Origin of the sequence: Mesorhizobium sp. M0293, from assembly GCF_040321735.1 — a bacterium.
Taxonomy (GTDB): Bacteria; Pseudomonadota; Alphaproteobacteria; order Rhizobiales; family Rhizobiaceae; genus Mesorhizobium.
The window spans coordinates 1-45,980 of record NZ_JAMYSA010000050.1 but is presented as its reverse complement, the minus strand read 5'-3'; the positions used below and the strand labels follow the sequence as shown (position 1 = coordinate 45,980).

At 63.4% G+C, this 45,980-nt stretch carries 36 protein-coding genes; 19 read left to right on the top strand and 17 right to left on the bottom strand.

Annotated features, from left to right (window positions below):
- Nucleotides 1-304: 304 nt before the first annotated feature.
- Nucleotides 305-907, bottom strand: coding sequence for a hypothetical protein (locus NKJ06_RS19695; RefSeq protein WP_352810437.1), 603 nt, complete (start codon nt 905-907; stop codon nt 305-307).
- A 98-nt stretch (nt 908-1,005) separates the two neighbouring features.
- On the opposite strand from NKJ06_RS19695, the gene NKJ06_RS19690 reads away from it, so the two are divergent.
- From NKJ06_RS19690 to NKJ06_RS19660, 7 genes are all read left to right on the top strand, one after another.
- Nucleotides 1,006-2,046, top strand: coding sequence for an adenylosuccinate synthetase (locus NKJ06_RS19690; protein ID WP_352810435.1), 1,041 nt, complete (start codon nt 1,006-1,008; stop codon nt 2,044-2,046).
- Nucleotides 2,043-3,023, top strand: coding sequence for a dCTP deaminase/dUTPase family protein (locus NKJ06_RS19685; protein WP_352810434.1), 981 nt, complete (start codon nt 2,043-2,045; stop codon nt 3,021-3,023). The genes NKJ06_RS19690 and NKJ06_RS19685 overlap by 4 nt, the downstream gene beginning before the upstream one ends.
- 129 nt (nt 3,024-3,152) lie before the next feature.
- Complete coding sequence (gene minC, locus NKJ06_RS19680) at nt 3,153-3,968, top strand: septum site-determining protein MinC (protein WP_352810433.1); 816 nt, start codon at nt 3,153-3,155, stop codon at nt 3,966-3,968.
- 75 nt (nt 3,969-4,043) lie between these two features.
- Complete coding sequence (minD, locus tag NKJ06_RS19675; protein WP_352810439.1) at nt 4,044-4,859, top strand: septum site-determining protein MinD; 816 nt, start codon at nt 4,044-4,046, stop codon at nt 4,857-4,859.
- Nucleotides 4,856-5,128, top strand: a complete 273-nt coding sequence (gene minE / locus NKJ06_RS19670) for a cell division topological specificity factor MinE (protein ID WP_024501686.1) — start codon at nt 4,856-4,858, stop codon at nt 5,126-5,128. Before minD ends, minE begins: the two co-directional genes overlap by 4 nt.
- A 260-nt stretch (nt 5,129-5,388) precedes the next feature.
- Nucleotides 5,389-7,593, top strand: a complete 2,205-nt coding sequence (locus NKJ06_RS19665) for a sensor domain-containing diguanylate cyclase (protein ID WP_352810432.1) — start codon at nt 5,389-5,391, stop codon at nt 7,591-7,593.
- A gap of 341 nt (nt 7,594-7,934) precedes the next feature.
- A complete protein-coding gene (locus tag NKJ06_RS19660; RefSeq protein ID WP_352810431.1) occupies nt 7,935-9,428 on the top strand; it encodes a coiled-coil domain-containing protein in 1,494 nt (497 codons plus the stop codon).
- 354 nt (nt 9,429-9,782) lie between these two features.
- On the opposite strand, the gene NKJ06_RS19655 is transcribed toward NKJ06_RS19660, so the two are convergent.
- From NKJ06_RS19655 to NKJ06_RS19630, 6 genes are all read right to left on the bottom strand, one after another.
- Entirely contained in the window at nt 9,783-11,567 is a 1,785-nt protein-coding gene (locus NKJ06_RS19655; RefSeq protein WP_352810429.1) for an ABC transporter ATP-binding protein, read from the bottom strand.
- Between the two features lie 9 nt (nt 11,568-11,576).
- Nucleotides 11,577-12,608 (bottom strand): glycosyltransferase family 2 protein, encoded by a 1,032-nt coding sequence (locus NKJ06_RS19650; protein ID WP_352635257.1) that lies wholly within the window; start codon nt 12,606-12,608, stop codon nt 11,577-11,579.
- A 3-nt stretch (nt 12,609-12,611) separates the two neighbouring features.
- Complete coding sequence (locus NKJ06_RS19645) at nt 12,612-13,718, bottom strand: glycosyltransferase family 2 protein (RefSeq protein ID WP_352635255.1); 1,107 nt, start codon at nt 13,716-13,718, stop codon at nt 12,612-12,614.
- Nucleotides 13,715-14,884: an acyltransferase family protein gene (locus NKJ06_RS19640; protein ID WP_352635253.1), complete on the bottom strand. Its 1,170-nt coding sequence runs from the start codon at nt 14,882-14,884 to the stop codon at nt 13,715-13,717. Before NKJ06_RS19640 ends, NKJ06_RS19645 begins: the two co-directional genes overlap by 4 nt.
- A gap of 625 nt (nt 14,885-15,509) precedes the next feature.
- A complete protein-coding gene (locus tag NKJ06_RS19635) occupies nt 15,510-16,751 on the bottom strand; it encodes an ATP-binding protein (RefSeq protein ID WP_352635251.1) in 1,242 nt (413 codons plus the stop codon).
- Complete coding sequence (locus tag NKJ06_RS19630) at nt 16,748-17,476, bottom strand: response regulator (protein WP_352635284.1); 729 nt, start codon at nt 17,474-17,476, stop codon at nt 16,748-16,750. Before NKJ06_RS19630 ends, NKJ06_RS19635 begins: the two co-directional genes overlap by 4 nt.
- Before the next feature lie 225 nt (nt 17,477-17,701).
- On the opposite strand from NKJ06_RS19630, the gene NKJ06_RS19625 reads away from it, so the two are divergent.
- The 7 genes from NKJ06_RS19625 to NKJ06_RS19595 all read left to right on the top strand — a co-directional run bounded on the left by NKJ06_RS19625 (nt 17,702) and on the right by NKJ06_RS19595 (nt 25,975).
- Nucleotides 17,702-18,418, top strand: coding sequence for a hypothetical protein (locus NKJ06_RS19625; protein ID WP_352635249.1), 717 nt, complete (start codon nt 17,702-17,704; stop codon nt 18,416-18,418).
- 144 nt (nt 18,419-18,562) lie between these two features.
- Nucleotides 18,563-18,793 (top strand): hypothetical protein, encoded by a 231-nt coding sequence (locus NKJ06_RS19620; protein ID WP_352635247.1) that lies wholly within the window; start codon nt 18,563-18,565, stop codon nt 18,791-18,793.
- Between the two features lie 50 nt (nt 18,794-18,843).
- A complete protein-coding gene (locus NKJ06_RS19615; protein ID WP_352635245.1) occupies nt 18,844-19,056 on the top strand; it encodes a hypothetical protein in 213 nt (70 codons plus the stop codon).
- Entirely contained in the window at nt 19,040-20,320 is a 1,281-nt protein-coding gene (locus NKJ06_RS19610; protein WP_502905637.1) for an efflux RND transporter periplasmic adaptor subunit, read from the top strand. Before NKJ06_RS19615 ends, NKJ06_RS19610 begins: the two co-directional genes overlap by 17 nt.
- A 3-nt stretch (nt 20,321-20,323) precedes the next feature.
- A complete protein-coding gene (locus tag NKJ06_RS19605) occupies nt 20,324-23,467 on the top strand; it encodes an efflux RND transporter permease subunit (RefSeq protein WP_352635243.1) in 3,144 nt (1,047 codons plus the stop codon).
- Between the two features lie 11 nt (nt 23,468-23,478).
- Nucleotides 23,479-24,963: an efflux transporter outer membrane subunit gene (locus NKJ06_RS19600; RefSeq protein ID WP_352635241.1), complete on the top strand. Its 1,485-nt coding sequence runs from the start codon at nt 23,479-23,481 to the stop codon at nt 24,961-24,963.
- Between the two features lie 130 nt (nt 24,964-25,093).
- On the top strand, nt 25,094-25,975 hold the full coding sequence (locus NKJ06_RS19595) for an EamA family transporter (protein WP_352635239.1): 882 nt from the start codon (nt 25,094-25,096) through the stop codon (nt 25,973-25,975).
- A gap of 48 nt (nt 25,976-26,023) precedes the next feature.
- Here NKJ06_RS19595 and NKJ06_RS19590 read toward each other — a convergent pair whose 3' ends face one another.
- Together NKJ06_RS19590 and NKJ06_RS19585 are read right to left on the bottom strand one after the other, a co-directional pair.
- Nucleotides 26,024-30,022, bottom strand: a complete 3,999-nt coding sequence (locus NKJ06_RS19590; protein WP_352635237.1) for an autotransporter domain-containing protein — start codon at nt 30,020-30,022, stop codon at nt 26,024-26,026.
- 218 nt (nt 30,023-30,240) lie between these two features.
- Nucleotides 30,241-31,203 (bottom strand): AraC family transcriptional regulator, encoded by a 963-nt coding sequence (locus NKJ06_RS19585; RefSeq protein ID WP_352635235.1) that lies wholly within the window; start codon nt 31,201-31,203, stop codon nt 30,241-30,243.
- Nucleotides 31,204-31,443: 240 nt separating this feature from the next.
- Here NKJ06_RS19585 and NKJ06_RS19580 point away from each other — a divergent pair, with 240 nt between their 5' ends.
- Nucleotides 31,444-32,586 carry a helix-turn-helix transcriptional regulator gene (locus tag NKJ06_RS19580; protein WP_352635233.1) on the top strand — a complete coding sequence of 381 codons (1,143 nt, stop codon included), beginning with the start codon at nt 31,444-31,446 and terminating at the stop codon, nt 32,584-32,586.
- A gap of 126 nt (nt 32,587-32,712) precedes the next feature.
- Here NKJ06_RS19580 and NKJ06_RS19575 read toward each other — a convergent pair whose 3' ends face one another.
- Nucleotides 32,713-33,642: a LysR family transcriptional regulator gene (locus NKJ06_RS19575; RefSeq protein WP_352635231.1), complete on the bottom strand. Its 930-nt coding sequence runs from the start codon at nt 33,640-33,642 to the stop codon at nt 32,713-32,715.
- Nucleotides 33,643-33,739: 97 nt separating this feature from the next.
- On the opposite strand from NKJ06_RS19575, the gene NKJ06_RS19570 reads away from it, so the two are divergent.
- A complete protein-coding gene (locus NKJ06_RS19570; protein ID WP_352635229.1) occupies nt 33,740-34,747 on the top strand; it encodes a zinc-dependent alcohol dehydrogenase family protein in 1,008 nt (335 codons plus the stop codon).
- Nucleotides 34,748-34,816: 69 nt separating this feature from the next.
- Nucleotides 34,817-36,088, top strand: a complete 1,272-nt coding sequence (locus NKJ06_RS19565) for an ISAs1 family transposase (protein WP_352810427.1) — start codon at nt 34,817-34,819, stop codon at nt 36,086-36,088.
- A gap of 35 nt (nt 36,089-36,123) precedes the next feature.
- On the opposite strand, the gene NKJ06_RS19560 is transcribed toward NKJ06_RS19565, so the two are convergent.
- The 3 genes from NKJ06_RS19560 to NKJ06_RS19550 are packed head-to-tail and all read right to left on the bottom strand — an operon-like array spanning nt 36,124 to nt 39,877.
- On the bottom strand, nt 36,124-38,421 hold the full coding sequence (locus tag NKJ06_RS19560) for a xanthine dehydrogenase family protein molybdopterin-binding subunit (protein ID WP_352635895.1): 2,298 nt from the start codon (nt 38,419-38,421) through the stop codon (nt 36,124-36,126).
- The gene (locus NKJ06_RS19555; RefSeq protein WP_352635896.1) at nt 38,418-39,401 is read right to left on the bottom strand and encodes an FAD binding domain-containing protein; all 984 of its coding nucleotides are present in this window, start codon (nt 39,399-39,401) and stop codon (nt 38,418-38,420) included. Before NKJ06_RS19555 ends, NKJ06_RS19560 begins: the two co-directional genes overlap by 4 nt.
- Nucleotides 39,398-39,877: a (2Fe-2S)-binding protein gene (locus tag NKJ06_RS19550; RefSeq protein WP_352635898.1), complete on the bottom strand. Its 480-nt coding sequence runs from the start codon at nt 39,875-39,877 to the stop codon at nt 39,398-39,400. Before NKJ06_RS19550 ends, NKJ06_RS19555 begins: the two co-directional genes overlap by 4 nt.
- Before the next feature lie 383 nt (nt 39,878-40,260).
- On the opposite strand from NKJ06_RS19550, the gene NKJ06_RS19545 reads away from it, so the two are divergent.
- Together NKJ06_RS19545 and NKJ06_RS19540 are read left to right on the top strand one after the other, a co-directional pair.
- Nucleotides 40,261-40,881: a TetR/AcrR family transcriptional regulator gene (locus tag NKJ06_RS19545; RefSeq protein WP_352635900.1), complete on the top strand. Its 621-nt coding sequence runs from the start codon at nt 40,261-40,263 to the stop codon at nt 40,879-40,881.
- Nucleotides 40,882-40,938: 57 nt separating this feature from the next.
- On the top strand, nt 40,939-41,937 hold the full coding sequence (locus NKJ06_RS19540) for a bestrophin family protein (RefSeq protein WP_352635902.1): 999 nt from the start codon (nt 40,939-40,941) through the stop codon (nt 41,935-41,937).
- Between the two features lie 154 nt (nt 41,938-42,091).
- On the opposite strand, the gene NKJ06_RS19535 is transcribed toward NKJ06_RS19540, so the two are convergent.
- The 4 genes from NKJ06_RS19535 to NKJ06_RS19520 form a co-directional block, all read right to left on the bottom strand.
- The gene (locus NKJ06_RS19535; protein WP_352810426.1) at nt 42,092-44,152 is read right to left on the bottom strand and encodes a bifunctional AfsR/SARP family transcriptional regulator/alpha/beta hydrolase; all 2,061 of its coding nucleotides are present in this window, start codon (nt 44,150-44,152) and stop codon (nt 42,092-42,094) included.
- A gap of 561 nt (nt 44,153-44,713) precedes the next feature.
- Entirely contained in the window at nt 44,714-44,986 is a 273-nt protein-coding gene (locus NKJ06_RS19530; RefSeq protein ID WP_352635905.1) for a hypothetical protein, read from the bottom strand.
- 382 nt (nt 44,987-45,368) lie between these two features.
- Nucleotides 45,369-45,632 (bottom strand): hypothetical protein, encoded by a 264-nt coding sequence (locus NKJ06_RS19525; protein WP_352635907.1) that lies wholly within the window; start codon nt 45,630-45,632, stop codon nt 45,369-45,371.
- A 5-nt stretch (nt 45,633-45,637) separates the two neighbouring features.
- Nucleotides 45,638-45,980, bottom strand: a 343-nt coding sequence (locus NKJ06_RS19520) for a hypothetical protein (protein WP_352810425.1), incomplete at its 5' end; no start/stop codon positions are given.

The window sequence follows — 45,980 nt, the reverse complement described above, 5'->3', positions numbered from 1 at the left end:
GCCACAATTTCGTAATCGGCGGCAAAGCCAGACTCGTAGCTTTGAGGCGGAATACTGGCGCGCCGCCATCGCGCAAGCTAGGCGCTGGGCGGCGCCCCACTCGCCTATCGGGCACCTGCAGTCCCGTCCATGTGCTAGACCTGCCGGAAGGCGGTGGCAAGGTGCTGATCTGGCCGTGCTGTGTCGAGGGGAGGGAGGGCGAGACCTGGCGGCTGAGCGGGCTGGATGGGGAGGTGAGGGGATATGTCGAGGTGGTTGGGGAGAGGAAGACCGCTCACGCTGAAAGGTGCTGGCGAATCAGCGACTAAGGTCTAAACTTGGCCTGCATTTCGTGAGGAGCAATCTCGAGAAATCTGGCAACGAAAGCGTCGGCAGCTTCATACGGGCCTAAAGGAACAATCTCGAAATCAAATGGCTCCGCAACATCATCTTCGCTCCATCTCTTTCCGTCCCAATTCATAAGGTCTCTTCGCTCCGTTACCCAGAGCCGAACATCGTATGTTTTTATGACTGAACGATCGAAATCGCCAACCTGAAAGGCCGACATTATGGCCTTTTCGCATTGCTTTTCGATGCGTCGATAATCAGGCAACTTTGACTTCAGAGGAGTGGTGAGGTCGCCGCACACCGACTCGCCACATTCGTGCATGAGTGCCGCATATGCGAACTCGGGGGGGGCGACGCGGCTCATGATTTCACAATGCTGTGCAACCGAATAGTAAACTCGTCGACCGGTATTTTGACTTACGCATTGCCCCGAGAAACGGGCTGCGAAAGCAAGGCCATAGGCCAAATCTAAGAGCGAGATTTCGCTGTTCTCTGTGTCGTCATAGTCAAAAAAATTCCCCGACCCGAGGAGGATGGTCGGGCCAACAGCGATGCGAATGCTATTTCCTGCGACCCTCATCGAAAATTTCTCATGACTGCCGTTCCATATCAGGATGTAAAATCGGATACTCGGTTATCCTATATTCGTTGGCATGGCGGGCAAAGTGGAGATATCGGATGCCGGTGACGGTAGTAGTGGGCGGTCAATTTGGATCAGAGGGCAAAGGCAAGGTGTCCGCCTACCTTGCACGGACTATGCGAGCTACCGCAGTAGTGCGGGTCGGTGGGCCGAATTCGGGACATTCTGCGGTCGACGAGAGGGGCACACTCCACACTCTGCGCCAGTTGCCTGCCGGTGCGGTTGGGACCGATACCCAAATTGTCCTCCCAGCTGGGAGCCTGATTAACCCCGACATTTTGTTGGCTGAGATACGACAGCTAGGCGTAACGCCCGCTCGGCTTCGTATCGATTCGAAAGCTTCTCTGGTTACAAAGCAACATATTGAGGAAGAGGCCAGCGGCGATATCGTTGCACGTATAGCTTCGACGGGATCTGGGACTGGCGCTGCGCTTATGGACCGCCTGTCGCGTTCCCCAAATCACCTATTAGTGAAAGATTTCCCGGAATTGGCGCCCTTTATGGAAGAGGATATTTCTTGGTATCTGCGCGGTCTATTACAGAAAGGGCAGCGCATTGTTGTAGAAGGTACGCAAGGGTTTGGATTGTCTGTATGGCACTCCGCTGATTTCCCTTATGCGACAAGTCGAGATACTACCGCCGCTGGCTTCCTTGCGGAGGCTGGCCTTGCGCCTCATGACGTTGACGATGTGGCGATGGTGTTAAGGACATATCCGATTCGTGTTGGAGGAAATTCGGGCCCATTGCCGAAGGAGATTTCATGGGGTGAGTTGGCAGTCGAAGCCAAGCTGCCGCCTGAATTTGTAGAATACACAACCGCGACGCATCGCGTCCGTCGCGTTGCTCGATTTGATTCTCTTGTCGTAAACCGAGCCATTGCGAGCAATCAGCCCCACAGGATTTTCCTTAATCATATGGACTATGTCGATCCGCAGGGTAAGAATGAATTACCTTCAGTTAAGAGTCGAGATTTTCTACGCGGGGTCGAAGCCGAGTTGAATCGGAGCGTGGATTTCGTTGGTTATGGTCCCGAAATATTGATTCCGCGCTCGTCACTGTTTTTGAGAGAAGCAATATGAGGATAAGCCTTGAAGATTTTCATAAGCAAGTAGCGGCTTTTCAAGCCGCCGTTTCAAAGTCGCAGCTCTCAGATGAGCAACGATATGATCTGTTGAAAGAATTCGATCCTTATTATGGCGAGATTCCTCCAGCTCTTTTGAACGCCGGTCACCTGGCGACTTACGCGGTTGCTACCGGTATGATTGAGCCGTTCCACACGTCCAAGCTGACTAAGCCTGCGACCTATCTTGTGTCTGCCGAGGGACCGGTTCGATACCGCAACGAACAGGGGCATGTGGAACGATTCTACCTTACAAAGGATATGAAAATGCGAGAGACGGAGTCATGTGTTCGAGACCATGTCCGTCTTGCACCCAATTCTGTTTGTTTTCTTACGCTTGAGCCGACATTTAGGATGCCCTCGTATATCGCGGCTCGGTTCAATCTCATGATTAAAGATGTTTATCGAGGTTTGCTCGTTGGCACCGGTCCTTTAGTCGATCCTGGTTTTCAGGGGAAACTTTCCATTCCAATCCATAATTTCACTTCACAGGAATATTATATTTCAGCGGGAGATGGCCTTGTTTATTTTGAATTTACCAAGATGAGCTGGAAGAATCCAGAAACAAAAACGCCCCGATTGTCCTGGCTGCCACAATCGATAGACCACCAACCACCATTTCCGGCGTCGAAAAACAGCCGGCATTCACTGGATGACTATCTGGCTCAGGCTACCGGCGGCGGTCCGCCACAGCATGCAATTCAGATAGCGGTCTCTGAAATGCGCGCTCAAGCTGACCGGGCTCGCAATCTACTAACCGTTTACACTTTGGGCGGCATTGCCGCCGCAGTGGGATTAGTTTTGACTGGGTGGTCACTCTACAATGGAGCTCAACAATTTGCCACCTCAGCGCAAACCGAACTGAGAGAATCGCGGTATCAGTTGTCAAAAGAGATGCAAGATTTGAAGGCTTTGGTTGAGAGTTACAAGAAGTAAGGTTCAGAGGTAATCCCGGCTGACGTAGTCACACTCGCAGGCCGCTTCGCCTCCATCCCACCCCTCCCATTAACCATTCGTTAACCATTCCCTCGCTAGCGTTTACCTCTCAGTAAGGATTCGCCAGCCGTGACTTTTGCCGCTCCCCTCGAGGCCAAATCCATTCGTTTTCGTGCCCGCTCCTTCGTCGCTTTCACATTGACTCCGGAAGATCCCTTGGCGGCCTGGCTGGAGGGGCTGGACCACTGGATCGGCAACTCGCCGGGCTACTTTGCCGGGCGGCCGGTGGTGCTTGATCTCAACACCTTGAAGCCCGATGTCGCCGCGATCGAATCGCTGGTCGACGTGCTTGGCCATCGCGGCATCCGCATCTACGCCATCGAGCTCGACGGCCACACCGCACTCGAGCCTAACCTGCCGCCGGTGCTGGTCGGCGCCAAGGAGGCGACGACGGACGGGTTGCTGCCCGGCCGCAAGGCGCGGGAGGATGTTTCCGGCATGTCAGAGGGCAAGGCCGAGGGCAGGGCGCCTGAAGCCGGGCCGGACAAGGACAAGGGCGGCAAGGCTGGCGCAAGCAAGGTGGACGAAAGCGAGCCGCAGGTTGCGCAGGAGGCTTCGGGCACGCTGATGATCAAGGCGCCGATCCGCTCCGGCCAGGCGATCGTGCATCCGCATGGCGATGTCATCGTGCTGGGCTCGGTCGCGTCCGGCTCGGAGATCATCGCGGCGGGTTCGATCCATGTCTACGGCACGCTGCGCGGACGCGCTTCGGCGGGTGCGCTGGGCAACAAGGGCGCGCGCATCTTCTGCCGCAAGAACGAGGCGGAGCTTCTGGCGGTCGACGGCTGGTACGTCACCGCCGAGGAGATGGAAGGTGTTTCGCGCGGCAAGCCGGTGCAGGCGTTTCTCGATGGCGAGAGCCTGCGCGTTTCGACGCTGAACTGACAGTCGTTTCGATATTTGGGCGGCCGAAGGGCCGCCCGGCAAGAACAACAAATGAACAACAACGGAGGCTTTTCAATGGGCAAGGTAGTGGTGGTCACCTCGGGCAAGGGGGGCGTCGGCAAGACGACCTCGACGGCGGCCCTTGGTGCCGCGGTCGCCAAGACCGGCAAGAAGGTGGCGCTTGTCGACTTCGACGTCGGCCTGCGCAACCTCGACCTGATCATGGGCGCCGAGCGCCGCGTGGTGTTCGATCTCGTCAACGTCATCCAGGGCACGGCGAAGCTGTCGCAGGCGCTGATCCGCGACAAGCGGGTGGAGACGCTGTTCCTGCTGCCGGCCTCGCAGACGCGCGACAAGGATGCGCTGACCGAAGACGGCGTCGGCGAAGTCATCGACAAGCTGCGCTCGGTGTTCGACTATGTGTTCTGCGACAGCCCGGCCGGCATCGAGCGCGGCGCGCAGCTCGCCATGCGCTTTGCCGACGAGGCCGTCATCGTCACCAACCCGGAAGTGTCGTCGGTGCGCGATTCCGATCGCATCATCGGCCTGCTCGACGCCCGCACCATGAAGGCCGAGCAGGGCGAGCAGATCGCCAAGCATGTGCTGGTCACGCGCTATGACGCGGCGCGTGCCTCGCGCGGCGAAATGCTGTCGATCGACGACGTGCTGGAAATCCTGTCGGTGCCGCTGCTCGGCATCATTCCGGAGAGCCAGGATGTGCTGAGGGCCTCCAACCTCGGTTCGCCGGTGACGCTGTCAGAGCCGCTGAACGCTGCGGCACGCGCCTATCTCGACGCCGCCAGGCGGCTCGAGGGCGAGGAATTGCCTGTCATCGTGCCCTTCGAACGCAAGGGCTTCCTCGATCGTCTTTTGGGAAGGAGGGCGGCATGAACCTGCTCGACATCTTCAAGCGGCGCTCCAGCGCGCCGGTGGCGCGCGAGCGGCTGCAAGTGCTGCTCGCCTATGAGCGCCGCAACCGCAGCCAGCCCGATCTCGTCTCCATCCTGCGCGAGGAGATCATGGCCGTCATCGCCAAGCACGTGCAGATCGACCAGGACTACCTCCAGGTCTCGATGGACCGCGGCGAGACCATGTCGACGCTGGAAATCGACATCCAGATCCCCAACAAGAGTGCTGTGCCGCTGGCGATGGCGGGGTGATCTTTTTTACCCTCCCCCTTGTGGGGAGGGTCGATCCGCAACGCGGATCGGGGTGGGGGTCGGCGCCAGCACCCCCACCCGGACCTGCGGTCCGACCTCCCCACAAGGGGGAGGTGGGGAGCCCAGCCCGCTCCCTCCGCGCGAGGAGCAGCGCCTGGCGTCGTTAGGACGATGATAAGCATTTGGTAATAAACCATAGGAAATGAAATGCAGGCTCAATCTGGCGTATAAGATGCCGTCGTTCTCGGCAGGGCCATGACGTGCGCATCAAGAGCCAGATCATTCTTTCCATGGTGGCCGCCGCGGCCCTGATCGGGCTGGTCGGCGGCGTCGCGATTTTTACGCAGATAGCGGCGACCAAATCGCTGGGGTTGACCGAGGCGACCAACGTCGCGCGGGAATTGGCCGACACCATCGTCTTCAAATCAACCGACGGGACGCCTTCGCTGCTCGAGCGGCCCGAGGCGCTCAAGCAATTCATGGTGAACCAGCACCGCCGCCTGCACCGGGATTTCCTGGTCCTCGACAGCAACAAGATCATCCTTGCCCATGCCGCCGACGAAGAGCACCAGGTTGGCGAGAAATTCGATCACGACCCCGGCAACGCAATCGGCCAGACCTTGGCGGACGGCATTCCGCGCAGATTTGTCGACCCGGAGGAAGTGAACGCCATACTGGCCGTTCCGATCGAACATCCCGAGGATACGATCATCGGCGCCGTGTTGCTGGAATATGACCCCGTTCTGCATGCCGCCGAGCAGCGCACCAATAGCCTGCTCTGGCTGGTTGGCCTCAGCGCGGCGGCCGCCGTGCTGGTCGCGATCGGCTTCGCATGGTTGCTGCTCAGCCGTTTCGGCTCCGGCCTCAGGGACATGATGCGCGGCATGGAAGCGCTGGCGAAAGGCAATGCCATGGCGCGCATCAGTCACGCCCGCAACGATGAATTCGGGCAGCTGGCCGATGGCTTCAACACGATGGCGGACCAGCTTGCATCGGCGCGGGCGCATGTCGAGGACATCGTCGAGACGGCTGCCGAAGGCATCGCGGTTCTGGACGGCGACGGCCGCATCGCCAGCGCCAATCCGGCGGCGGCAACGATGATCGGGCGGCGCGCCGACAAGATCGTCGGGCAGCAATGGGATTCGGTGCTGACGGTTCGCGACCCCAGGGGCGGCGCGTTCGCCGCTGGCGCTTCTCCCATCCAAATGGCGCTAGCCACCGGCCGCCAGCATCAGGGCGAAGTGCGCCTGACCAGATCCGATGGCTCGCATCTGCCGGTTATCGCCAGTTGCAGTCCGCTCAGCCGATCGGAAGGCGGTCTGGTCCTCACGCTCAACGACATCAGCGAGCTGCGGCGCGCGGAAGGGGTGGTCAACGAACGTGCCGATCAGCTGGCGCTCCTCAACCGCGAACTGCACGAGAAGTCCGAAACCACGACCCGTCTGGTGAAGCTTGGAGAACTGCTGCAGGCCTGCGTCACCTTCCCGGAAGCGTTCTCGGTGGTCGGCACCGCCATGGCCGAGTTCCTCGGTGGCTTGAGCGGAACCGTCCACTTGACCAGCGCGTCGCGCAACCTGGTGGAAGAGATGGCCCATTGGGGCGACGTCCGCTCGAGCGCCACGCAATTCGCGCCGGAAGACTGCTGGGCGCTCAGACGCGGCCAGGAACATGTCGCCGGCCCCGGCATGCTCACGCCGCGCTGCGCGCATATCACCGAGAACGGCAAGAAGGGCTATGTCTGCATGCCTCTGGCGGCGCAAGGCGAAACGCTGGGCATCCTTCATCTGTGCGAGCCGAATGCGGCCGAGAAGCCGCAATGGCTGGCTGAAAGACAGCAGATCCTGCGCGGCGTCGTCGACACGCTGGCGCTGGCGCTGGCCAATCTGCGCCTGCGCGAGACGCTGCGGCAGCAGTCGATCCGCGATCCGAACACCGGTCTGTTCAACCGGCGATATCTCGAGGAGACGAGCAGCCGCGAACTGCGCCGGATGGAGCGCTCGGGCCAGCCGCTGGTGGTCATCATGCTCGATGTCGATCATTTCAAGCAGTTCAACGATACGTTCGGCCACGAAGCCGGCGACCTTGTCCTCAAGCAGGTCGCCGCCACCTTGATCGAGCATGCCAGGGATAGCGATGTCGTGTCGCGCTACGGCGGCGAGGAGTTTGCCCTGGTCATGCCGGGAAGCTCGGTCCAGGAAGGTGCCGAGCGGGCGGAAGCGCTGCGCCAGGCAATCAGGAAGCTTCATTTGACGCATCGCGGCCGAACGCTGGGCACCGTCACAGCCTCGTTCGGGGTCGCCGCCTACCCCGAGCATGGCGTGGGCTGGGCCGAGTTGACCAATGCCGCGGATCACGCGCTCTACGATGCCAAGGGTAACGGGCGCGACCGGGTCGCCATCGCGCTGGGCAACGCGCCCGGTGAGCGACCTCCGATCCAGTTGGTGCCAGCCCCGAAAGGCAGCTGAGACGCTTTCGGGGTAGGGCACTCAGTCTCATCCGCGATAATCACCCAGCGCCCGCCAAGCCGGATCAGGCGAGTTCTCGGCGGCACATCTCGCCCGAGGTCTCCCGGCGCGGGCTTTGCCTTGCGAGCCACGGGTCTTGCCGCCCTTCAGAACCCCCTCACCGTGAGACAAGGAACAAGCTTTTCCACGGCAGCGGCATCGGTTGCTCGCCTCATCCAGTCCCAAATGTCCCAAATTAACCTTTGTGCCAACGCGGGCTTCCCCTACGCAATTAGTGGATGTAGGCTATATTAGTAATTCGTTAAGTTCCCAGTTGAGGTGTGCGTAAGGGGAGTTCGGTCATGAACTTCAGAGGCCTGATCAAGCGTGCTGAAGAGGTAGATAAAGCAGTCCAGGACCTGCAGTTCGAATTGGCGGACCAGGATCTGCAGATCGAATTGGCGGACGCGCTGGATGCAAGTCTCGACGCCGAGGATCTGGCACCGCCAAAGAGCGACGATGTCCCCGATCCCGCCGCAGGACCTGACGATCCGCCACCCGAGGCCAATGCGGCAAATGCGGATGATGCGAACAACGCGGACAGTACGGACGATACGGACAGGTCCGAAACCGCGCCACGACTGACACCCCATACCCAGACCCGACTGGCTGCATTGAGTGCCTTTGAAGGGCTCTTCCATGACGCCAGGGATTATCTGGAAGAGATCAACGACAAACTGTCGGAGATCGGGACCTCACACCATTTGACGCGCGAATTCCTCAACATCCTTCACAGCGACATTCTTCGCGCCAACGAACTGGAGCTGGTAAATGCCGGCCTGGCCGCCGAACAAAGAACGCTGACGGAAAAGCTGCACGACACGGTGAGAAAGCTGCGCGAGCGTGAAGGCGCTTTCGAAGTGCTGCAACAGCGCGAGACAAGCCTGGTTCAGGACAGGGAGGGGCTTCGTGCGGCGCTTGCCGCGACAAGGCTGGAACTCGTGGAGACAGCCAATGCGAACGCCAAACGCGAGGCGGAGTTCGGCGACATCGCCAAGCGGCTGACCGGCAGAACGGTCGAGGCCAACAGGCGCCTGCGCGAGAGCAAGATGCTGCGGGAAAAGCATGTCAGCCTGTCGATCGAGCTCGACAAGGCGCTGAAGCGGGAATCCCAGGCGCGCCACAGGCTCGACGAACTCTCGACGATTCACGCCAGCGAAGCCGCGCGGCTCGCAGAACTGCTGGCCGCGCTCGGCAAGAGCGAGAAGGAGGAGATGCGGCTCCAGAAGTCGCTTGAGGCCGCACAGGCGAAGCTGTCGGAAACAACCGAAGCGGCCCGCATGATGGAAGGCGACAGGGAAGCCGAGCTGGCTCGCAGTCAGGCGGAAATACGCGGGTTGGGTTCGGAGATCCAGAATCTGCAATCGCGATTGGAGCAAACCTCGAACGAGAACAGCGACGCCGTCAGCGAGATCGCCAGGCTCAAGAGTGAATTGAACGACACCCTGGCCGAAAAGAAAATCGCCGATGAAAGATTGTCCGCGCTCACCGACGAGAACGAAAGCGACAAGACAAGCCTTTCGAAGTTGAACGCCAATCTTTCACAGCTTGCGCTGCAACAGGCATCGGAACAGATACAGTTCGATGTCCAGAGGCAGGAGTGCGAGGACCTCAGGGCCGAAATCGTGTCGCTCAATGCCCGGATCAAGGAGTTGCTGCCCTACGAGCGGCTCCACAAGGCCACCAACGGCAGACAGCGCGAGGGTGAGGTGGTCGAGATTGCCGGCGTGATGGCGGAGAAGGCACGGGCAACGGGCAGGCGGCGCACCCGCAGGACCCTCCGCGCGGCGACTTAGCTCAATTCGTCATTCCAGGATGCTCCGCGACATCGCTTCGCCGGCCGGCCGGAGGTTGGCCTGGACGACAGCGCCAGGAGGGGAGGCCGGCACCTCATCCGGAGAGTAAACCAATGGGCACCGGCCAGGCGGATCGACAGGTCCGCCGCACAGGCAAGCTAGCGTGCCTCACCTCTGCAAGGCATTGGTGCGATCACGGAAGGTGCGAGCGGCAATCTCCTGGACTTCTGATTCGAACCATGCGGCGATCCGCCAGCCGGCAGGCCACGAACGCGTATGGGAAGCGATCGCGTGGCCCTCGCTTTTATGCATGTCGTTGACCCAAAACCGCTGCGCACTTTTGGGCGACATGCATCAGTCGAGCGGCTCGTGCTGGTAAAGCTCGTCCATGCTGAGCGATGCCAGGGCGCCGAAAGGAGCCTGCTTTTTCACCCGGCCGCCGCTCAGGATAACCACGTCGTCGCAGAACGAGATGGTGCTGTGATGGTGGCTGATGACGATGGTCGTGCGGCGGCCGGCTCTCGACTTCAGGGTCTCGACGATTGCCGCTTCCGACAGTCCGTCCACCGCGTTGGTGGCTTCGTCCAGGATGAGGAGATCGGGATCGCGCACCAGGGCCCTGGCCAATGCGATCCGCTGCCTCTGTCCCGCCGACAAATTGACACCCCTGTAGCCGACCAGCGTCTCGTAACCCTGAGGCAGCCGTTCGATGAATTCATGCGCTTCGGCCAGTTTTGCGGCGCCCTCGGCGTCGCCGACTGTCGCCGCGTCCTGCCCGTAGGTTATGTTTTCAAAAATGGTGCCATCGACCAATTCCAGCTCCTGGCTGGCCAGGGCGATGTGCCGTCGCCACTGGCTGGCGTCGATCCGGTCGAGCGGCGATCCATCAATCAGAATCCTGCCGGTGTCCGGTTCCACAAAGCGGCACAGGAGATTGACGATCGTCGTCTTGCCGGCGCCCGAGCGGCCGATCAGCGCCGTCGAGCGGCCGCTGCCGATTTCGAACGTCGCCGCATGCAGCACCACTTCACGCCGATCCGTGCCGGAATAGGTGAAGGTCACATCATCGAACCTGATGCCCTGGCGCAGACCGTGGAACGGCCCGTCGCCTTGCGGTGGTTGCGGCTTGCCAGTGGGATCCAGCATCCATGTCACCTCTTCGAGCGATCCGCTCAGTCCTTGCAGCTGGCTCCACGACCCTTGCAGGGCCCGCATATGCGGCTGCAGCCTGTAGAGCAGTATGACGAACGCGATGATCAGCGGGAAACTCACTTGCGCCAGCCAGGCGCCGATCACCACCGCCAGGAACAGCATGGCGTGGAGAACCTCCGTCAGCGGCGGCAACGCTCCCTGGCGCACAAGCAGGGCGAAAGAGGCGCGGCGAACCGCATCGGACGCCGTATCGAATATCGCCTTCTCCCGGTTCTCCTGTCCGAAGATGCGGATCAGGCGTCCGGCATGCACAAGGTGGAGCATCTGCGAGGCGAGGTGGCCGTTGCGCGAAGCGACGCTGCGGCTTGGCTCCTTCAGATTGGCCGAGAGGATGGCGTGCGCGATCTGGACGAGCGCCAGTCCGAGCGTGACCAGCAGCGTCATGCGCCACGAAAGCAGCAGCAGGAAAGCCAAGAGGATGATGGCGGCCGATGCGCTGACGATGGCCGACAGCATGATCTGGATCGCATCGGACGCCCGCCAGGATTCGTTGGAGATGATGTTGAGCAGGCGTCCGGGACTCTGCCGCAGGAAGAAGGGGTAACCGACCCGCAAGAGCTGCTCCGACAAGGCGCTGCGGATCGAATGACTTGCCTTGCCGGAGATGAAGGTCGTCAGCAGCGTGTTGGCGAAGGCGAAGACGTTCTTCAGCACGATCGAGCCGAGGATGGCGACCGAAATGGCGACAAGCCGGTCGCGTTCGCTCAAGCCCGATCCGACGTGCTGGAGGACAGCGGAGAAACCGGCCATTCCCGCCGCATCCCCGTGTCCCATGATGATGCCCAGCAACGGGATGATCAGGCCGATGCCGAACCCTTCGAGGGCAGCGCTGACCAGACCGAGAACCACCACGGCCGGAAGCAGTCGCAGTTGCCGCTTTCCGAACGCTCGGAACAGCATCGGCAGGCTTGGCGGTAGCAATGGCATTATAGCATTTCACCTCGCCTGGGCATTGGCTTGTTGATCTTGCCGCAACGGAGCCTGCGGCCGTCTCGCCAGCAGGAGAACCGCGAACCTGGCCGCGCCGAGCAAATTCATGGAGACGATCGGCCAGTGCGACAGGTTGAGTTCACGATCGAACGCAGGCCCGCCCGCCAATTCGCGAAAAGCCCCTCTTGCGGCCCAGTAGAAATGGCGAAGCAGCCAGGGCGCATGGCGAACATGTTTCAGGCAGAGCCCGCCATTGCCCAGGCTATAGTCGCGGTGGAGCTTTTCGATGGCTTTGCGATCCCGCCGGCCGTGATGATGGAATATCGTCATGTCAGGCACATACTCGACCGGGATGCCGAGCAACATCGCTCGCACGAGGTAATCGGTGTCCTCGGCCGACCGCAGGGGGCCGCCGGCGCCGAAGCGTTCGTCGAAATAGCCGATGCGGGCCGCGACATCGCGGTGCATCGTCATGTTGCAGCCCAGCACAAAACCGCCGGGATGAACATCTGGTGTCAGCCGCGCGCGCACAAGCGACCGCTTGATGGTGAACGGCAAATCCCTGGGATCGCCAAGCTCGACACGACCTCCCCGGATGAGCCATCGTTCCCCGGACGCATAATGTCGCTCCAGATCGCGCAGGTAGTCGCGATGGACCGCGCAATCATCATCGACGAAGACCAGCACATGGCCCCGCGCGCGCCTCAGCCCGGCGTTGCGGGCAGCCGCCAATCCGGGACGCGGCTCGCAAATGGCCGTGAATGGAATGTCCGACATCTCGGCGATGCTGGCCAGGCGTTCGGCCGTGCGGTCGCTCGAACCGTTGTCGACGACCACGAGTTCGGCCGCGAAGCCGGCATGTGCGCGGCACGCGGCTTGCACCGACTTGATGCAGGCCTCCAGCACGGCGACACGGTTGCGCGTGCAGATGATGAAGCTGACTTCCGGCGCCGATCGTTCCGGGCGGGGACCGGTCGAAGCGGCGCCAAGCGCCGTCGAACGATCGCGCTGCAGGGGTTGGTGGGCTTTGACGATCATCCCTCAGCCCGCCTGATAAGGTGCCAAAACCGCCGCAGCGGGCGCGGATTTGAAGAAGTATGCCATGGCGTCCGCTTGCCTGCTGGCCGACAGCGAGGCGAGGCTGAGCCAGGGCGCCCAGGCGCCGGGCCGCAGCGCATATTGCTCGCGACGCCGGATGACGTTCCACTTCGCGGTCCGCGTCAGCAATTCATGCGTCAGCGGGGGCTGCTTTTCGTCGGCTACGAGCTGGTAGATGAAATAGAATAGGTTCAGCGCACCGGCCTCGAAGCTCGGCCGCGTCGCGGCCGGCAGCGAGCAAATCTCCTCCTCCAGCGCGACGATGAAGTTGGCCGCACGGGTAACGGTGTCGTGGCTGACCGTGTCGCCAATGTCGCGCAGGTCCCGCGTGGTTTCCGCCAGGCCCTCGCGCTCGAGGTTCTCGGCCACGATCCGCAAATGCGTCCTGCGCATCTCCTTGACGTGCCGGCTGGTCACGCTTGCCTGATGGACGCGGTACACGACCAGGTTTTCGGGCATCATGGCTGCCGGGTAACGGCCGGCCAGCCGCCTGAAAAGATCGAAATCCTCGGCGTGCCTGTAGGTCTGGTCGTAGTGGAGAACGCCGTCGTTGACGATCTTCCTGTTGAAGACCACCGTCGGGTGCATGAAGATCGTGAAGAACATCGCCAATATAGGGATGCGGCCGAACTGGAACACCGGATCGGGCTTGCCCCTGGCGATGCGGCCGCGGATCAACATGTCGACGCCGGCGCCGCAGAAGCCCAACTCGGGCCGCCGTTCAAACAGCGCCACCTGGCGCGACAAGCGCCAGGGATAGGCGACATCGTCGGCGTCCATCCGCGCGACCAGCTCGCCCCGGGCGACCGCCAGCCCTTCGTTGAGCGTCGCGACGAGGCCGTGGTTTTCGCGCGAGATGATCGAGATGCGGCTGTCGGCCTCCCGGCATCGCTCGAGGATCTCGAGCGAATTGTCGGTTGACCCGTCATCGATCGCGATGATTTCCAGGCGGCCGTAATCCTGCCGCAGGATGCTTCCCAGTGCGGCGGCGAGATAGGGCCCGGCATTGTAGACCGGCAGCAGGACGGAGACGAGCGGCGCGGCGGTCATCGTCTTGCATCCGTTCGCTGGAGGTCGAGCGATGGCGTCCTGCCATCGGGCGATCCGCCGGCCGCCCTCGCGAGCCAACCGCCATGGCCGGTCTGTGCGGCACTGGCGCGTGCGACATAGGGGAAGTGGCGCTTGAGGCTGTTGAGCGGCCTTTCGAAAACCACCCAGGAAATCGAGGCCACGACGATTGTGGCTGCGCTTGCAACCAGGAACCGCCCTGGCCCTTGCTCCGAGACATTGAGCGGAATCCAGGGCTGCGACTTGACGGCGAGCGATAGCAATATCGGATGATAGAGATAAACGCCGTAGCTGATGCGGCCGAGACCAAGCAGCGGCGGCAATTCGGCAAGCTTGCCGAGGCGGCCGCCAAGGCCGCGCGAACAGGCGGCGACGATGACCATCAGCGGCACCAGGGGCAGGACTTGCCGCACCAGCCAATGGGCCCATTCCAGGGTCGGATCGGCAGGGGCCGGGACAAACCACTCGATCATCAGGAATGCGGCCGCGAAGGCAGGCCAGCCGAGCCGCATCCATTGCGGCAGGCCGGCGCCCCTGGACCGCCAGCAGGCAAGCAGCGCACCCGACGCCAGCGCATCCATGGATGCCGGCGGCAGCAGGTCGCGCGCCAACGCCGGGTTGGCGGTGACCGGCCAATAGAAGCGATAGGCCAGCGACAGCGCGATGACGCCGATGCAGATCGTCTCGAATCGGCGGCGTGGGGCCAGCAGGACGACCAGCGGCCAGGCGAGATAGAACTGCTCCTCGATGCTCAAGCTCCAGAAATGGCACAGCACCCAAGGGTTCCAGTCATTGCGTAGCGCATACCAGAAATTCGACAGATAAAGCGCATGCCAGACCAACGACCCCCTGGACTGGTCCAGGTCGACCAACCAGACGAAACCCAGGACGGCAAAATAGGGCGGGAATATCCGCAGCGCGCGCCTGATGTAGAAGGATCGCAGCGCGGGGCCGGTTTCAAATTCGGCCGCCGAACGCGCTTCCAGGAGCAGGCGCGTGATCAGGAAGCCGCTTAGCACGAAGAACAGCCGCACGCCGATATGGCCCCAAAAGGAAGATCCTCCCGCCGCGAAGAAATGGGAATACAACACCATCGTCACGGCGATGGCCCTCAGTGCATCCAGTTGGATGTCGCGAGCGTTTCCCATTAGCGGCTTCCGCCGGCGTGATGTCCGCGACGAAGTTGCCAGCTGGCCGTTTCGAGCGGCAGGCCAAGGGGGACGAGCTTCCCCAGAGCGCCGGCACCGTCAAACCCGCGCCTTTCGAGTCCGATCGGGGCGAGTCCGATCGGGCCGGGCTCGAAATCGACGGACGCACAGTTGGTCAACCTGGTGGGATCCTCCACGGCGTATGTCCAGTCGCAAACGAGTCCCCCAGGAGATCGTTCGGCTACGGCATTGTGCGGCGCAACACAAAAAATCTACCCGGCTGAAATACTTATGTGAGCAAGCGCTAAAAATTGACATAACCGGTCATCTCTCGCCGGTTTTGGCGATTTTTCTCAGATTTTAAATCCTATGGTTTAAGTCGTGTCGACATTCCCGCTTCGATTGATTGGGAATAGGTCTTGGCCTATAGGAACAAGAAAGCCATGGCTCTTTGGTAGATCGTCGAAATTTTGCAATCTATATTTATACTATATGGATTAGATCATGTTTCCGCGGAGAAATTAGTCGAAGTCATTGGCTTTGCGCGGTGCAGCATGGTCGCCGGATTTTCGTCGGTTGCCGCCCGGCTCCGGCTGAGCGGGCCTCTGCTGCGGGCCGCCAGCCATCACACCGCCTTGAACACCACCGTCTGAGCCAACCCGCCGCCCTTGCGGTTTTCCAGCGTCACGGTGCCGCCGTAGCGCTCGATGATTTCCTTGGCGATGGCGAGGCCGAGGCCGGCGCCCGGAATGGATTGCAGGCGGCCGGGGTCGACGCGGAAGAAGGGCTCGAACGCCTTGTTCAGCAGCTCCGGCGGAATCCCCGGCCCATGGTCGGAGATGGTCAGCACGGCGCGGTTGTTCGCCACGGCAAGGTCGATGCGGCACGCCTTGCCATGGGTGGCGGCGTTGACGATCAGATTGCGCAAGGCGCGGCGCAGGCCGAGCGCGCCGGCCCGCACGCAAACCTTGTCCAGGTGCCCGATGGAGACGGGATGGCCGAGCGACACCATCTCGGCTTCGATATCGCGCACCGTCTTTTCCAGATCGACCGGTTCGACGGCGTCCTGGTTCACCTCTTCGCGCACCAGGCGGATGGCGCTGTCGGCGATGCGGTCGAGCTCGTCGAGGTCGTGAAGCCATTTGTCGCGCTCGTCGTCGAGGAACTCGGCGCGCAGCCGCATGCGCGTCATCGGCGTGCGCAGATCGTGGCCAGCGGCGGCGACCAGCCGCATGCGGCTTTCCATGGCGGTTCGCAGCCGCGACGAGAGCTGGTTCAGCGCATGCGCGGTGGCCTTGACCTCGGCCGAACCCACTTCCGGCACCGCCGCCAGCACGCCATCCGATCCGATCTTGGAGACGGCGGCCTCCAGCATCTCGAGCGGCCGGATCAGTACGGAGGTGAAATAGACCGACACCGCCGTGGCGCCGGCTACAATCAGCGAGATCCAGCCGGCCAGAACCAGCCATTCGCGCCGTGGCGGATTGATGTGGGGAACCTCCATGATCGCCCAGCGATTGTCGGGCAGGCGCACCGATGCAAGCTGGCCGGGTTCATCCGCCTTGTCGTTGACGACGGCCAGGACATCGAGGCCCCGGCGGCGCAATATGTCGTTGAGCATCGCCGTTTCCGCGCGATCCACCTTGCCGCCAGCCGGATGGTCGCTGAATTGCACCCGCAGGACGTCCGGGATCGGGCCGGGCAGAAGCCCTACCACCAGTTCCATCTGTTGGGCGACCCAGGGCACGGTCAATTCCGGAGGCGGCCCGCCGCCCCGAACGCTGATGACGGCGGCCGTTGCCAGGGCTACCACGCCGACGATCGAGGCGACCAGCAGCAGGATGAGTCGCCGGCGCAGCGAGTTCACGCCTGGCTCTCCACCGTGTCGACGCGCGCGGTGAGCTGGTAGCCGCCGTTGCGCACTGTTTTGAACAGCGGCCCGTCGCCGGTATCGCTGAATTTGCGGCGCAGCCGGCTCACCAGCACATCGACCGAACGTTCGAGTGGGTCGCGCTCGCGGCCTTGCGTCAGGTCGAGAAGCTGGTCGCGTGACAGCAACCGGCCGGGACGGTCGAGAAACACCTGCAGCAGGTCGAACTCGGCGCCGGTGAGATCGACGGCCAGCCCTTGCGCATCCGTCACCTTGCGGGTGTCCGGCTCCAGCCTGTAGCGGGCAAAGCGGTAGACACGGGCGCGCGGCGGCGCAGGCACCTCATCGGGCGTCGAACGCCTGAGCACGGCGCGGATGCGGGCGGTGAGTTCGCGCGGATTGAAGGGCTTGCCGAGATAGTCGTCGGCGCCGAGTTCCAGGCCGATGATGCGGTCGACATCCTCCTTCAGCGCCGTCAGCAGGATGACCGGGATGTGCGGCTTGCGGTCGCGCAGGCTACGGCAGATATCGAGCCCCGAGCCGTCCGGCAACATGACGTCGAGCACGATCAGGTCGAATTGGCCCTGGCCAAGCTTCTGTTCGCATTCGCGCCGGTCCGCCGCCGCCGAGACGCGAAAGCCCTGGCCGTCGAGATAGCGCTGGAGAAGCGTCCTGATCTCACGGTCGTCGTCGACGACGAGGATATGGGGTTGTGACTGCATCATCGTGCCCTTGCCCGTGATTGTAGGGGCTTGGCCGCGATTATAGGGAGAGCCGCGCCCAAGCGGCATGGAAAATTGCAACTGAATGTTTCCGGCCGGCGCGTGGAAACATTCGGAAACAAATTGCCCTTTTGCGGAAACCTTCGGCAACACGCCGACGCGAAGCGGACAAACACGCTTCCTATCCTCTCATTTGTCCGAAGCATGAGAGAAAGGAACACCGTCATGCGAAGCAGATTTCTTGCGCTCGGCCTGTTTTCCGTCGCCGCAATTCACCCCGTGCTGGCGGCACAGCCCGATCCGGGCCCCGGCGAGGCGCCACCGGTCATGGCAATGCAGGATGGACCCGACCATGGCCCAATGGCTTGGTTCGGCCAGAATGGGCCCGGCCCGCATGGACCGATGCGGCATGGTCCGCAGGGTTTTGGCCCGCAAGCTTTTGGACCGGAAGGCTTTGGCCCTCGCCGCATGGGGCCGCCGCCGGAATTCATGCTGGCGGCCCGGCTGGCCGCGCTTGAGACCCGCGTCGGCATCCGCACCGAACAGCTCGACGCCTGGCGCGACTATACCAGCGCGCTGCAGGCCGTGCTTTCGCCGCCGCGGCCCGACCATGGGCGGCCCGGTGGCCCTGATGGCCCCGGCAATCCTGAAGCGAAAGGCCCCGACACATCGGGCCCGGGCGGCGGGCCAGATCCCTTCGCCTTCCAGGAGAAACTGGCCGACGACGTCACTGCTCGCGCGGTCTCCGCCGGCAAGCTGAAGGAGGCGATCGCTGAACTGCGCGCCAAGCTGACCCCCGAACAGCTCGAACTCCTCGCGTCGGCGGAACCTCCGCATGGACCACCCCCCGGTCCCTGGGGCGGCCCGCCGGACGATGCAGCCGGCCCCAGAGGCCTGCCTAACGATGGCAGGCAGCTCCCGCCCCAGCCCAGGAACGACTGATAACCCTGACCGGCTGCACCGGCCCGGTACCCAACCCGTTCTCGGGCCGGTCGGCTCTTCAGGGCGGGCGTATCTCCGCCATTCCCTCGTTTCAGTCCAATTCGAATCACGCATGGAAGCACGACAATGTGGGAAGCCATGATCATGCTGCGACTGCTCGCGTCCGCCAGTCCGAGATTGTCGTTCGGCCATGCCGGACGCGGTCTTCCGCTGTCCGGACGCGGTATCCCGCTGTCCGGACGCGCCATGCCGCTGGCCCTGCCGGTCGACACACTGAAGGGCGCGATCCGCCTGAGCTTCGCCGCCTGGCGGCTGTCGCTTCCGCTTTCAGGTTCGCCAAACAGCCACGGAAACCATGACCGCAAGATCGCGTGAGACTCCGGCAAGGTGGTTGGCATGTCGGCGCTGATCGGCATAATGACGCGATGGGCATCGCGGCCGGCTACTCGATCCTCGGGTACGCTCCGGCCGCCGAGAAGGAGCGCGACATGAGCCGCTTCGAAGCATCGCTCGACGTTGCCCGCAAGTGCGCGCGGCTCATCGTCATGACATCGGCCGGCATGCCCTCGACCGAGCGGCCCGACGCCAACGCGCACGCAACTCCAAGGAAAGATCCAGGCCATGACTTTCAAGCCTAGCCAGTTTCGTTTGGCCAATCCACGCCGTCTCGCGCCCTGGGCCGCCATGCTCGCCGCTACCGTTCTGCTGGCCGCCTGCTCGCAGGAGAACAGCGCTCCAGCCGGCATGGGCGCGGCCGGCAAACCGGAAGTCGGTTTCGTCACCTTGCATCCGCAATCGGTCGCGATCACAGCCGAATTGTCGGGGCGCACGGCGGCCTCGCTGGTTGCCGAGGTGCGCCCGCAAGTGAATGGCATCATCCAGCAGCGCCTGTTCAAGGAGGGCAGCGAGGTGGCGGCGGGGCAGCCGCTCTACCTGATCGATCCGGCAAGCTACAAGGCGGCCTATGACAGCTCGGTCGCGGCGCAGCAGAAGGCGGAAGCGGCGGTGCCTACGGCGCAGGCCAAGTTCGACCGTTATGCTGGCTTGTTGAAGCAGAACGTTGTTTCCAAACAGGATTATGACGATGCCGCCGCCACGCTGGCGCAGGCCCAGGCCGATGTCGCCTCGGCCAAGGCGAGTGCCGAGACGGCGCGCATCAGCCTCGACCGCACCTCGATCACCGCGCCGATCGCCGGCCGCATCGACAAATCCACGCTGACGCCTGGAGCGCTGGTCACCGCCAACCAGGACACGGTGCTGACCACCATTCGCGCGCTCGATCCGATCAATGTCGATGTCACGCAATCGAGCACCAATCTGCTCAATCTGCGCCAGGCGATCTCGGAAGGGCGGCTGAAGTTCAGCGGCCCCAATGTCAGCGTCAAGCTGAAGCTCGAGAACGGCACCATCTACGCGCAGACCGGCAAGCTGGAATTCGCCGGCGCCAATGTCGACCAGACCACCGGCACCTTCGCGCTGAGGGCCGAGTTCCCCAACCCCGACCGCCTGCTGCTGCCCGGCATGTATGTGCGCGCGCTGGTCGAGGAAGGCGTCGCCCAGAACAGTTTCCTGGTGCCGCAGCGCGCGGTCAGCCGCAACACCAAGGGCGAGGCGACGGCCATGGTCATCAATGCCGCGGGGAAGGTCGAGACGCGGGTGCTCGCAGTGCGCAACAGCGTCGGCAACAACTGGCTGGTGGATTCGGGTGTCGGCGACGGCGATCGTGTCATCGTCGAGGGCATGCAGCTGGTGCGCCCCGGCGGCGATGCGACGGGCGTCGAAGTGACGATCGACGAGACAACCGGCGAGGTCAAGGATCGCGGACAGACGTCAGCCATACCCGGCTCTTCCCAGACGGATAGCGGCAAGCAACCGGCGCCTGCCGCCGCGACCGGGAACTGAGCGATGTCCGTATTCTTCATCAATCGGCCGATCTTTGCCTGGGTGATCGCCATCGTGATCATGCTGGGCGGCCTCTTGGCGCTCACCTCGCTGCCGATCTCGCAATATCCGCAGATCGCGCCGACCACGGTCAACATCAGCGCCACCTATCCGGGCGCTGATGCGCAGACGGTGGAAAACTCGGTGACGAAGGTCATCGAGCAAGGCATGACCGGCATCGATAATCTCGACTACATGACAGCGACGTCGACCTCGACCGGTTCGGCCTCGATCACGCTGACCTTCACCACCGCAGCCGATCCCGACACCGCCCAGGTGCAGACGCAGAACAAGCTGCAGCTGGTGCAGTCGCAGCTGCCGCAGGTGGTGCAGAGCAATGGCATCACCGTTTCCAAATCCTCGACCGGCTTCCTGATGGTCATCGGCTTCGTCTCGACCGACGGCAAGATGAATTCGACCGACCTCGCCGACTATGTCGATGCCACCGTCAACGACACGCTGAAGCGCGTCGAGGGTGTAGGCTCGACGCAGCTGTTCGGTTCCGGCTATGCCATGCGCATCTGGCTCGACCCCGACCAGCTCGCCAAATATGCCTTGATGCCGAGCGACGTTGCTACCGCGATCGAAGCGCAGAACACGCAGGTTTCGGCCGGCCAGCTCGGCGGCCTGCCGGCGCGCAAGGGCCAGCAGCTCAATGCCACCGTGACGGCCAAGAGCCGGCTGCAGACTGCCGAGCAGTTCCGCAACATCATCCTGAAGAGCCAGACGGACGGCTCGCTGGTCCGATTGAATGACGTCGCCACCGTCGAACTCGGCGCCGAAAGCTATACGACGCAAGCCAACTACAATGGCAAGCCGGCGGCCGGCGTCGCCGTCAACCTGGCGACCGGCGCCAACGCCATCAACACCGCCGAGGCGGTGCGCACGACGATCGCCCGGCTGAGCTCGACCTTCCCGCAAGGGGTCGAGGTCGTCTATCCCTACGACACCTCGCCGTTCGTGCGGCTGTCGATCGAGGAGGTGGTCAAGACGCTGGCCGAGGCGATCGTGCTGGTGTTCCTGGTGATGTTCATCTTCCTGCAGAATTTGCGCGCCACCATCATCCCGACGATCGCCGTGCCGGTGGTGCTGCTCGGCACGTTCGGCGTGCTGTCGCTGTTCGGCTATTCCGTCAACACGCTGACGATGTTCGCTATGGTGCTCGCCATCGGCCTTTTGGTCGACGACGCCATCGTCGTTGTCGAGAATGTCGAACGCGTGATGCAGGAAGAAGGCCTGTCGCCGAAGGAGGCGACGCGCAAGTCGATGAAAGAAATCACGGGCGCTCTGATCGGCATCGCCACCGTGCTTTCGGCGGTGTTCGTGCCGATGGCTTTCTTCGGCGGTTCGACCGGCATCATCTACCGGCAATTCTCGGTGACTATCGTGTCGGCGATGGTGCTGTCCGTGCTGGTCGCTCTGGTTCTGACGCCCGCATTGTGCGCCACCATCCTGCGACCACCCAAGGACCATGCGACGCAGACGGGTCCGTTCGGCTGGTTCAACCGCGTCTTCGATCGCGGCACAACAGCCTATCGCAACGGCTCGCACGGCATCATCAACCGGTCCTGGCGCTTTCTCGTCGTGTTCCTGGCCATCGTTGTCGCCGTGGGTTGGATGTTTGCACGGCTGCCGAGTTCGTTCCTGCCGGAAGAGGACCAGGGCATCCTGATCACCAGTGTGCAGCTGCCGGTCGGCGCGACGCAGGACCGCACCGAGCGCGTGCTGGCTGAAGTGACCGACCATTACCTCAAAGAGGAGAAGGATGCCGTCGATGGGGTATTCACCGCTTCCGGCTTCGGCTTCGGCGGCGCCGGGCAGAACGTCGGCATCGCCTTTGTGCGGCTGAAGGATTTCGACCTGCGGAAATCGCCTGCCATGGCCGCACAGGCGATCGCAGGCCGCGCCATGGGTGCGTTCTCCAAGATCAGGGATGCGCAGGTCTTCGCGCTTGCCCCGCCCGCTATCCAGGGGTTCGGCAACACCAACGGCTTCGATTTCTATCTGCAGGACGTCAATGGCGCCGGCCATGACGCGCTGATCCAGACGCGCAACCAGTTGCTGGCCCTGGCCGGGCAGAGCAAGGTGCTCGCCAACACAAGGCCCAACGGCCAGGAGGACCAGCCGCAATTCTCGGTCGACATCGATCAGGAAAAAGCCAGCGCGCTGGGCGTCAGCCTTGCCGACATCAACAACACGCTGTCGACCGCATGGGGCAGCGACTACGTCAACGATTTCATCGACCGCGGCCGGGTGAAGCCTGTCTACCTGCAATCGGATCCGAATTTCCGCATGCAACCGGAAGACCTGGGGAAATGGCAGGTCCGCAATGCCAACGGCGCCATGGTGCCGTTCTCGGCCTTCGCCTCCAGCCACTGGACATTCGGCTCGCCCAGGCTCGAACGCTACAATGGTTCGGCGGCGGTCGAGATCCAGGGCGCGGCGGCCACAGGCGTCAGCTCGGGTGCCGCCATGGACGAGATCGACAAGCTTGTCGCGCAGCTGCCCGCCGGATACTCCCACGAATGGACCGGGCTGTCGCATCAGGAGAAGCTGTCCGGCAACCAGGCGCTGTCGCTCTATGCGATCTCGGCGCTGGTCGTCTTCCTGTGCCTGGCAGCACTTTATGAGAGCTGGTCGATCCCGTTCGCGGTCATGCTCTCGGTGCCGATCGGCATCTTCGGCGCGCTGCTGGCGGCGAGCCTGTTCGGCCAGTCCAACGACGTCTATTTCAAGGTCGGCCTGCTGACCACGATCGGTCTCGCCGCCAAGAACGCCATCCTCATCGTCGAGTTCGCCATCGAGCGGCAGACAGCCGGGATGGGGCTCATCGAGGCGACGCTGGAGGCGGCGCGACAGCGGCTGCGGCCGATCCTGATGACGTCGCTGGCCTTCATCCTCGGCGTGCTGCCGCTGGCGATCGCCAGCGGCGCGGGCTCCGGCGCGCAGAACTCAGTCGGCATCGGCGTCATGGGTGGCATGATCGCGGCGACCGTGATCGGCGTGTTCCTGGTGCCGCTGCTGTTCGTCACGGTGCGCCGCATCTTCAAGGGCAAGGTGGCAAAACAAGATACGGGCGAGACGCCGGTGACGGCCAACCAGCAATAAGGAAACTTCACATGACAGGTTTGGAACGTGGCTCGGTGGCCGCGGGGCGGCTCCTTGCGCCTATGCTCACCGCTGTCCTGCTCGCGGGATGCGTCGTCGGTCCGGATTATCAAACGCCCATCCTGGCGATGCCGGCATATTGGAGCGGCCAGAAGCCGACAAAGCCGGCCCAGCCGGCGCAATTGTCGAGATGGTGGCAGCGGCTGCGCGATCCCGCGCTGAACACGCTTGTCGACGAAGCGGTTGCCGGCAACCTCGATGTCGCCACCGCCAGGGCCAAGATCCGCGAGGCCCGCGCCAGTTATCGCCAGAGCACCGGCACATTGCTGCCATCGATCGACGGCTCCGGCTCCGCGACCCGCAACAAGTCCGCTGAAACCACATCGGGCTCGAATGCCACCTACAACGAATACCAGGCCGGCTTCGACGCCAGCTGGGAGCTCGACCTGTTCGGCGCCAACCGCAGGGGCGTCGAGGCCGCGCGCTACGGGCTGGACGCCTCGCAGGAGGAGTTGCGCTCAACGCTTCTGACCCTGGTCGGCGACGTCGCATCCACTTATGCCCAGGCGCGCGGCTATCAGGCGCGCATCGCGCTCGCCAGGCGCTCGGCGGTATCGCAGCGGCAGACGGCCGAACTCACCCGCACCATGGCGCTGGCGGGCACGGCAACCGCCGCCGACGTCGCCAAGGCGATGGGGCAAGCGAGCAGCACCGAAGCCGCGGTCCCGACACTGGAAGCAAGCTATGCCGAGGCCGTGCATCGTCTCTCGGTGCTGACCGGCCGCCCGCCGGCTGCACTCAGCGAGCGGCTGAAGGGCGGCGCGCCGATCCCGACGCCGCGCCTGCCGATCCCGACCGGCATTCCCGCCGATATCCTGCTGTCGCGTCCCGACGTGCGCATGGCGGAACGGCAATACGCGCAATACACCGCCAAGATCGGCCAGGCCGAGGCGGCCCGCTATCCCTCGGTCAGCCTGACCGGAGACATCAGCACGGCGGCGCTGAAGCTCGGCGACCTCGGCAAGAATTCGTCGATCGGCTGGTCGTTCGGGCCGACGCTCAGCGTGCCAGTGTTCAATGCCGGCCAGCTCAAGGCGGCTGTCGAGATCGCCAAGGCGCAACGCGATCAATATTTCATCGCCTACCGGTCTTCGGTCCTGACGGCGCTGGAGGATGTGGAGAACGCGCTCGTGCTGTTGTCACAGGAGCGCATCAGGATCGGCAAACTGGCCTCTTCGGCGAAATCCTATGGCGATGCGGCACAGCTCGAAGGCATGCTCTACAAGGCCGGCGAGACCAGCCTTCTCGACGTGCTCGACGCCCAGCGTTCGCTCTACTCGGCCGAGGATTCGCTGCTGCAGAGCCGCGTCCTGCTGGCGACCAACTACATTGCCCTCAACAAGGCGCTTGGCGGCGGTTGGGACGGTGCGGTCGACAGCGCGAAGCCGGAAATCGTCGACGCCAAGACCGGTCCACGGCTGGCGGCGGCGCAGTAACCGGCTCCCGGTTTCCTGGCCGTGTCCTAGCAGTCAGTCGGCTGCTGTCTCATGACAGGCGGGCCGGTTCGGCCTATCCCGATGCCGCCGACGCGGCTTGCGCCGAGCGGCAGGGAAGGGTGAAATTGAAATGACATCGACGCCGGTAGCCCGTCGCGAAGCCGCGCCCTTGCCCGTAGCGGCGCTGATGGGGGCCATGGTGTCGATCCAGATCGGCGCTACCTTCGCCAAGGGACTGTTCCCGCTGATCGGCGCGCAAGGCACGACGACGCTGCGGCTCGTCGTCGGCGCGCTGATGCTGATCGCGGTGCTGCGGCCCTGGCAGATGCGGCCGTCGCGCGCCACCTTGCCGTGGCTGGTCGCCTATGGGGTGACGCTGTGCGCACTCAACCTCCTGTTCTACGCCGCACTTGCCACCATTCCACTCGGCATCGCGGTGGCACTGGAGTTTTCCGGGCCGCTTCTGGTGGCGACGCTGGCCTCGCGGCGCGCCACCGACTTTGCCTGGATCGCGCTGGCGGTGGCCGGCATCGTGCTGTTATCGCCCTTCGTTCATTCACTCGCGCCGCTCGACCCGACCGGAGTGATGCTGGCGCTGGCGGCCGGCGGCTTCTGGGCGCTCTATATCGTGCTGGCCCAGAAAGCCGGCGCGGAACTGGGCTCGCGCACCACCGCCTATGGCATGGCCATCGCCGCCGTGCTGGTGCTGCCCTTCGGCGTGGCGCAAGCGGGAACCGCGCTGCTGGCGCCGGCGATCCTGGTCGGTGCCTTGCTCGTTGGCCTGTTTTCGAGCGCGCTGCCGTTCTGGCTGGAGATGGTGGCGCTGACCCGGATGCCGGCCCGCATCTACGGCACGCTGACCTGCCTGGAGCCGGGACTGGGCGCGCTGGCCGGCTTCCTGTTCCTGCACGAGAGCCTGACCACCACGCAATGCGCCGGGATCGCAGCCGTCATTGCCGCGGCTTTCGGTGCCGCGGTCACGTCGAAGCCACCAGTGCCGTCGCCGGAGTAGGGGCGGGCGGGTTCATGGACCGCGCGGCTATGTCATTTCCGCCTGTCGTCAGAACTTGATACCGAGATCGACCTTGGCGCCCTGGTCGACACCGCCGCCGCCGAACTGGCCGGAGTAGGACAGTCCGAGCGTCGCATTGGCCGACATGTTGAGGTCGAGACCGGCCTCGATGACCGCTGCATCCCTGGCGATCGGCACGCCGGCAATGGTGAAGGCGTCGCCGCCGGCGAAGGCGAGCGTCGACAGCGGCGTTGTGTCACCAAAGGCGTGGCGCCAGCCGAGCATGCCGCGCGCGGTGGCGTTCATGCCGCCAAGCGCAAAATCGGTCGAGCCGCGCAGGCCTAGCGTGGTGAAGGTGGCATCGGTGGTTGAACCGGCACTGGTCAGCGCGGCATCGCCACCTGTCTCGGTGAAGCCGTCGGTGTGTACGCTGACATAGGCGAGATTGGCGAAGGGTTCGAGCTTGAAGCGCCCGGCATCGGCCTTGTAGGCGAGTTCGCCGAACATCTGCGCGGTGCCGGCATCGTAGTCGGCCGACAGCGCGTCGGCAAAACCGTCGAAGGCGACCGAGCGTTTCGTCGAAAAACTGCTCCAGCTGTAGGTGGCGCCGGTGCGGAAGGCGATGGCGCCCCAATTGGTGCCACCATAGAGACCGAGATGATAGTTGTCGCTCTTGCCCGATGAATTGCGAGCATCGGTATCGAAAGACGAATGGCTGTAGCCGCCGAGCAGACCGATACGCCAGCCGCCCGCCAGCGTGTCGGCGCCGGCCAGCAGGCCGCCGGTCGAGCGGTCGAAGGCGGCGGCGTTGCCGTCGCTATCGGTATTGCCCCATGAGCCGAAGGCCTGGCCCCAGACGGCGAAACGGTCGGTGTCGGCGGCGACCATTTCCGGGCCGCCCTCGCCATAGGCCATGACGGGCAGGGCAGCAGTGCTGCCGGCATCGCCGAAGGCGGCGCTAATGCGGTTGGTGGCGGCGTCGCGGACGAAGCGGCTGTCTTCCAGCAACGTGCCCTTGGCCGAGGCATGGATCTCGCCGGAGAGCTGGTCGAAGGCGTCTTGAGCGGCGGCTTCGCTCGGCAAAGCAAAGATAGCATCAAACAGCGGATTGGCATTGCCAAGGCTTTCGGCGCCGGTGCCGGTGGCGATCTGGTTGGGCGTCAGGCCGACCTGTGCGAAGGACTTTGCCTGCACCGCGTCGAGATAGACATGCGTCGGATCGTAACTGGCAGAGAGTCCGGTGAACGGGCCTAGCCCGCTGATCGTATAGGTGCCGGTAACGCCCATGTCGGCCTGCAGCACCGTGTAATGTGTGCCCGCCACGTAAGGTGCGGCGTCCGTCTTGATCACGTCAAGGACCGCGCCGGCGGCGATCGTCGCCGTGCCCGTCGCGTGGATGAGATCGGACTGGCCGGTCGAGTTCAGTTCGACCTGGTAGATTGAGCCCGCCGCCTGGTCGAGATTGCCCGCGACATTGAGCGTGCCGATCGAATTGCCCGGCGCGATGATGCCGCCCGACTGCGCCACGATGCCGCCCACCGTGCCGTTGCCGCCCAGCGTGCCACCCGTGATCGTCACCAGCGAGTTGGCCAGCGAACCGTTCACCGCCAGCCGTCCGCCACTCACATTGGTGGTGCCGGTGAAGCCGCCCGAATCGGCGGTCAGGTTGGTGTTGCCGGCGATCTGGTTGATCGTCCCCAGGCCGCTGATGGTGGCGCCGAAGGCGTAGTTTGCCTCGGTATGATTGAAATTGAGCGCGCCGGTGCCGGCGCCGAACTGCAACGCGGCCGGATCGAAGATGCCGGCGCCCGTCGCCGCGGAGCCTGCCGCGCCGCCGATGTTGAGATTGCCGGTCGAGCCGGCCTGACTGGCGATCATGGTAAGGCCGTCCACCACAACTTTGCCGCCGTTCGAGAGCGTCACCGAAGCCGTACCGCCAAAACCGATCAGCAGGTCGCCATGCATCTCCCACAGCGAATCCGTGCCGTTGATCGTTGCCTGGGCCGTGGCATCGGCACCCATCGCCATGTAGGCGAAGCCGCCGGAGGCTACGCCGCTATTGGTGACGGCAAGAGTGCCGCTTCCTTGATCGCCAAGGTACAGGCCGTTCTTGTTGGTCCATTTCGAACCCACCCCGTCGACGGCAACTGCACCAGCGGCTGTCGTCGCCCCGCCGACAACGACGGCATCGGCATCTGCTGAACCGCCGTTGGTGATGGAAAGTGTCGCGTGACCGCCAGCGCCCACGGCAAGAACGTCATCGGTGCTCCAGGAGGATCCCGGCCCGTCCACCGTCGCGGTCGCCGTTGCGGTATCGACTTCGCCGAGGCTCGCGGCTTGGTTGGTGAGCTTGCCGCCGTTCACGATGTGCAGTGCACCGGTGCCCTGGTAGCCGACGAACAGGTCGTCACTGCTGACCGCGCCGCCGTTCGAGATCGTCAGCGTGCCCGTGCTGAGACCGCCGACGTAGAGATTCCCGCTGTTTGTCCACTTCGATCCCGCACCGTCGACCGCCACCATGCCGGTCGAGCCCGCAGAGTTGCCGACATAGCCCCAGGCATTGCTGACCGCGCCGCCGTTGGTGATCGACAGAGTGCCGGTGCCGAAGTCGCCGATAGCCAGGTTGGAACTGTTGGTCCAGGTCGAGCCGGCACCGTCGACGAAGACCATGCCGGTCGAGCCCGCCTTCGCACCAACAGTTGCCCAACTGTTGCTGACAGCGCCGCCTTGGGTGATCTGCAGAGCGCCCTTGCCGAAATCGCCGACGATCAGCGATCCGCTGTTTGTCCAAGTCGAGTCGGCGACGATCACGATGCCGGTCGAGCCCGCGGACTTGCCGACATAGGCCCTGTCATTGCTGACAGCGCCACCGTCGCTGATCGCCAGAGTGCCGGTGCCGAAATCGCCGACAGCCAGGTTGGAACTGTTGGTCCAGGTCGAGCCGGCATTTTCGATGAACACGGTGCCGGTCGAGCCGGCATTCGCGCCAATAGCCCCCCCGCTGGAGCTGACGCCGCCGCCGTGGCTGATCGCCAGAGTGCCGGTGCCGAAATCGCCGACACTCAGCGATCCGCTGTTTGTCCAGGTCGAGTTGTCGACGAACACCTTGCCGATCGAACCCGCCAAGGCGCCAACATAACCCGAAGCATTGCTGACCTTTCCGCTGCTCGAGATCATCAACGTGCCTGTCCCGTCGAGGCCGACGGACAAATTCCCGCTGTTGGTCCAGGTCGAACCTGCGCCGCCGACAAACACCATGCCGGTCGAGCCCGCCGATTTGCCAACATAGGCCGCGTCGTTGCTGACTGCGCCGCCGTTGATGATCGCCAGCTCGCCGTCGCCATCATGGCCGACATAGAGCGCTCCATTGTTTGTCCAGGTCGCATCATCGATCGTCACCGAGCCGGTCGAACCTGAATATAGGCCAAGATAGGCGCTGTCGCTGATGACCTTGCCGCCGTTGGAAACCGTTACCGCGCCAACGCCGGAACTGCCGACCGTGAGCCTATCAGTGTTAAGCCACGTCGAGCCGGCGCCATCGATATTTACGACGCCTTGAGCGTTGCTGCCGCCGGCAACAATACCCACAACATCCGTCACGACACCGCCATTGAGGATATCGAGCGTAGCCAGCCCGAAACTACCAACCACCAGACTGCTGCTGCTGGTCCACGAGGAACCCGCATTCACGGTGACGTCAGAAGTCGAGTTATCCCCCCAGGATAAGAATGCTCGGCCGCTCGTCAACGTACCGTTCGAAATGACAAGGCTGCCGCCCGAAAGGTAAATATCGTCCGCAAAAGCGCTGCCAGCGTTGATAGCAGTCGGATTCGGTGTCGTTTTGCTGATATATACAATATCGGCCGCCGTCGGCACCGACCCAGCGCTCCAGTTTCCGGCGGTAAACCAATCCGTGGAGGTGGTGCCGTTCCAGATATCGGCGGCGGTGGCGGTGATCGGCTGGCCAAGACCGACCAGCGCCGTCGACGTCAGCGCCAGATACTTCAACGCCTTCGCCTTGCGGCATCCAAATATATTCTGCAGCATTCAATCCCCTGACATGGCAGTCATTTCACCCTGGGGCCGACATGTCACCGGAGCCCGGTTGTTGTCTTGGGCAGGACCGCACCGGAATTGGACTGGAGCGCGGTGCCCTAATTTTTTCGTCTACTGTGGCAGTTTGGCGCCATCGATCGCCGCTGGATCACGGCTTTCGAAAAGGGGGAATCGGAAATCGTTTGTCCGAGTTCCGGCCATCTCTCGATCTACCTCGCGCTCGTTGGCGTGTAGCCGAAGCGGCGGCGAAAGCAGCGGTTGAAATACGACACATCGCTGAAGCCACTCATCATGGCGATTTCGCTGACGCGCATCTCGCCATTCTGTCTCTGCGAAAGCATTTTGTGGGCCGTCTGCAGGCGCAGTTCGAGAACGCGCTCGGAGAAGCTGATACCCGACTCCTGCAAAAGATCGTGGACATAGCGCGCCGACAGGCCGAGTTCTTGCGCTACGCCTTGCGCCGAGATGCCGGGGCTGGCGAAATTGTCCGCGATCTTCGCCAGGACCGCTTGCAGCCTGGCCGCGCGCAATCCGCGCAAGCCGGCCAGTTCGGCAACCTCACCCTTGGCGCCTGTCACCAGGCCGATCAGATCGACGATCGTTTCCGTCGCGTGCGCTATCAGATCGGGCGAGACGAGAGGGCGGCCGGTTTCAAGAAGTTGGCAATACCGCTTGAGAAGATCGAGAGCTTCGTTCTCGGCGCTGATCTTCATCGCCAGCCTGTCATCGATCTGCGGGAAGGCCTGTGTCAGGACAGCGCGCGGGACCACCACGTTTGTCCACACATTGCTGTCGGCGCCGGCCATTTTCAGCGCCTCCGATGCCGTGACCAGCACCGCTTCTCCCTGCCCGACACCATAGTCGCGGCCGGCCTGGGCGCCGGTCAACAGCGAGTCGGATTTGTTGATCAGCAGGAGATAACCGTCGTTGCCGTCATCGGCGATATTGCTGGCCTTCCTCGTTGCATGCTTGATCGTTCCGGACATCTGGCCAAGAACCAGTGATCCGACAGCCGTGGCTTCGATCGCGGCTTCGAAAGGGAGCTTTTCCGATATGCCGTATTCGACCGACCAAATCTGCGCGACATGGATGTCTTGCCAGAGGGAAAATCGATCGCGATCATTGAGATGCGATGGCAGTTGAGCCGATGAAAACACCGTCTTTCGTGACAATGGAACACCCCGATAACCCGCAACTTCGAAGAATATCGAACGAAATGTTTTCTAATCCAGGACGGTTAAGCATTTGGCGTTCAACCGATCGTATTAGACCCATAACTGAGTATAACCACGCGTGGCATCACCCGAAAGTATGACGCGGCAAGATCCTTCGGGGTGAGACCGGCCTCTTGCAACGAGACAACGAACCGCTGCCCGTCATCCAAGGAGGTGGGCACGCCAGGAATAGGAGGCATGGTGGAGAGGCTAAGCGGCGAAGTTCTTTCTTCGATCATCGGCGATATCTATGATTGCGTTTTGAATCCGGACGGCTGGGCCGGGGTAATGACCCGGATCACGGAGGCCGTCGACGCGGCCTATACCACCGTCGCGCTTGCCAGCACTGCCGGAAATCATGGCCGCTTCGCGGCCCAATCGCCCTGGGATCCCGTGCAGATGCGCGTGCTTCAGGAGGATTATGACTTCGACGCAATTCCCGGGCTGAAGGCCGCGGTTGTCGGCGACATCGATACGCCCGTTGCGACGCTGTCGCATATGAGCGAAGCCGACCTCCAGCAGACGCCATTTTTCCAGAATTGGGCCAAGCCGCAGGGATTGCGCGAAGCCTGCATCACCAAATTCGTCCATACGCCGGACCGTATCGGGCTCATGGGCTGCACGACGCGGGCCGACAGAGGAATCATATCAGCTGAAGAACAGCGCTTCCTGGCATTGCTCTCGCCGCACCTGCGCCGTGCGTCCTTGATTGGAGATCTGCTCGATCAGGCCCGCGTGACCGCCAACCTTTATCGCCAGGTGCTCGATCATCTCGCCGTGCCTGTCGTTCTTACCGGCGCCAACGGGGCAATCCTGCATGCCAATGGGGCGGCCGAACGGATGTTTTCGCTGCAAGGTCCCATTTTTTCCAGGAACGGCCTGCTCCAGGTGCAGAATTCGGCGGTGGCCCGCGCCCTGCTGGATGCAATCGCCAGTGCCGCGAGCGCGGATGCCTCGCTTGGCTCCCGCGGTATAGGCCTGCCTATTTCGGCCCCGGGTCAGCCGCCCGCCGTCGCCTATATATTGCCGCTGACCGAAGGAACCGCTCGCGCGGCTTTTCGGCCCGCATGTGCCGCCGTCTTCGTTTCGACCACGACGTCTTCTTCTCCACTCCCGGAAGCCGTTCTCGCCACTCTTTTCGATCTTACGCCCGCGGAGGCGCGGGTCCTGCTGCGCATCGGCAGCGGATTGTCCGCGTCGAAGAGCGCGCTGGCGCTCGGTATCGGCGAAAACACCTTGAAGACCCACCTCAACCGTATCTTCGCCAAAACCGGCACGAGACGCCAAGCCGATCTCGTCAAACTCGTTTCGGATATAGGCACGCCGCTGGCAGCTCAGTGAAGAGCGCTGATATCGGCGAGTCTCCGGACTTTGCCCTTCACATGTATTCTGAAGGTGCGGCAAGGATATTGTGCCTGCACGGGACAGTGCGCTTCTCTGCCTGCCGGCCAATCACTTTGGCAGCCCTCAGCCCCGCCACGGCGGCTCCGGCGCGAAGCGCTTGCCGATCCAGTCGGCGAAGGCGCGGGTCTTGGCGGCTTGTCCCTTGGTTGAGGGCGTGACGACATAAATCGCGCCTTCGTCGGCCAGCGTCCAGTCCTCCAGGATTGGCACCAGCCGTCCGTCGGCGAGTTCGCGGCCGACCAACCAGTCGGTGCTCATCATCAGGCCGACGCCTTGCACGGCGGCCTCGACCAGCACCTCGGCATCATCGGTGACCAACGGCCCGGATACTTCGACGCGAATGCTTCGGCCCTCGCCGTCGGTCATCTCCCAGGCGGGAAAGGTCTGGAAACCGCTGAAGCCCAGGCAGGAATGTTCAAGCAGCGCCTGCGGTGTCTCCGGTCTGCCCCTTCGGGCGAGATAGGAAGGAGCGGCGCAGAGCAGTCGCCGCCGCGTCGCCACCTTGCGCGCCACCAGACGCGAATCCTCCAGCGCGCCGAGCCGCACGGCGACGTCGAAATTCTCGGCGACCAGATCGGCGAAACGGTTGGAGAATTCGGCTTCGATGCGGACATCGGGAAATTCGGCAAGGAATTGAGGCAGCAGCGGCCCGATCCACATGCGCCCGAACGTGCCGGGCAGCGCCAGCCTGAGCAGACCGCGCGGGCCGCCGCCGGCATGCGCCGACGCGGCAGCCTCGGCCTCGTCCACGGAGGCGAGGATGGCGCGCACCCGCACCAAGAATTCGGCGCCCGCTTCGGTCAGCGACACGCTGCGCGTCGTGCGATGGAGCAGCCTGACGCCCAGCCGCTCCTCCAGCGATTGCAGGCGCCGCGACAAGATGGTCGCGTCGCGCCCGACACGCGCCGCCGCCCTGGTGAAGGAACGCGCCTCGGCAATGGCCGCGAAGGCCGCCATTTCGGCAAGGGTCATCGGCTCGTGAGATTGCTGCATAAATCACAGTACTGAAATGTAAAAAGCAAGGATTATCCAGACATATCGCACCAGATAGCTTCACTCAACCCATCAATCGTCCCACCGGAGTGAAACCATGAAAGCCATCGAACTGAGCCAACCCAGGCTGGACGCCTTCCGCGCCGCCACCATTGCCACCCCCGAACCGCAGCGCGGCGAGGTGCTGATCCGCCAGCGTGCGGCGAGCCTCAACTTTGTCGATGTCGCGGTGGCGAGCGGCAATTATCCCGGACCGAGCTTTCCGCTCGTCCCTGTCGCCGACGGCGCCGGCGAGATCGCCGCGCTGGGCGAGGGGGTTACGGGATTCGCCGTCGGCGATCGCGTCGTCGTCCATGCCAAGCCGCGCTGGATCGGTGGCCGGCCGCGGCCTTACGAGATGACGCAGATGCGCGGCGTTTCGCTGCCGGGGTCGCTGGCCGAATATGTCGCGCTGCCGGCCAATTCGGTCGTGCCGATGCCGGCACATCTCTCCTTCGAGGCGGCGTCGACGCTGCCGATCGCCGGCACCACCGCCTGGAACGCCATCCGTGCCGCCGATGTCGGGCCGGGCTCGGTCGTCGTGCTGCTCGGCACCGGCGGCGTCTCGATTTTCACCTTGCAGCTTGCGAAAGCCGCCGGCGCCACCGTCGTCATCACCTCGTCGTCGGACGAGAAGCTGGAGCGGGCGAAGGCATTGGGCGCCGATCATCTCATCAACTATCGCGCCACGCCCGACTGGGACGGCAAGGTGCTGGAACTGACCGGCGGCCTCGGCGCCGACCTTGTCGTCGAAACCGGCGGCACCGCCACCTTCGCCCGCGCCGTCAACGCCACCGCGCCTGGCGGCACGCTGTTCACCATCGGCTTCGTCACCGGCGCCGAGGCCACCATCAACCTGCTGCCGATCATCATCAAGGCATTGAAGGTGGTCGGCAACAACACCGGATCGGTGTCCGACCTTCGCGACGCCGCCCGCGCCATCGGTGCAGCCAGGATCGAGCCGGTCGTCGACAAGGTGTTTTCGCAGAACGAAGCGGTCGAAGCCTACACACACATGGCCGCCGGCGGCCTGCACTTCGGCAAGCTGGTGTTCGGGTTGGAGTAGTAGGGAAGCGGATAATCTCCCCCCTCGAGGGGGAGATGTCGCCGAAGGCGACAGAGGGGGTCGTCTCGCGTGAAGCGCCAACCTGATCTGCTGCATTGGGCCGAGCCCAGTCGAACCGACCCTCTCTGGCCTGCCGGCCATCTCCCCCTCAAGGGCAGGGGAATCGCAGATAAGTTGATTTGCTCTTGCCAAGTAGGAAAAGAGGGATTCTTGAGAGGCTTTCTCGTTACAGAGGAGGCCGCAGTGCCGTTGGTTATGTCTATCTTGCGAGAGGTTCGCGATCCGCGTGATATTAATGCGCGGCATAATCTTGCGGAGCTTCTGTTCCTGGCGCTTGCAGCGACGCTGTGCGGTGCCAAAAGCTGTGTGGACATTGCTGAATTCGTGGAGGGACGGGAAGACGACCTGAAAGAGATCGTCGAGCTGAAGCATGGATGTCCAAGCCACGACACCTTCAGCCGGGTGTTTCGGCTTCTTGATCCGCAGGAATTGTCGAACGCGCTGAGTGCCTTCATGTCGGCGTTGCGGCGCCAACTTGGACTTGGCTCGCCGCGTGGCGTGGTGGCTATCGACGGCAAGGCGCTCAGGCGCGGCTATGAGAAGGGGCATGCCTTCATGCCGCCGCTGATGGTCAGCGCCTGGGATGCCGAGACCAGGCTGACGATTGCGGCAACGCGGGCGCCGGCCTCCGACGAGGTCGGAGCGACGCTGGCGTTGCTGAAGAGCTTGGATCTTAAGGGCTGCACGGTCACCGCCGACGCCCTGCATTGCCGCCCCGACACGGCTCAAGCGCTGATTGCGCAGAAGGCACATTACGCCTTCGGGCTGAAGGCCAATCGTGGCCGTCTGTTTGCCGCGGCTGAGAAAAGCTTTGCCGCGGCAGGCGAGATCGCCTGCTTCGAAACGCGCGACACTGCTCACGGTCGCACCGAAGTGCGCCGAGCCAGCATCTTGCCGCTTGCCAAACTCAAGGACCTGCCTGTGTTCCCAGGCCTCAAGGCCATCGGTCGCATCGAAGCCCTGCGCACGGCCGACAATAAAACGGCCGCGTCGGTCCGCTACATCGCGCTCTCCAAGCTGCTCACGCCCAGGAAATTGGCCGAGACCGTGCGTGCCCACTGGACGATCGAAAACCAGTTGCACTGGAGCCTCGATGTTGTCTTCCATGAAGATGACGCCCGCACCCGAAAGGACAACGCGCCACAAAATCTGGCTGTCATCCGAAGGCTCGCGCAAAACATCTTGGCTGCCCATCCGCTCGACAAACCAATTGCCAGCAAGATGCGAAGGGCAAACTGGAGCAAAGATTTCTTCTATGACCTCTTTACTCATATGCGATAGCCCTGCCCTCAAGGGGGGAGATCACGCTCTCACCCTCAGATCAGCTTCTCCAGCGTGATCGGCAAATCCCGAACCCGTTTGCCCGTCGCATGAAACACCGCGTTGGCGATCGCGGGGGCGACGCCAACAATCGCCAGTTCACCCACACCCTTGCCGCCGAGCACCGAGGAGTGCAGGTCGGGGATGCCGACCGAGATCACCTCGATGTCGGGAATGTCGGCATTGGTCGGCACCAGGTAATCGGCGAGGTTGTTGTTGACGATGCGGCCATGGCGGCGGTCGACGATGCCTTCTTCGAGCAGCGCCTGACCGATGCCCATGATGATGCCGCCCTTCCACTGGCTTTCGGCGAGCTTCGGGTTGTAGAGCCGACCCGAATCCAGCGCCGACACCACGCGCGACACCCGCACCGTGCCGAAATCCTCGTCGACGCGCACCTCGATGAAATGCGCGCACCAGGAGTGGCGGGAATAGTCGCCCTCGGTGTGCGGCAGCGCCATGGCGATGGTGGTGTAGTTCTTGTAGCGATCCTCCGGCGTCGAGTTGGCCGGCATGGTGTCGCCGGTGGCTTCGATATGGTCGCGGCCGACGCTTTTGAGCAGCTCGGCGATCGAGACATCGGGGCCGTCGCCGCGCGGCGAGGCGATGCGGCCGTTGGCGACGACCAAAGTGTTCGCCTGCAGCGCATGGAAGGGCGAGCGCGTATCGCTGATCGCCAGCCCGACCAGTTGGTCTAGCGCCGAGGTCGCCGCCTTGTAGACAGCGCCAGTCATCACACCGGCCAGCCGCGAACCGCCGGCAACACCGGCGCGGGGGAAGCGCGAGTCGCCCAGTTTCACCACGACATTGTCGGCCGGCACGCCGACCGTTTCGGCGGCGGTCTGCACCAAGATGGTGTACGTGCCCTGGCCCATGTCGATCGAGGAGCTTTCGACCTCGACCGAGCCGTCGGCCAGGATGCGCACGATCGCCTCGCCATAGGCGCGCCGCACCGGATAGGTGCCCGCCGCAACGCCCCAGCCGATCAGCTGGTTGCCGTCGCGCATCGAGCGCGGCTCGGGCGTGCGCCTGGACCAGCCAAAGCGCTCCGCGCCGGTGGCAAAAGCCTCGCGCAACTGCCTGGTCGACCAGGCTTTTTTCGCTTCCGGATCCTGCTCGGCATAGTTTCTCAGCCGGATTTCCAGCGGATCGATGCCGACCTCGTAGGCGAGTTCGTCGATGGCGCTCTCGATGCCGAAGGCCGAGGGGTTTTCGCCCGGCGCGCGCATGGGGCCAGGCACTACAGAATTGACCCGCACGACATTCTGCTTCGACGAGAAATTCGGCGTCGCGTACATGATCGAGGTGACCGACCCGAGCGGCTCGACCCACATGCCGTCGATGGATGTTTCATTGACGCCGCGATGCACGATCGACTGGATTTTTCCTTGCCGGTCGGCGCCGATCGTCACCGTCTGGCGCGTCGCGGCGCGGCCGCCATAACCGGTGAAGGTCTGCGGCCGCGTCATCACCAGCCGCACCGGCCGGCCGAGCATTTTTGCGGCACATGCCGCCACCGCGCCATGGCTGAGCGCCAGCGCCTTGGAGCCGAAGCCGCCGCCAATATAGGGCGAGACCAGCCGCACATTCTCGAACGGCACGCCGAACCATTCGGCATAGGTGCGGGCCATGCCGTCCAGCCACTGACTCGGCTCCCAAACGGTGAGCTGATCGCCCTCCCAGCGGGCGATCAGGCCATGCGGCTCCATCGGCGCCTGGTATTCGCGCGGCGTGTTGTAGGCGGCGCAGATGCGCACTGGGGCCGAGGCGAAAGCGGCTTGCGCGTCGCCCCATTCCTTGGTCATGGCGTCGATCGGGATGCCGTCGCCGGCCTTGGCGTCGCTAAGGTCGACGATGGCGGGCGTCTCGTCATAGCTGACCTTGATGAGGGTTGCCGCGGCGACCGCCTGCTCGAAGGTTTCGGCGACGACAGCGGCGACATGCTGGCCCGAAAAGGTGATGTCGCGCGCCAGCGGGCAATAGGGCTTGTCGGGCGGCGGCGTCCCGAACCAGTCCGAGGCGGTCCTCAGGCTGAGGATGGTGTCAGGCGTCAGCACTTGCAGCACGCCGGATGCCGCCTGCGCCTCCGCGGTGTCGATCGAGCGCACCTTGCCCGATGCAATCGTGCTTTCGACCAGCACGGCATAGGCGAGGCCTTCGAGCTGTTGCTCGACGGCGTATTTGGCGGCACCGGTGATCTTAGCCGGGCCGTCGACGCGCGACAGCCGGCCGCCGACGGCTTGCGCCAGCGCGCCGTCGGATGCATCACCATGTCTGATGTTGTGAACGGTCATGCCGTCTCTCCCATTGTGAGGATGGCGCGCGCGACAACGCGCGGCGCCAGTTCAATCTTGTAATGGTTGGCGCCATGGTCGACGGCGCCTTCGATCGCGAGCAGGCTGGCAGCGCGGACAGCATCTCGTTCCAGCACCTTGCCCTTCAGCGCGTCCTCCACGGCTCGCGCCCGCCAGGGTTTGGTCGCGACGCCGCCAAGCGCGACGCGCAGGTCACGGACGGTGTGCCCATCGGCCTCGAACTCGATGCCGACGGCGGCACTCGCCGCGGCAAACTCATAGGACTGCCGATCGCGGATCTTCAGATAGGTCGAACGCCGGGCAGCGGCCGAGCCGGGGATCTCGATGGCGGTGATTATCTCGCCTGGTTCGATCGCGTGTTCCCTGTCCGGCGTTGTGCCGGGCAGCAGGAAAAAATCGTCCGCCGGGACTTGGCGATCGCCGAGATGCACGATCGCATCGAAGGCGACCAGCGCCACTGCAAGGTCACCCGGATACATGGCGATGCAGGCTTCGCTGGTGCCGAGTACCGCATGGCCCCGTGTGACACCGCCGATGGCCGAACAGCCGCTGCCGGGTTCCCGCTTGTTGCAGGCGGGGAAATTCGCCGGGTCGCGGAAGTAAGGGCAACGCGTGCGCTGCATCAGATTGCCGCCGATGGTCGCCATGTTGCGGATCTGTGCGGAAGCCGCCTGCCAGAGGGCTTCCGAGACGGCGGGGAATCGGCTCTTGATGCCGTTGTGGTCGGCGACGTGGCTCATCTTGGCGAGCGCGCCGATGGTGGCGCCGCGCTCGTTCAGCTCGATGCCGTTCAGCCCCTTGAGATGGGTGATGTCGACCAGCGTCTCGGGCTTGGCGACGCCGCATTTGGCAAGGTCGATAAGCGTGGTGCCGCCCGCGAACAGCATGGCACCGGGCAGGGCGGCCGCCTGTCTTGCCGCATCGACCGAGCCGGCGCGCAGGTAGGAAAAATCCCTCATGATGCGACCTCCAATGCAGCCTGGCGAACGGCGGCGACGATATGCGGATAAGCGCCGCAGCGGCAGAGATTGCCGGCCATGTATTCGCGAATCTCGTCATCGGAGCCGGCATGGCCCTCGCGGATGCAAGCCACCGCAGACATGATCTGGCCGGGCGTGCAATAGCCGCACTGGAAGGCATCCTGTTCGAGGAAGGCAGCCTGCACGGGATGCGGTTCGCCCTCCCGTGCAAGCCCCTCTATGGTGGTGACGGTGCGGCCCTCGACTTGCGCCGCCAAGGTCAGGCAGGCCAGCACGCGCTCGCCATCGACATGCACGGTGCAGGCACCGCACTGGCCGTGGTCGCAGCCCTTCTTGGTGCCGGTCAGGCCGAGACGATCGCGCAAGGCGTCGAGCAGCGTGACGCGCGGCTCAAGTTGCAGTTCGTGATGGTGGTCATTGATATCGAGATGGACGGGGATTGTGGTTTTGGTCATGGGCGTCTGGCTCCAGTTGCTTGACGCGGATAGGAAGGAATGGGCAGGCGATGGCTAATTTCCCCCCTTGAGGGGGAGATGCCCGGCAGGGCAGAGGGGGTCGGTCCGACCGGGTGCAACCTCCTGCGGCGAATGAAGGTTAGCGCTCTATGTGAGGCGACCCCCTCTGTCGCCTTCGGCGACATCTCCCCCTCGAGGGGGGAGATAACGCTCTTCGCGGCCTTCGCCAGTCTCCAGTGACCTTGCGGCTTCGAAAGACGTGACATACCGGTTCCCCTGATTATATGATAAAGGTGCTCCACTAAAGCGGAGGTGCCTCCGTTTATTACGTGGGGGCTGACCCGGATGGGTTCAAGCCCCATATTTCGGCAGTGGAGAAAAAATTGGCCGTGGAGCCGTCCGTCATCGTTGAAAAGAAGGCCGAAGGCTCGGAGGCAAAGCCGCTGCGTGCCGATGCGCAGCGCAATCGCGACCGGCTGGTCGAGGTGGCGGCATCCGTCTTTGCGGAGCGCGGTATCGATGCCTCGCTGGAAGAGATCGCGCGCCAGGCCGGCGTTGGCATCGGCACGCTCTACCGACATTTTCCGACGCGCGAGCATCTCGTCGAAGTGGTCTACCGGCGCGAGGTGGAGGCGCTGTGTGCGGCCGCCGGCGAGCTTGCCGAAAAACACCAATCCGATGTCGCGCTGGAACAGTGGATGCAGCGCTTCGTCGATTATATCGCCACCAAGCGCGGCCTGGCGACCAGCCTGCGCATCCTGCTCAACACCAATTCGAGGCTGTTCTCCGACACGTCCGGCCGGGTTTCGCAGGCCCTGCGGCGACTGGTCGAGAGGGCGGTGGCCGACGGCACCATCCGTGGCGACGTCGACGCGTCCGATGTGCTGCACGCACTGTCCGGCATCTACTCGGCGCCGGACACGCCGGAGTGGCGCGACCGTTCGCGCCGGCTGGTCAAGCTGTTGATGGACGGATTGCGGTTTGGGGCTGTAAAGGGACGGTGAGGGCGGCGGATTGCGGCCGCGCACAACCAGACCTGTCCATGATTTGAGGGGCATCCGATGTATGTAGGCCGTTCCTACAAGGTGATAGATTTCGCGCTCTGGTCGCGCCGCAGTGTCATTTACATGGTGGTGGTGAGCGGACTGGCTGTCGCTGCCTACCGTCTGCCGGGCATTGCCGGCTTCTCGGTGCCATGGTCGGTGGTGCTCGTGCTCGGCACCACCGTGTCACTCGTTGCCGGGTTCAAGAATTCGCAGGTGTTCACCCGCAGCAGTGACGCGCTGCAGGCCTTTACGCAAATTACGGCCAGCAGCCGGTTGTGGTCCAATTTCTGCAGAGACTTCATCGATGCACCGACGGCGAAACAACTCATCTACCGCCATATCGCCTGGATGACCGCACTGCGGTTCTCTCTGCGCCGGCCGATGCCGTGGGAATCTATGGCGCGAGCCGCCAATGTCGAATACCGACGGCGCTACCGCATCCATGAGGATGCGAGTTCGGTCGCCGACGAGCTGCGTCCGCTGTTGGCCGAACAGGCCGAGGACGTGCTGAAGTCACCTCAGCCGGCGATAGCCCTGTTGGAAATGCAGTCGGTCCAGGTCAATGCGTTGTTCAAGGACGCAAAAATCCCTCCGCAGATCTATGTCGAACTTATCAAGCTGATCCGCGATTTCCATGATCAGCAGGCGCGCTGCGATCGTATCAAGAACAATCCCTATCCAAGGCAATACGCCATCGTCAGTTCCATGTTCGTCATGATCTTCTGCACCCTGCTGCCGTTCGGCGTCGTTCCGGTCTTTGCCGACATGGGCAAACTGGGCGGCATGCTCGGCCCGATCGCGATCTGGCTGACGATCCCGTTCAGCACGCTCCTGGGCTGGGCCTATATGTCGCTCGACCAGGTCGGCGAAAGCAGCGCCAATCCGTTCGAGGGCAACGCCAACGACGTTCCGATCTCGCAGATCTGCCGCGACATCGAGATCGAGTTGCGCAGCGGGCTTGGGGAGGTTGATCTTCCCAAGCCCTGGCTGCCGGTCAATGATATCGCGACCTGAAGCACTTCGTTGCGGCAATCTGTGTGATGCCCGACACCTGCATTAGGCTGTTACCGGGCAAGCAAACAGGAGCCGTCACGAAGCGTCCGCTCCTTTGACGGAAAAAAATTGAAGCACGCCCGGCAGCCCGCTCGCTTCCATCTCGCCATGCTCTTCAAATGTCAGTCCGGAGCCGACCACGAGATCGCGTACCGTGCGCGACGCGATGATCTCGCCCGACCGCGCGTGGTCGAGCAGCCGTGATGACAGTTCGATCGCAATGCCGGTGAAATCCTTGCCGCGCTCCTCGCATTCGCCGATATGGACTGCCGAGCGCACATCGAGACCGGATTGCCTCAGGCGACGGCGGATCGCCATCGCGCACTGGATCGACCGCGTTGGCCGCTGGAACGGCAAGAAATCCGTTTGCGGAGCGCTTGATCTGCCTGCCTTCGGCAACGAGCAGTTCGCTGTGGATCTCGTCGGCGTATCGTTCGATCAGATCGACGCCAGTCCCGGAATCCCCTATCTCAAGGGACAGCACCGACACAAGCACCCGTTCGCCGGGCGCGGTCGGCAAGGCGCCGGTGACGAAAGCCTGGATCTCGTCGATGAGGCGATCGGAATTCTCGCCCCAGATCACATGATCCCGACCGGCAAGCTCAACGTATCTGGCGCCTTCGATATGCGTTGCCAGGTAGCGTCCTTCTTCCGGCTTCACCCAGCGGTCGCCGGTCGTCTGCACGATCAGCGTCGGAACATGGATGGCAGGCAGAATGTCGCGAACATCGATTTCGGTGCCCCAGCGCCAGAGCGCGATCGCGTCGGCCGGCGAGGCTGAATTCCTGAGGTAGGCAGCGAACCATTCTCTCTCGAACGTGTCGTTCATCAGGCTGGGCGCCGCGTTGCTCATATCCGCCGGCTCCCCCCACTCTCTCTCGACGAGCGCCAAATCTTCTTCGATCTGCTCGCTCGTCTTCGCCCACGGGTAATCCTTCGACCATCTGCCGCTGGCATAGGCTCCGTTAAGCACGAGTGCCGCCATGCGCTCGGGATAGGTTGCCGCGAACAGCATGCCCATGGGGCCGCCCTCGGAACTGCCAAACAGGACCGTGCGTTTCGAACCGACTGCGTCCAGCACTGCCCGCACGTCCTCCATCCGCTCTTCCAGCGTCGGCAGGCCTACATTGCGGTCGGACAGCCCGGTGCCGCGCTTGTCCATGCGGATCAGGCGCGAAAAGCTGCCGAGCCGCTGCAATACATGCGAAAGCCGCGGCGAGGCCCAGGAAAGGTCGAGGTTGGAGACCCATCCCGGCACATAGATCAGGTCGATTGGACCATCGCCAGTCACCTGATAGGCAATGTTGATCCCCGCCGATTTGACGTAGTGGGTCGAGGGTCTAAGGGCCTCGCCGAACGCCGGCTGCTCGCCGGTTCGAGTTGGTGACGGCTGCGATGTTGGGGGATGCGACACTGAGGCGGCCGTGCGGGAGACGGCTTGTGGCGTCATGCGGCGCGTCCGCAACTCTTCATGCAGATGTCGGGTTTCCGGCTCCGGTTGCAGCTTGAGTTCGCGCTGCAGTGCATCGCGGCAATGGTCATATTGCTTGAGCGCGAGATTTAGCCGGCCCTGGGCCGCGTAGGCGCGCATCAGGGCGCGGTGGATGTCTTCCCTCAAAGGCTCGATAGCCAGCAGGCGCGTTGCCGCTCGCGCGCATGATGCAGCATCGTTTATGACGCCGTAGTGTGCGACGAGCTTGTCCAGCGCCGTGACGGCCATCGCCCTCAGGCGCTCGCGCTCGATCCTCAGCCAATCCTCGAACGGCTCCTTCTTCAGGCCGAAGCCGTCGAGCAGTTCACCGCGATAGGCAAGAAGCGCCTGTTCCAGCTCTTCAGGCGCGGAGCCGGCGGCGAGCGCCTCGAACCGCGCGACGTCAAAATCGAGGCCATCGAGATGGAGGGCAATGTTGTCGCCGTCCGTCAGGAAGCGTCCGCCGCCGGAAGCGTGCATGGCCTTTCTGACGGTCGACACCGCCTGCCTGAGGCTCATCCGCGCTTGGGTCTCGCCATTGACGCCCCAAAGCAGGTTGGCGAGCTTCTCGCGCGACTGCGAATGCCCGGATTGCAGCGCGAGATAGGCCACCATCGCACGCGCCTTGCGGCTGAAAGCCGGCACCGCGGACCCGACACCGGCAAGGTCGAAGCCGCCCAGGAGATGAAGATGAGGCCCAGTCATTGGATTTCGCCCCCATGGCTCGGCAACAATTCTTTCGCGTAGCAACCTCTATTTCAACAGCGATCTGGCCCGAGCCCTGTTTTTCACGATTCCATCACCCTGGCTTCACCACTTCCATCACGACCAAGGGCGACAGTTCTTCGACAGGATCAGCCAAGGAGGATGCCGTGCTGCCCCCGAAAACAGTCGAATGGCCCCTCTGGCATGACTATCCCTGGCGGAATGAACATGGGCCCTGGCGGAATGAACATGGGCCCTGGCGGAATGAACATGGGCAGGACGACCCTGTGCCACAGCGCCACAATATCGAACTTGCGCGTTATGTTGAAAAACAACGGGCCTGCCGGGAGCCCGACCTCTCCGGTTTCGGCCTGGCGGAAACTGTGGGGTGGCTGTGGTCGACGGCGCAGCGGATCGCAAGCAACCGCCACGTCCTTCCAGGGTGGACAGCGCGGCGACGGGGCGCGTGATCGTCGCTCGCCGAGGCAATTCCGTGAGCACGACAGCTCGCAGCGGCCGGCATCGTTACAAATCGCGCACACCCTGGAGCGAACGAAATGATTAGCCTTTCGCTTCGACCAGGATCACCAGCGACTCCGGCGCTACGCCATCATGGGCCATCGCATCGGCTGCTGCCTTACTCTGCATCAAAGCGGCCATCTTATCCATGTCCGGAACGTCCATCATCACGGCCACTTGTTTCGGGTTCTGCGGATCGACGAACGTGCGGATATTGGTGATCCCAAGCGAGCCGAAAAGCTCCTTGCGCTTGGGTGAACTGAGCCAGTGCTTGCTGTCTTTCGTGATGTTGTGATGGCCGATAACGGTTGGCATGGCGTCCTCCCTGGTTTTACGCAATTCTCAAGGGAAAGCGCTATGCGCTTTTTCCGGGAATTGCTTCAGGTGACGTCGGCGGTCGATATCGCCCGCCTGATGCTGCGATCCACCTGTGCCAGGCAGTGAGCGCCGTTTCTCTTTGACTGTCAATTAGCTTCTGCTGATGGATAGTGGGTGTCCTGTTGTCCCGTCGTCGGAGCTGCTGGCGCCTCAAACTTCGAGGCACACCTTGCCAAAATGCTTCCGGGATTCGTAGTGCGCGAAGGCGGCGGCGATGCTGGTCCGCCTGGCTGCCGATGGAGATCCCGCTGCCCGCCGCCTCTCAGCCTGACGAGGCTCCGACCTATGGGATGTCTAAAATTGGGGCGGCGCGCTGGACCTATCGGACCTGCCGGCCGGAAATCACCCGCAACCATGGCGCCAGATGGAAGGCGCTCATCAGGAGATACATCGCGGCCATACCGGTGAGTGGCGAGGAACCCATGCACAGCATGGCCGCATCGCCGCTGAAGATGCAGGTAAGCAGCGCCATGACGGCGAAGGTCGGGGCTGCGGCAAGGCATAGCCAATCGGCGATGCTGAGGGTGGACGCATTGATGTTTTCGGGGATCGCTTCGCTGGTGGCTGTATGGATATCGAGCATGGTCCTTATCCTTTAATTGTGATGCCAGCGCTGGGGCGTCGCATGTGGTGGGCGCGCGCGACCTTCCAGGATTTGGGTTCCTCGCCCCAGCCAAAGGCGGGGGAGAGGTGGGCGCGCCGCGGCCCGCGCGGGGGGGTGGTTGGGGGGGCGCCGCACCGCCGGGGGGGGGGGGCGGCCCCCCCCCCCCCCCCCCCCCGGGCGCGGGGGGGGGGGGGGGGGGGGGGGGGGGGGGGGGGGGGGGGGCGGGGGGGGGGGGGCGCGGGGGGGGGGGGGGGCGCGGCGGGGGGGGGGGGGGGCGGGGGGGGGGGGGGGGGGGCGGGGGGGGGGGGGGGCGGGGGGGGGGGGGGG

Bases quoted from the DNA above. Each gene is read 5' to 3' on its own strand.
- NKJ06_RS19695 (WP_352810437.1), bottom strand. From the start codon at position 907: ATGAGGGTCGCAGGAAATAGCATTCGCATCGCTGTTGGCCCGACCATC.
- NKJ06_RS19690 (WP_352810435.1), top strand. From the start codon at position 1,006: ATGCCGGTGACGGTAGTAGTGGGCGGTCAATTTGGATCAGAGGGCAAA.
- NKJ06_RS19685 (WP_352810434.1), top strand. From the start codon at position 2,043: ATGAGGATAAGCCTTGAAGATTTTCATAAGCAAGTAGCGGCTTTTCAA.
- minD (WP_352810439.1), top strand. From the start codon at position 4,044: ATGGGCAAGGTAGTGGTGGTCACCTCGGGCAAGGGGGGCGTCGGCAAG.
- minE (WP_024501686.1), top strand. From the start codon at position 4,856: ATGAACCTGCTCGACATCTTCAAGCGGCGCTCCAGCGCGCCGGTGGCG.
- NKJ06_RS19660 (WP_352810431.1), top strand. From the start codon at position 7,935: ATGAACTTCAGAGGCCTGATCAAGCGTGCTGAAGAGGTAGATAAAGCA.
- NKJ06_RS19655 (WP_352810429.1), bottom strand. From the start codon at position 11,567: ATGCCATTGCTACCGCCAAGCCTGCCGATGCTGTTCCGAGCGTTCGGA.
- NKJ06_RS19650 (WP_352635257.1), bottom strand. From the start codon at position 12,608: ATGATCGTCAAAGCCCACCAACCCCTGCAGCGCGATCGTTCGACGGCG.
- NKJ06_RS19645 (WP_352635255.1), bottom strand. From the start codon at position 13,718: ATGACCGCCGCGCCGCTCGTCTCCGTCCTGCTGCCGGTCTACAATGCC.
- NKJ06_RS19640 (WP_352635253.1), bottom strand. From the start codon at position 14,884: ATGGGAAACGCTCGCGACATCCAACTGGATGCACTGAGGGCCATCGCC.
- NKJ06_RS19630 (WP_352635284.1), bottom strand. From the start codon at position 17,476: ATGCAGTCACAACCCCATATCCTCGTCGTCGACGACGACCGTGAGATC.
- NKJ06_RS19625 (WP_352635249.1), top strand. From the start codon at position 17,702: ATGCGAAGCAGATTTCTTGCGCTCGGCCTGTTTTCCGTCGCCGCAATT.
- NKJ06_RS19620 (WP_352635247.1), top strand. From the start codon at position 18,563: ATGCTGCGACTGCTCGCGTCCGCCAGTCCGAGATTGTCGTTCGGCCAT.
- NKJ06_RS19615 (WP_352635245.1), top strand. From the start codon at position 18,844: ATGGGCATCGCGGCCGGCTACTCGATCCTCGGGTACGCTCCGGCCGCC.
- NKJ06_RS19610 (WP_502905637.1), top strand. From the start codon at position 19,040: ATGACTTTCAAGCCTAGCCAGTTTCGTTTGGCCAATCCACGCCGTCTC.
- NKJ06_RS19605 (WP_352635243.1), top strand. From the start codon at position 20,324: ATGTCCGTATTCTTCATCAATCGGCCGATCTTTGCCTGGGTGATCGCC.
- NKJ06_RS19600 (WP_352635241.1), top strand. From the start codon at position 23,479: ATGACAGGTTTGGAACGTGGCTCGGTGGCCGCGGGGCGGCTCCTTGCG.
- NKJ06_RS19595 (WP_352635239.1), top strand. From the start codon at position 25,094: ATGACATCGACGCCGGTAGCCCGTCGCGAAGCCGCGCCCTTGCCCGTA.
- NKJ06_RS19590 (WP_352635237.1), bottom strand. From the start codon at position 30,022: ATGCTGCAGAATATATTTGGATGCCGCAAGGCGAAGGCGTTGAAGTAT.
- NKJ06_RS19580 (WP_352635233.1), top strand. From the start codon at position 31,444: ATGGTGGAGAGGCTAAGCGGCGAAGTTCTTTCTTCGATCATCGGCGAT.
- NKJ06_RS19575 (WP_352635231.1), bottom strand. From the start codon at position 33,642: ATGCAGCAATCTCACGAGCCGATGACCCTTGCCGAAATGGCGGCCTTC.
- NKJ06_RS19570 (WP_352635229.1), top strand. From the start codon at position 33,740: ATGAAAGCCATCGAACTGAGCCAACCCAGGCTGGACGCCTTCCGCGCC.
- NKJ06_RS19560 (WP_352635895.1), bottom strand. From the start codon at position 38,421: ATGACCGTTCACAACATCAGACATGGTGATGCATCCGACGGCGCGCTG.
- NKJ06_RS19555 (WP_352635896.1), bottom strand. From the start codon at position 39,401: ATGAGGGATTTTTCCTACCTGCGCGCCGGCTCGGTCGATGCGGCAAGA.
- NKJ06_RS19550 (WP_352635898.1), bottom strand. From the start codon at position 39,877: ATGACCAAAACCACAATCCCCGTCCATCTCGATATCAATGACCACCAT.
- NKJ06_RS19540 (WP_352635902.1), top strand. From the start codon at position 40,939: ATGTATGTAGGCCGTTCCTACAAGGTGATAGATTTCGCGCTCTGGTCG.
- NKJ06_RS19535 (WP_352810426.1), bottom strand. From the start codon at position 44,152: ATGACTGGGCCTCATCTTCATCTCCTGGGCGGCTTCGACCTTGCCGGT.
- NKJ06_RS19530 (WP_352635905.1), bottom strand. From the start codon at position 44,986: ATGCCAACCGTTATCGGCCATCACAACATCACGAAAGACAGCAAGCAC.
- NKJ06_RS19525 (WP_352635907.1), bottom strand. From the start codon at position 45,632: ATGCTCGATATCCATACAGCCACCAGCGAAGCGATCCCCGAAAACATC.